68 protein-coding genes (2 of these 68 only partly in view) are annotated in these 53197 nt (G+C 62.4%); 16 read left to right on the forward strand and 52 right to left on the reverse strand.

Translation table 11 applies throughout. The annotated features are described in order from the left end of the window. Nucleotides 1-279: the 3' end of a TonB-dependent receptor domain-containing protein gene (locus TO66_RS27840; protein WP_044465289.1), read on the forward strand. 1647 nt of this gene lie to the left of the window's left edge; only the last 279 of its 1926 coding nucleotides appear in the window; the start codon falls outside the window, past its left edge; the stop codon is at nt 277-279. 78 nt (nt 280-357) lie between these two features. Here the strand turns inward: TO66_RS27840 and TO66_RS27845 are convergent, their stop codons facing one another. The 12 genes from TO66_RS27845 to nrdR all read right to left on the reverse strand — a co-directional run bounded on the left by TO66_RS27845 (nt 358) and on the right by nrdR (nt 9198). Then, nucleotides 358-1149: a cobalamin-binding protein gene (locus tag TO66_RS27845; RefSeq protein WP_044465290.1), complete on the reverse strand. Its 792-nt coding sequence runs from the start codon at nt 1147-1149 to the stop codon at nt 358-360. After that, nucleotides 1149-1568: a hypothetical protein gene (locus TO66_RS27850; protein WP_044465291.1), complete on the reverse strand. Its 420-nt coding sequence runs from the start codon at nt 1566-1568 to the stop codon at nt 1149-1151. Before TO66_RS27850 ends, TO66_RS27845 begins: the two co-directional genes overlap by 1 nt. Beyond that, nucleotides 1565-2182: a GTP cyclohydrolase II gene (ribA, locus tag TO66_RS27855; RefSeq protein ID WP_044465292.1), complete on the reverse strand. Its 618-nt coding sequence runs from the start codon at nt 2180-2182 to the stop codon at nt 1565-1567. Before ribA ends, TO66_RS27850 begins: the two co-directional genes overlap by 4 nt. Before the next feature lie 112 nt (nt 2183-2294). Next, nucleotides 2295-3053: an ABC transporter substrate-binding protein gene (locus TO66_RS27860; RefSeq protein ID WP_044465293.1), complete on the reverse strand. Its 759-nt coding sequence runs from the start codon at nt 3051-3053 to the stop codon at nt 2295-2297. A 10-nt stretch (nt 3054-3063) separates the two neighbouring features. Then, on the reverse strand, nt 3064-3567 hold the full coding sequence (locus TO66_RS27865; protein WP_044465294.1) for a phosphatidylglycerophosphatase A: 504 nt from the start codon (nt 3565-3567) through the stop codon (nt 3064-3066). Then, nucleotides 3564-4529, reverse strand: coding sequence for a thiamine-phosphate kinase (gene thiL / locus TO66_RS27870; RefSeq protein WP_044465295.1), 966 nt, complete (start codon nt 4527-4529; stop codon nt 3564-3566). Before thiL ends, TO66_RS27865 begins: the two co-directional genes overlap by 4 nt. A gap of 178 nt (nt 4530-4707) precedes the next feature. Beyond that, a complete protein-coding gene (gene nusB / locus TO66_RS27875; RefSeq protein ID WP_044465296.1) occupies nt 4708-5208 on the reverse strand; it encodes a transcription antitermination factor NusB in 501 nt (166 codons plus the stop codon). Next, a complete protein-coding gene (gene ribE, locus TO66_RS27880) occupies nt 5205-5681 on the reverse strand; it encodes a 6,7-dimethyl-8-ribityllumazine synthase (protein ID WP_003228649.1) in 477 nt (158 codons plus the stop codon). Before ribE ends, nusB begins: the two co-directional genes overlap by 4 nt. A gap of 91 nt (nt 5682-5772) precedes the next feature. Beyond that, nucleotides 5773-6864 (reverse strand): bifunctional 3,4-dihydroxy-2-butanone-4-phosphate synthase/GTP cyclohydrolase II, encoded by a 1092-nt coding sequence (gene ribBA / locus TO66_RS27885; protein ID WP_044465297.1) that lies wholly within the window; start codon nt 6862-6864, stop codon nt 5773-5775. Between the two features lie 31 nt (nt 6865-6895). Continuing rightward, a complete protein-coding gene (locus TO66_RS27890; RefSeq protein WP_044465298.1) occupies nt 6896-7558 on the reverse strand; it encodes a riboflavin synthase in 663 nt (220 codons plus the stop codon). A 45-nt stretch (nt 7559-7603) separates the two neighbouring features. Next, on the reverse strand, nt 7604-8737 hold the full coding sequence (gene ribD, locus TO66_RS27895) for a bifunctional diaminohydroxyphosphoribosylaminopyrimidine deaminase/5-amino-6-(5-phosphoribosylamino)uracil reductase RibD (RefSeq protein WP_044465299.1): 1134 nt from the start codon (nt 8735-8737) through the stop codon (nt 7604-7606). Next, nucleotides 8734-9198 (reverse strand): transcriptional regulator NrdR, encoded by a 465-nt coding sequence (gene nrdR / locus TO66_RS27900; protein WP_007924133.1) that lies wholly within the window; start codon nt 9196-9198, stop codon nt 8734-8736. The genes ribD and nrdR overlap by 4 nt, the downstream gene beginning before the upstream one ends. 129 nt (nt 9199-9327) lie before the next feature. Here nrdR and TO66_RS27905 point away from each other — a divergent pair, with 129 nt between their 5' ends. The 3 genes from TO66_RS27905 to trxA all read left to right on the forward strand — a co-directional run bounded on the left by TO66_RS27905 (nt 9328) and on the right by trxA (nt 11408). Continuing rightward, nucleotides 9328-9786 carry a lipoprotein gene (locus TO66_RS27905; protein WP_044465300.1) on the forward strand — a complete coding sequence of 153 codons (459 nt, stop codon included), beginning with the start codon at nt 9328-9330 and terminating at the stop codon, nt 9784-9786. Next, nucleotides 9783-10439, forward strand: a complete 657-nt coding sequence (locus TO66_RS27910) for a methyltransferase (protein ID WP_044465301.1) — start codon at nt 9783-9785, stop codon at nt 10437-10439. Before TO66_RS27905 ends, TO66_RS27910 begins: the two co-directional genes overlap by 4 nt. A 96-nt stretch (nt 10440-10535) precedes the next feature. Further along, a complete protein-coding gene (trxA, locus tag TO66_RS27915) occupies nt 10536-11408 on the forward strand; it encodes a thioredoxin (protein WP_044465302.1) in 873 nt (290 codons plus the stop codon). Between the two features lie 4 nt (nt 11409-11412). Here trxA and TO66_RS27920 read toward each other — a convergent pair whose 3' ends face one another. After that, a complete protein-coding gene (locus TO66_RS27920; RefSeq protein WP_044465303.1) occupies nt 11413-11766 on the reverse strand; it encodes a hypothetical protein in 354 nt (117 codons plus the stop codon). A 135-nt stretch (nt 11767-11901) separates the two neighbouring features. Between TO66_RS27920 and TO66_RS27925 the strand changes: the two genes are divergently transcribed. The 5 genes from TO66_RS27925 (at nt 11902) to TO66_RS27945 (ending at nt 16013) form a co-directional block, all read left to right on the forward strand. After that, nucleotides 11902-12513, forward strand: a complete 612-nt coding sequence (locus TO66_RS27925; protein WP_044465304.1) for a DUF2796 domain-containing protein — start codon at nt 11902-11904, stop codon at nt 12511-12513. A gap of 134 nt (nt 12514-12647) precedes the next feature. Beyond that, a complete protein-coding gene (locus TO66_RS27930; RefSeq protein WP_044465305.1) occupies nt 12648-13358 on the forward strand; it encodes an ABC transporter ATP-binding protein in 711 nt (236 codons plus the stop codon). A gap of 1 nt (nt 13359) precedes the next feature. Continuing rightward, the gene (locus TO66_RS27935; RefSeq protein ID WP_044465306.1) at nt 13360-14625 is read left to right on the forward strand and encodes an ABC transporter permease; all 1266 of its coding nucleotides are present in this window, start codon (nt 13360-13362) and stop codon (nt 14623-14625) included. 27 nt (nt 14626-14652) lie between these two features. Continuing rightward, nucleotides 14653-15171 carry a DUF3299 domain-containing protein gene (locus TO66_RS27940; protein ID WP_044465307.1) on the forward strand — a complete coding sequence of 173 codons (519 nt, stop codon included), beginning with the start codon at nt 14653-14655 and terminating at the stop codon, nt 15169-15171. 143 nt (nt 15172-15314) lie between these two features. Continuing rightward, nucleotides 15315-16013: an OmpW family protein gene (locus TO66_RS27945; RefSeq protein WP_044465308.1), complete on the forward strand. Its 699-nt coding sequence runs from the start codon at nt 15315-15317 to the stop codon at nt 16011-16013. A 58-nt stretch (nt 16014-16071) separates the two neighbouring features. Here the strand turns inward: TO66_RS27945 and TO66_RS27950 are convergent, their stop codons facing one another. Both TO66_RS27950 and TO66_RS27955 read right to left on the reverse strand, forming a co-directional pair. Next, nucleotides 16072-17001: an NAD-dependent epimerase/dehydratase family protein gene (locus tag TO66_RS27950; protein ID WP_044465309.1), complete on the reverse strand. Its 930-nt coding sequence runs from the start codon at nt 16999-17001 to the stop codon at nt 16072-16074. Next, the gene (locus tag TO66_RS27955) at nt 16994-17878 is read right to left on the reverse strand and encodes a sugar nucleotide-binding protein (RefSeq protein ID WP_044465310.1); all 885 of its coding nucleotides are present in this window, start codon (nt 17876-17878) and stop codon (nt 16994-16996) included. Before TO66_RS27955 ends, TO66_RS27950 begins: the two co-directional genes overlap by 8 nt. A gap of 189 nt (nt 17879-18067) precedes the next feature. Here TO66_RS27955 and TO66_RS27960 point away from each other — a divergent pair, with 189 nt between their 5' ends. From TO66_RS27960 to TO66_RS27980, 5 genes are all read left to right on the forward strand, one after another. Beyond that, entirely contained in the window at nt 18068-22372 is a 4305-nt protein-coding gene (locus TO66_RS27960) for a DEAD/DEAH box helicase (RefSeq protein WP_044465311.1), read from the forward strand. A 123-nt stretch (nt 22373-22495) separates the two neighbouring features. Further along, nucleotides 22496-23422, forward strand: a complete 927-nt coding sequence (locus TO66_RS27965; protein ID WP_044465312.1) for a DUF72 domain-containing protein — start codon at nt 22496-22498, stop codon at nt 23420-23422. Continuing rightward, nucleotides 23419-24213: an endonuclease/exonuclease/phosphatase family protein gene (locus TO66_RS27970; RefSeq protein WP_044465313.1), complete on the forward strand. Its 795-nt coding sequence runs from the start codon at nt 23419-23421 to the stop codon at nt 24211-24213. The genes TO66_RS27965 and TO66_RS27970 overlap by 4 nt, the downstream gene beginning before the upstream one ends. Further along, nucleotides 24210-25511, forward strand: a complete 1302-nt coding sequence (clsB, locus tag TO66_RS27975; RefSeq protein ID WP_044465314.1) for a cardiolipin synthase ClsB — start codon at nt 24210-24212, stop codon at nt 25509-25511. Before TO66_RS27970 ends, clsB begins: the two co-directional genes overlap by 4 nt. Beyond that, nucleotides 25498-26493, forward strand: coding sequence for a lysylphosphatidylglycerol synthase domain-containing protein (locus TO66_RS27980; RefSeq protein ID WP_044465315.1), 996 nt, complete (start codon nt 25498-25500; stop codon nt 26491-26493). The genes clsB and TO66_RS27980 overlap by 14 nt, the downstream gene beginning before the upstream one ends. Before the next feature lie 64 nt (nt 26494-26557). Here the strand turns inward: TO66_RS27980 and TO66_RS27985 are convergent, their stop codons facing one another. From TO66_RS27985 to TO66_RS27995, 3 genes are all read right to left on the reverse strand, one after another. Beyond that, on the reverse strand, nt 26558-27313 hold the full coding sequence (locus TO66_RS27985) for a S9 family peptidase (RefSeq protein WP_044465316.1): 756 nt from the start codon (nt 27311-27313) through the stop codon (nt 26558-26560). Beyond that, the gene (locus tag TO66_RS27990) at nt 27303-28412 is read right to left on the reverse strand and encodes a DUF3182 family protein (protein ID WP_044465317.1); all 1110 of its coding nucleotides are present in this window, start codon (nt 28410-28412) and stop codon (nt 27303-27305) included. Before TO66_RS27990 ends, TO66_RS27985 begins: the two co-directional genes overlap by 11 nt. 179 nt (nt 28413-28591) lie before the next feature. Then, entirely contained in the window at nt 28592-29599 is a 1008-nt protein-coding gene (locus tag TO66_RS27995) for a GlxA family transcriptional regulator (protein WP_044465318.1), read from the reverse strand. A 103-nt stretch (nt 29600-29702) separates the two neighbouring features. Here TO66_RS27995 and TO66_RS28000 point away from each other — a divergent pair, with 103 nt between their 5' ends. After that, on the forward strand, nt 29703-30254 hold the full coding sequence (locus TO66_RS28000) for a cysteine hydrolase family protein (RefSeq protein ID WP_044465319.1): 552 nt from the start codon (nt 29703-29705) through the stop codon (nt 30252-30254). A gap of 88 nt (nt 30255-30342) precedes the next feature. Here the strand turns inward: TO66_RS28000 and TO66_RS28005 are convergent, their stop codons facing one another. Further along, on the reverse strand, nt 30343-30846 hold the full coding sequence (locus TO66_RS28005; protein ID WP_044465320.1) for a single-stranded DNA-binding protein: 504 nt from the start codon (nt 30844-30846) through the stop codon (nt 30343-30345). 9 nt (nt 30847-30855) lie between these two features. Further along, on the reverse strand, nt 30856-32250 hold the full coding sequence (locus TO66_RS28010; RefSeq protein ID WP_044465321.1) for an MFS transporter: 1395 nt from the start codon (nt 32248-32250) through the stop codon (nt 30856-30858). Nucleotides 32251-32430: 180 nt separating this feature from the next. Between TO66_RS28010 and uvrA the strand changes: the two genes are divergently transcribed. Next, nucleotides 32431-35265: an excinuclease ABC subunit UvrA gene (uvrA, locus tag TO66_RS28015; RefSeq protein WP_044465322.1), complete on the forward strand. Its 2835-nt coding sequence runs from the start codon at nt 32431-32433 to the stop codon at nt 35263-35265. A gap of 62 nt (nt 35266-35327) precedes the next feature. Here the strand turns inward: uvrA and bfr are convergent, their stop codons facing one another. The 32 genes from bfr to fusA all read right to left on the reverse strand — a co-directional run. Next, entirely contained in the window at nt 35328-35792 is a 465-nt protein-coding gene (gene bfr / locus TO66_RS28020; RefSeq protein WP_044465323.1) for a bacterioferritin, read from the reverse strand. A 155-nt stretch (nt 35793-35947) separates the two neighbouring features. Beyond that, the gene (locus TO66_RS28025; protein ID WP_044465324.1) at nt 35948-37396 is read right to left on the reverse strand and encodes a catalase; all 1449 of its coding nucleotides are present in this window, start codon (nt 37394-37396) and stop codon (nt 35948-35950) included. Nucleotides 37397-37567: 171 nt separating this feature from the next. Further along, nucleotides 37568-37954 (reverse strand): 50S ribosomal protein L17, encoded by a 387-nt coding sequence (rplQ, locus tag TO66_RS28030; protein WP_007924175.1) that lies wholly within the window; start codon nt 37952-37954, stop codon nt 37568-37570. 42 nt (nt 37955-37996) lie between these two features. Next, nucleotides 37997-38998 carry a DNA-directed RNA polymerase subunit alpha gene (locus TO66_RS28035; RefSeq protein ID WP_007924176.1) on the reverse strand — a complete coding sequence of 334 codons (1002 nt, stop codon included), beginning with the start codon at nt 38996-38998 and terminating at the stop codon, nt 37997-37999. Between the two features lie 22 nt (nt 38999-39020). After that, nucleotides 39021-39641 carry a 30S ribosomal protein S4 gene (rpsD, locus tag TO66_RS28040; RefSeq protein ID WP_003176404.1) on the reverse strand — a complete coding sequence of 207 codons (621 nt, stop codon included), beginning with the start codon at nt 39639-39641 and terminating at the stop codon, nt 39021-39023. An 18-nt stretch (nt 39642-39659) separates the two neighbouring features. Continuing rightward, nucleotides 39660-40049, reverse strand: coding sequence for a 30S ribosomal protein S11 (gene rpsK, locus TO66_RS28045; RefSeq protein WP_007924177.1), 390 nt, complete (start codon nt 40047-40049; stop codon nt 39660-39662). Nucleotides 40050-40079: 30 nt separating this feature from the next. Continuing rightward, nucleotides 40080-40436: a 30S ribosomal protein S13 gene (gene rpsM / locus TO66_RS28050; protein ID WP_003186020.1), complete on the reverse strand. Its 357-nt coding sequence runs from the start codon at nt 40434-40436 to the stop codon at nt 40080-40082. Nucleotides 40437-40566: 130 nt separating this feature from the next. After that, nucleotides 40567-40683, reverse strand: coding sequence for a 50S ribosomal protein L36 (rpmJ, locus tag TO66_RS33520; protein ID WP_002555468.1), 117 nt, complete (start codon nt 40681-40683; stop codon nt 40567-40569). 24 nt (nt 40684-40707) lie between these two features. Then, complete coding sequence (gene secY, locus TO66_RS28055; RefSeq protein ID WP_007924182.1) at nt 40708-42036, reverse strand: preprotein translocase subunit SecY; 1329 nt, start codon at nt 42034-42036, stop codon at nt 40708-40710. Continuing rightward, nucleotides 42037-42471 (reverse strand): 50S ribosomal protein L15, encoded by a 435-nt coding sequence (gene rplO, locus TO66_RS28060; RefSeq protein WP_007924183.1) that lies wholly within the window; start codon nt 42469-42471, stop codon nt 42037-42039. It abuts the gene before it with no gap. Between the two features lie 3 nt (nt 42472-42474). Beyond that, the gene (gene rpmD, locus TO66_RS28065; protein WP_044465325.1) at nt 42475-42651 is read right to left on the reverse strand and encodes a 50S ribosomal protein L30; all 177 of its coding nucleotides are present in this window, start codon (nt 42649-42651) and stop codon (nt 42475-42477) included. A 2-nt stretch (nt 42652-42653) separates the two neighbouring features. Further along, nucleotides 42654-43154 (reverse strand): 30S ribosomal protein S5, encoded by a 501-nt coding sequence (rpsE, locus tag TO66_RS28070; protein WP_044465326.1) that lies wholly within the window; start codon nt 43152-43154, stop codon nt 42654-42656. Nucleotides 43155-43157: 3 nt separating this feature from the next. After that, nucleotides 43158-43508: a 50S ribosomal protein L18 gene (gene rplR / locus TO66_RS28075; protein WP_003186037.1), complete on the reverse strand. Its 351-nt coding sequence runs from the start codon at nt 43506-43508 to the stop codon at nt 43158-43160. A gap of 10 nt (nt 43509-43518) precedes the next feature. Further along, nucleotides 43519-44052, reverse strand: coding sequence for a 50S ribosomal protein L6 (gene rplF / locus TO66_RS28080; RefSeq protein WP_044465327.1), 534 nt, complete (start codon nt 44050-44052; stop codon nt 43519-43521). Nucleotides 44053-44064: 12 nt separating this feature from the next. Then, entirely contained in the window at nt 44065-44457 is a 393-nt protein-coding gene (rpsH, locus tag TO66_RS28085) for a 30S ribosomal protein S8 (protein WP_008065722.1), read from the reverse strand. 208 nt (nt 44458-44665) lie between these two features. Then, nucleotides 44666-44971 carry a 30S ribosomal protein S14 gene (gene rpsN, locus TO66_RS28090; protein WP_003228726.1) on the reverse strand — a complete coding sequence of 102 codons (306 nt, stop codon included), beginning with the start codon at nt 44969-44971 and terminating at the stop codon, nt 44666-44668. Nucleotides 44972-44984: 13 nt separating this feature from the next. Then, the gene (gene rplE / locus TO66_RS28095; RefSeq protein ID WP_007924186.1) at nt 44985-45524 is read right to left on the reverse strand and encodes a 50S ribosomal protein L5; all 540 of its coding nucleotides are present in this window, start codon (nt 45522-45524) and stop codon (nt 44985-44987) included. A gap of 20 nt (nt 45525-45544) precedes the next feature. Then, nucleotides 45545-45859 carry a 50S ribosomal protein L24 gene (gene rplX / locus TO66_RS28100; RefSeq protein ID WP_003186046.1) on the reverse strand — a complete coding sequence of 105 codons (315 nt, stop codon included), beginning with the start codon at nt 45857-45859 and terminating at the stop codon, nt 45545-45547. 11 nt (nt 45860-45870) lie between these two features. Then, on the reverse strand, nt 45871-46239 hold the full coding sequence (gene rplN, locus TO66_RS28105) for a 50S ribosomal protein L14 (RefSeq protein WP_002555479.1): 369 nt from the start codon (nt 46237-46239) through the stop codon (nt 45871-45873). 23 nt (nt 46240-46262) lie between these two features. Next, nucleotides 46263-46529, reverse strand: a complete 267-nt coding sequence (rpsQ, locus tag TO66_RS28110) for a 30S ribosomal protein S17 (RefSeq protein ID WP_003194644.1) — start codon at nt 46527-46529, stop codon at nt 46263-46265. 2 nt (nt 46530-46531) lie between these two features. Continuing rightward, entirely contained in the window at nt 46532-46723 is a 192-nt protein-coding gene (gene rpmC / locus TO66_RS28115; RefSeq protein WP_002555481.1) for a 50S ribosomal protein L29, read from the reverse strand. After that, entirely contained in the window at nt 46723-47136 is a 414-nt protein-coding gene (rplP, locus tag TO66_RS28120) for a 50S ribosomal protein L16 (RefSeq protein WP_003228729.1), read from the reverse strand. Before rplP ends, rpmC begins: the two co-directional genes overlap by 1 nt. Nucleotides 47137-47148: 12 nt before the next feature. Then, a complete protein-coding gene (rpsC, locus tag TO66_RS28125) occupies nt 47149-47835 on the reverse strand; it encodes a 30S ribosomal protein S3 (protein ID WP_007924192.1) in 687 nt (228 codons plus the stop codon). 13 nt (nt 47836-47848) lie between these two features. Then, nucleotides 47849-48181: a 50S ribosomal protein L22 gene (gene rplV / locus TO66_RS28130; protein ID WP_003304070.1), complete on the reverse strand. Its 333-nt coding sequence runs from the start codon at nt 48179-48181 to the stop codon at nt 47849-47851. A gap of 13 nt (nt 48182-48194) precedes the next feature. Beyond that, a complete protein-coding gene (rpsS, locus tag TO66_RS28135) occupies nt 48195-48470 on the reverse strand; it encodes a 30S ribosomal protein S19 (RefSeq protein WP_002555486.1) in 276 nt (91 codons plus the stop codon). A gap of 16 nt (nt 48471-48486) precedes the next feature. Next, nucleotides 48487-49311 carry a 50S ribosomal protein L2 gene (gene rplB, locus TO66_RS32980; RefSeq protein ID WP_007924198.1) on the reverse strand — a complete coding sequence of 275 codons (825 nt, stop codon included), beginning with the start codon at nt 49309-49311 and terminating at the stop codon, nt 48487-48489. A 14-nt stretch (nt 49312-49325) separates the two neighbouring features. Beyond that, a complete protein-coding gene (rplW, locus tag TO66_RS32985; protein ID WP_002555488.1) occupies nt 49326-49625 on the reverse strand; it encodes a 50S ribosomal protein L23 in 300 nt (99 codons plus the stop codon). Then, the gene (rplD, locus tag TO66_RS32990) at nt 49622-50224 is read right to left on the reverse strand and encodes a 50S ribosomal protein L4 (protein ID WP_080925911.1); all 603 of its coding nucleotides are present in this window, start codon (nt 50222-50224) and stop codon (nt 49622-49624) included. Before rplD ends, rplW begins: the two co-directional genes overlap by 4 nt. Nucleotides 50225-50236: 12 nt before the next feature. Then, on the reverse strand, nt 50237-50872 hold the full coding sequence (gene rplC / locus TO66_RS28155) for a 50S ribosomal protein L3 (protein WP_044465330.1): 636 nt from the start codon (nt 50870-50872) through the stop codon (nt 50237-50239). An 80-nt stretch (nt 50873-50952) separates the two neighbouring features. Next, a complete protein-coding gene (gene rpsJ / locus TO66_RS28160) occupies nt 50953-51264 on the reverse strand; it encodes a 30S ribosomal protein S10 (protein WP_003186070.1) in 312 nt (103 codons plus the stop codon). Nucleotides 51265-51404: 140 nt separating this feature from the next. Then, the gene (gene tuf, locus TO66_RS28165; RefSeq protein ID WP_044465331.1) at nt 51405-52598 is read right to left on the reverse strand and encodes an elongation factor Tu; all 1194 of its coding nucleotides are present in this window, start codon (nt 52596-52598) and stop codon (nt 51405-51407) included. Between the two features lie 34 nt (nt 52599-52632). Next, nucleotides 52633-53197, reverse strand: the 3' end of a protein-coding gene (gene fusA, locus TO66_RS28170; RefSeq protein WP_044465332.1) for an elongation factor G. The gene runs 1583 nt beyond the window's last position; the window shows 565 of its 2148 coding nt (coding positions 1584-2148); the start codon falls outside the window, past its right edge; it ends in the stop codon at nt 52633-52635.

The raw sequence follows: 53197 nt of genomic DNA on the forward strand, positions 1-53197 counted from the left end.
GACCGGCAGTTCGACCGCCTGGGCCTCGGCGCCACTTGGCAGGCGGTGAGCAGCAGTTATGACGACCCGACCAACCAGCAGCGCCTGGGTGGGTATGCCCTGCTGGGCCTGCGCGGCAGTTGGGCGCTGAATCACCAAGTGCGCCTCGAACTGAAGCTCGACAATCTGCTCGACAAGTCCTACAGCCGGGTGCTGTACAGCCATGACGGCGCGCAATACGGGTATCGGGAAGAAGGCCGGGCCTGGGTGTTCGGCGTCACCTGGACGCCGGAGTTTTAGTCATGCGGTGCAAGGGCGGGCGCTATCGCGGGCAAGCCTCGCTCCTACGGAGTCCACAATCCGTCTCGCCGGCCCGGCTCAGGGCTGCAGCAGCTCGCAGAGCTTCGCCGTCGCCGCCATCATCTGCCCGCTCGGCCGTTCCAGGCCTTTATCGTTGATCAGTAGCAGCCGGCCCTGGGCTACGGCGCTCAGCTGGGGCCAGACCTTCCAGGCATCCAGCTGGGCCTGGGTGCTGGCCAGGATCACTTCTGGGTTGCGTTGCAGCACCGCCTCGACGCTGACCTGGGGCGCTGGCGGCGCCAGGTCGGCAAATACGTTGCGCGCGCCGCACACATTCAACGCGTCGCTGATGATCTGCCCGCCGCCCACGGTGTACAGCGGCTGGTCCCAGACCTGATAGAACACCTTCAGCGGTTCACTACGCGCGTAGCGCTGGCGCAGGCTGGCCAGGCGTTGGCGCAGCTCGTCGGCAAGCGCCTGGCCGCGCTGTGGACGCCCTAGCCGGGCGGCGATGGTTTCGATCTGGGTGGCCAGCTGGTCGAGGTCATGCGGCTCGGCGACCAGGGTCGGGATCCCCAGGCGGGCCAGTTGCTCACGCTGAGCCGGGCCGACGCTGCCGGGCCAGAGCAGGAGCAGGTCCGGCCGCAGGCTGAGCAAGCGCTCCATGTCCAGCTGGCCATAACGGCCCACGGACGGCAGGTGACGCAGGGATGGGGGACGTTCGCCGGCGTCGAGCAGGCCGACCAGCAGGTCGGCGGAGTCCAGCTCGACGACGATTTCCGACAGCGAGGGCGCCAGGCTGACCACCCGCTCGACGGCCAGCACCGGGCCAGCGAGGGCCAGCAGCAGGACTGCCAGCCAGCGCCGCATCAACCGAGCTGGCGCGGAATGCGGTAGAGGTAGAACAGCACCGCGGTGGACAGCGCCAGCAGCACCAGCGGCACCGCTTCCAGGCCGACGAATACTGCCAGCGCGCCGATCCAGGCCGGCAGCGCCGCCGCCAGGAATGCCGCGCGCCGGCGCGCCGCCAGTTTGATCCAGGCCGCGGGTTCCAACGGGGTATCGAGGGCTTTATGGGTGGCGATCAACGCCCGCTTGTAGCCGCCGAAGAAACGCAGGCTGACAAACATCGAGGCCACTCCGGCGATAAAAAACGGCATCGCCAGGATCGGCAGCAGCGGCTCGCCCTGGCCAAACACCAGGTTGATCACGAACAGCGGCAGCAGCGCCAGCGCCAGGTATTGCCACCAACTGACGGCCAGACGCCGCCGCACCTGACCGCGCGTCACGCCCGGTCGACCTCGCCCTGGTGCTCGTTGCCCATCATGTGGTCGAGCTTGCTGGCCTTGGTGGCGAGGTAAAGCTTGTTGTGCGGGTTATGCCCGGTGTGCAGCGGCACGCGCTCGGCGACGACGATGCCCATGTCGGTCAGGGCCTTGACCTTGCGCGGGTTGTTGGTCATCAGGCGCAGGGATTTCACCCCCAGGTGCTCGAGCATCGGCAGGCACATGGCATAGTCACGCTGGTCGGCGGCGAAGCCCAGGCGCTCGTTGGCCTCGACGGTGTCGGCGCCGCCGTCCTGCAGTTCGTAGGCGCGGATCTTGTTCAGCAAGCCAATACCGCGGCCTTCCTGGCGCAGGTACAGCAGGACGCCGCGGCCTTCGCGGGCGATCGCCTGCAGCGCGGCTTCCAGTTGCGAACCGCAGTCGCAGCGCTGGCTGAACAGGGCATCGCCGGTCAGGCATTCGGAGTGCAACCGGCCGAGCACCGGAGCGCCATCGGCAATCTCACCCAGGCTGAGCACGACATGTTCGCGGCCAGTGGCTTCATCGAGAAAACCGTGCATGGTGAATTGCGCAAAAGGAGTGGGCAGCTTGGAAGCGGCGACAAAAACGACGGGCACCGTTGTGCTCCTGATCTGTATGGGACTGTAGATTCGCAGAGGCGGCATTGTAACAGCAGCTTCCGACAGACGCTTAGGCTGAATTATCGGACATAAAGATCGAGAAGTTAGATCAGCGCCGCGCGGGAGGTGTCGGAACATCGAACGGATAAGGCTGGTGCCAGCGTTGGAAAATCGGCCGCAAACCGCCGCTTTTCACCAGTTCGTCCATCCGCCGATCGAACAGTGCGCACAGCGCACGCCCCCGCTCGTTGTCGGCAAATCCCAGGAACAGCGGCAGTTCGGCCAGGTGAGTGCGACGGAACAGCGAGCGGTCCTCGGCCTGGGACAGCACGTAATCGACCTCGATCAGGGAATCGATATAAAAGTCGGCACGCCCCTGCTGGAGCATCGGCAGGATGCCGATCCGTCGGCGGATCTCGTTGAAGCGCCGGATACCGGGCAGGTAGTCCTGATAGCGATAACCCCGCACCCAGACCAGGCGATAGCTGCCGAGCGTGGCCAGGGTCGGCGGCGGGTTCGACGCCAGCCCGAGGCTGTAGAGATGATCGGTGTCGTAATTCCAGCGCGGATACAGCGCACCGCTGGCCTCGTCCAGGTAGGAACCGACCAGGGCATCGACTTCGCGGCGTTGCACCAGCCCGACCGAACGGGTGTAGGGCACGCTGAGCCTGTCGAGCTTCACCCCCTGGGTCTCGAAGACCTCGCGCAGGATGTCCCAGGCCATGCCTTGGCCATCGGCCTGTGTGTAGCGGTCCCATTCTTCGCTGGCCACCCGGATTTCCCCGGGCAGCGCCGCCGTTTCAGCGGCCCGGGCCAGGCTACCGGCCAAGACACAGAGCATCACCAGCAGAACACGACCCACCCGCATGGCTAATTCCTCAGGTAAAGCACCACACCAGCCCCTGCATCGCCAACCAGGCGAAGACACCGGCCAGCACGTCGTCGAGCATGATCCCGATGCCGCCGTGCACATGCCGGTCGACCCAGCGAATCGGCCAGGGCTTGAGAATGTCGAAGAAACGGAACATCAGGAACCCCGCCAGCAGCCACTGCCAGCCTTCCGGCACCAGCCACAGGGTGATCCACATGCCGACCATTTCGTCCCACACGATGCCTTCGTGGTCATGCACCCGCAGGTCGTCGGCCACCTTGCCGCACAGCCAGAAGCCGAACAGCATGGTGATGCCGAGCATCAGCCAGTAGCCCCAGTCCGGCAACATCTGCCACAGCGGGATAAAGGGTAGCGCGACCAGCGAACCCCAGGTGCCCGGCGCCTTGGGCAGGGTGCCGGAACCGAAGCCGAAGGCCAGGAAGTGCCAGGGATTACGCCAGACGGAAGGCGGCACGAACTCTGCCGGAACCTGTTTGGGATGATCTGTCACGGTGTCTCCCGAAAATGTTGATAACCCCGGGTGCCCGGGGTGATGTCCTGCCCCTGGGCATCCAGCAGCACCACGCCCTGCCCGGCCACGACCCGGCCCAGCACATGCACCGGCCAGCCGGCGGCCAGCAACGGCGCCAGCTCGGCCTCGGGCAGCGTAAACGCGAGGACGTAGTCGTCACCGCCGCTGAGCGCCGCCGAGCGGGCATCATTCTCCCCGAGAAAGCTCAGCAAGGCCCGGGACATCGGCAGTTTTTCGCTTTCGATCAGCAAGCCGACAGCCGAAGCGGCAGCAATGTGCCCGCAATCGGCCAGCAGGCCATCGGAGATGTCCAGGGCCGCGCTGGCCTTGCCGCGCAGCGCCTGGCCCAGGCCCAGCTGCGGTTGCGGCGACCAGTAATGGGCCAGCAAGGGATCGGCGATCTGTGCGCTGGCGCTGCGCTGTCCGAGCACCAGGGGCAAGGCCCCGGCGGCATTGCCCAGCTCGCCACCGACACACAGCAGGTCGCCCGGCCGGGCGCCGCTGCGGGTCAGCGCCTGGCCAGCAGGCACCCGGCCGAAGACGGTCAGGGTCAGGGTCAGCGGACCGCGCGTGGTATCGCCACCGACCAGGCGCACGCCGCAGCGTTGCGCCATGGCATTCAGGCCGTTGGCATAGGCTTGCAGCCAGGCGGGCTCGACCGTCGGCAGGGTCAGGGCCAGGGTGAATGCCACAGGCGTGGCGCCCATGGCCGCCAGGTCGCTGACCGCCACCGCCAGCGAGCGCTGGCCGAGCAGGAAAGGGTCGCAAGGGTCGACGAAGTGCACACCGGCCACCAGGGTGTCGGTGGAAATCGCCAGGTGCTCGCCAGGCGGAACAGCCAGCAAGGCACAGTCGTCGCCGACCCCCAGGGCAACGCCCTCGCCCCCCTGCGCACAAGGCGCGGCAGCGAAGAAGTCACGGATCAGCTCAAACTCGCCCATTGGGTATCCTGTTTCACCACTACTGTTCTTCTTTTGGCGGCGTCCGTTGTCGCCAGACTGCGTTGCCGCTCCTCGCCATAGCGGGCTATGACTGGTCGCGGCGCCTTGTCTGGCATCAACAGGCACTCCCCCCAAAAAGGAACGTACCGGCGAGACAGGACACTGCGGCAAGCGCGGATCAGCGCTTGAACGCCTTCACTTCAGCTTCGCGCAGGCGCGGGGCCAGCTTGTCGAGTACACCGTTGACGAACTTGTGGCCATCGGTGGAGCCGAAGACCTTGGCCAGCTCGATACCTTCGTTGATCACCACGCGGTACGGCACGTCGACGCGCTTGAGCAGTTCCCAGGTGGACAGGCGCAGCACGGCCAGTTCTACCGGGTCCAGCTCTTCGATGGTGAGGTCCAGGCAAGGGGCGAGAGCGCTGTCGATCTCTTTCTTGTTGGCCGGTACGCCGTGCAGGATCTCACGGAAGTAGGCACCGTCGATGTCGGTGAAATCGTTGTCGACCCGGAACTGCGCTTCGATCTCGTTCAGCGAGTGCTTGGCCATGTGCCATTGGTACAGCGCCTGGGTCGCGAGCTGACGAGCTTCGCGACGCTTGGCGCTCTTGGATGGCTTGCCAGCGTCCGCAGGTTTCGGATCGCGCGGGTTGAAACGATCGCTATCGTCGCTAATCACTTGGCCTCCAACTGCGCCAGCAGGCTGACCATTTCCAGGGCGGACAAGGCAGCTTCGGCCCCTTTGTTGCCGGCCTTGGTGCCGGAACGCTCGATGGCTTGCTCGATCGAGTCGACAGTCAGTACGCCGAAGGCGACCGGTACGCCGAACTCCATGGACACCTGGGCCAGGCCCTTGGTGCACTCGCCTGCCACGTATTCGAAGTGCGGAGTACCGCCACGAATGACCGCGCCCAGGGCGATGATCGCCGCGAACTCGCCCTTCTGCGCGACTTTCTGCGCGACCAGCGGAATCTCGAAGGCGCCCGGAGCACGGATGATGGTGATGTCGCTTTCGCTCACGCCATGGCGAACCAGGGCGTCAACGGCGCCGCTGACCAGGCTTTCGACGACGAAGCTGTTGAAACGGCCGACCACCAGGGCATAGCGGCCTTTGGGGGCGATGAAGGTACCTTCGATGGTCTTCAGGGTCATTCGACAAATCTCTTAAAGAGCCGGAGCGCGTTCACTACGCGCTCACTGGTGATATTTGAACCGCGAATTTCAAGCCGCAGGCAGCCGGCTTTTATTCGGAGGGCACGTATTCTACAACTTCCAGGTCGAAACCGGATATCGCATTAAACTTCATCGGCGCACTCATCAGGCGCATCTTGCGCACGCCCAGGTCGCGCAGGATCTGCGAGCCGGCCCCGACGATGCTGTAGGTGGTCGGTTTCTTCGCCGGCGCGTGCTCGGCCGTTTCGCGGATGTGCGCCAGCAGCACGTCGCCATCCAGCGGGTGACCCAGCAACAGCACCACGCCGCTGCCGGCCTCGGCCACCGTGGCCATGGCAGCCCGCAGGCTCCAGCGGCCAGGCTGCTTGACCATCAGCAGGTCGCGCAGCGGGTCCATGTTGTGCACGCGAACCAGGGTCGGTTCTTCGGCGCAGATGTTGCCCAGGGTCAGTGCCATATGCACGTCGCCTTCCACCGAATCACGATAGGTCACCAGGTTGAACTGGCCCAGTTCGCTGTCCAGCGGCTGCTCGGCAATCCGCTGAACGGTACGTTCGTGGATCATCCGGTAGTGGATCAGGTCGGCGATGGTGCCGATCTTGATGTTGTGTTCGGCGGCGAAGGTTTCCAGCTCGGCACGGCGGGACATGGTGCCATCGTCGTTCATCACTTCGCAGATCACTCCGCTCGGCTCGAAACCGGCCATGCGCGCCAGGTCGCAGGCGGCCTCGGTGTGGCCGGCGCGGGCCAGGGTGCCGCCCGGCTGGGCCATCAGCGGGAAGATGTGGCCCGGGCTGACGATGTCTTCGGCCTTGGCGTCCTTGGCGGCAGCGGCCTGCACCGTGCGGGCGCGGTCGGCGGCGGAGATGCCGGTGGTCACGCCGGTGGTGGCCTCGATGGACACGGTGAACTTGGTGCCGAACCCGGAACCGTTGCGCGGCGCCATCAGGGGCAGCTTGAGCAGCTCGCAACGCTCGCGGCTCATCGGCATGCAGATCAGGCCACGCGCGTGCTTGGCCATGAAGTTGATGTGCTCGGCCTTGCAGCACTCGGCGGCCATGATCAGGTCGCCTTCGTTCTCGCGGTCTTCGTCATCCATGAGGATGACCATCTTGCCTTGGCGGATGTCTTCAACCAGTTCTTCGATGCTGTTGAGCGCCACTCGGCACCCCCCTTCTTTCAAAATTTGAGGTTCAGGATTTGAGGTAGCCGTTAGCGGCCAGAAAACTTTCGGTAATGCCACCGCTCGAAGGCTCCGCGGCCTTGTCGCCCAACAGCAGGCGCTCCAGGTAACGCGCCAGCAGGTCGACCTCGAGGTTCACCCGACGCCCCGGCTTGTACGAAGCCATGATGGTTTCGCTGAGGGTGTGGGGAATGATCGTCAGCAGGAACTCGGCGCCGTCGACCGCGTTCACCGTGAGGCTGGTGCCATCGACGGTGATCGAGCCTTTATGGGCGATGTACTTGGCCAGCTCCTTCGGCGCGCGGATGCGAAATTCCACGGCGCGGGCGTTGTCGCTGCGCGAAACCACTTCGCCGACACCGTCGACGTGACCGCTGACCAGGTGTCCGCCCAGGCGGGTGGTCGGGGTCAGGGCCTTTTCCAGGTTGACCGGGCTGCCGCTTTTCAGGTCGTTCATGGCGGTGCAGTCGAGGGTTTCACGACTGACGTCCGCGGCAAAACCATCGCCGGGCAGCTCAACCGCCGTCAGGCACACGCCGTTGACCGCGATGCTATCGCCCAGCTTGACGTCGCTCAGGTCGAGCTTGCCGGTTTCCACATGCACCCGCACGTCGCCGCCCTTGGGGGTCAATGCACGGATGCTGCCGATGGATTCGATGATGCCTGTAAACATGGAGTCCTCCTCGAGAACAGAGCCGCGCGTTGCGCAAGCGCGGAATTATACGCTCGCTGCTGGCAGAGGAATGGCAATGACTCGCCAGTCATCGCCTACGGCGCGCATTTCGATGATTTTCAGCCGCGGCGCCTCGCTCATCCGCGCCAGCGGCCAGTCGAGCAACGGCCGTGCCGATGAGCCGAGGAACTTGCCGGCGACAAAGATCTGGTACTCGTCCACCAGGCCTTGCTGGGCAAACGCCCCCGCCAGGCGCGGGCCGGCTTCCACCAGCACCTCGTTGACCCCGCGGGCGGCCAGCTCGGCCAGCAACCGACGCAGGTCCACCTGGCCGTCGGCGCCCGGCACGATCAGGCATTCCGGGCCGTTGGCGTATTGCTCTTCCACCGCCGCGCAGGTGGCGACCAGCGCCGGCCCGGCCTGGAAGAACGGCGCGTCGAGCGGCACCCGCAGGCGGCCGTCGATCAGCACGCGCAAAGGTGGACGGCTCATGGCCAGGGCCGTCTGCTCCTGGTCCAGCCCCAGTTCCTCGGCCCGCACCGTCAGCCGGGCGTTGTCCGCCAGCACCGTGTCGGCGCCGGTCAGCACCACGCTGGCCTGGGCCCGCAGGCGCTGGACCGCGGAGCGCGCGGCGGGGCCGGTGATCCACTGGCTTTCGCCGCTGGCCATGGCGGTGCGTCCGTCCAGGCTCATCGCCAGCTTGACCCGCACGAACGGCAAGCCGTGTTCCATGCGCTTGAGGAAGCCCTGGTTGAGCGCCCGGGCTTCCTGCTCCATCACTCCGCTGTGGGTGGCGATGCCCGCCTGGGCCAGGCGCTGCAAGCCACGGCCGGCGACTTCCGGATTGGGGTCCTGCATCGCCGCCACGACCCGCGCCACGCCGGCGCTCACCAAGGCATCGGCGCACGGCGGGGTACGGCCATGGTGGCTGCAGGGTTCGAGGGTCACGTAGGCGGTGGCGCCCCGGGCGTTGTCGCCGGCGGCGCGCAGGGCGTGGACTTCGGCATGGGGCTCGCCAGCCCGCACATGCCAGCCTTCGCCGACCACCTGGCCGTCACGCACGATCACGCAACCGACGCGGGGATTGGGATGAGTACTGAAACGCCCCCTGGCGGCAAGCTCCAGGGCGCGCGCCATATAGTGAGCGTCGAGTACCGCCTGTTCGCCGCCGACGTTCATTCTTTGCCGGGCTCGCGGGCGAGACGGTCGATCTCTTCGCGGAATTCGTTGAGATCCTGGAAGCGCCGGTAGACCGAGGCGAAGCGGATATAGGCCACTTCATCGAGCTTTTGCAGCTCGGCCATCACCAGCTCGCCAACGACCAGCGACTTGACCTCGCGCTCGCCGGTGGCCCGCAGCTTGTGCTTGATATGCACCAGCGCGGCTTCCAGGCGCTCGACGCTGACCGGGCGTTTTTCCAGGGCGCGCTGCATGCCAGCGCGGAGTTTTTCTTCGTCGAAGGGCTGACGGCTGCCGTCAGTCTTGATCAGGCGCGGCAACACCAGCTCGGCGGTTTCGAAGGTGGTGAAACGCTCACCACAAGCCAGGCATTCACGCCGGCGGCGCACCTGTTCGCCTTCGGCGACCAGACGCGAGTCGATGACCTTGGTGTCGTTGGCACCGCAGAAGGGACAGTGCATGGTGGCAGGCAACAAAAAAAGGGAGGGCCATGGTAGCGCATCCCACTGGCAAGACAAGCCATAGCCTTTACGGTATACAGACCGACTATTATGTTTCGCACATGGAATTTCGTCTTGTTGGAGCTTCGCATGCCGCTACGACCGCTCGTTCTGCTCAGCCTTTTCAGCCTGCTGGTCGCTTGCAGCAGCGACGCCCCGAAACCTGCCCAGACCACCGTGGCACCGGCGCAGAGCGTGAAAAAAGCCCAGGAAGCCGCCGACCTCGGCCCCCTGCCGGCCTATCAGCGGGAACTGAGCGGTACGCTGCAAGGCGTGCCGGCGGGCGCCGAAGTGGAACTGGCGCTGCTGGTGATCGACGAACGCGGGCGCCCGCAACGGCTGCTGGCCAGCAGCAACCTGATCGGCAACAACAAGGTCCTGCCGTTCCGCCTGCGCTTCAATCCCGATGTCTTCCCCGTGGGCGCCCGCGTCGAATTGCGCGGCCGCGCCAGCCAGTCCGGCCAGTTGATCCTGCACCTACCGGCGCAACGTATCGCGCAACCCACCACCCAGGCCGTGGGCCAGTTGCAATTCGTCAAAGCGCCATGACGCCACCGCTCGACCTGCAGCAGGCCCTGGGCGAACTGCTGGGGGATGCTCGCCTGGTGGCCTGCGAATTGCCGGACACCACGCTGAAACTGTGGCTGATCGACGCCGACAACATGGACCGCGCCTTCACCCCCGAGGAAACCCGGCGGATCCTCCACGAACCGCCGTACTGGAGTTTCTGCTGGGCCAGCGGCCTGGCCCTGGCCCGCTACCTGGCCGAACGACCGCAATGGGTGCAGGGCAAGCGCGTGCTGGACTTCGGCGCCGGCTCCGGCGTGGCCGGCATCGCCGCCATGAAGGCCGGCGCGCTGGAAGTGGTGGCCTGTGACCTCGACCCGCTGGCCATCGCCGCCTGCCGGGCGAATGCCGCGCTCAACGACGTGGCGTTGAACTACTCCACGGACTTTTTCGCCGAAGCGGACCGCTTCGACCTGATCCTGGTGGCCGACGTGCTCTACGACCGCGCCAACCTGCCACTGCTGGACGAATTCCTCAGCCGCGGGCGCCAGGCGCTGGTGGCGGACTCCCGGGTCAAGGACTTCCGGCATCCGCTGTATCGACGCCTGGACATGCTCCACGCCCTGACCCTGCCGGATCTGGCCGAACCCTGGGAGTTTCGCGAGGTGAGCCTCTACCACGCGCAGCGCGATTGATGCGATCCCATCGCGATCCACCGGCCACTCCCGCGCTTTCAGCCATACCCCGCCAGACCTTATAGTGGCGCCATTCACGTTTCTTCGAGATCCCCCATGAGTCAGGACACGCCGTACATTTTCGACGCCAGCACCGCCGACTTCGACCAGTCGGTGATCGAGAACTCGTTCCACAAGCCGGTACTGGTGGATTTCTGGGCCGAATGGTGCGCGCCCTGCAAGGCGCTGATGCCGATGCTGCAACAGATCGCCGAGAGCTATCAGGGCGAGTTGCTGCTGGCCAAGGTCAACTGCGATATCGAACAGGACATCGTCGCCCGCTTCGGCATTCGCAGCCTGCCGACCGTGGTGCTGTTCAAGGACGGCCAGCCGGTGGACGGCTTTGCCGGGGCGCAGCCGGAGTCCGCGGTACGCGCCATGCTCGAACCCCATGTGCAGATGCCGCCGCCCAAGGCCGACGACCCCATGGAACTGGCCGAGGCGCTGTTCGCCGAAGGCCGCATCGCCGACGCCGAAGCCACCTTGAAAGTGCTGCTGGGCGAAGACAACACCCACGCCAAGGCGCTGATCCTCTACGCCCGCTGCCTGGCCGAACGCGGTGAACTGGGCGAGGCCCAGGCCGTGCTCGACGCGGTCAAGAGCGACGAGCACAAGGCCGCGCTGGCCGGCGCCAAGGCCCAGATCACCTTCCTCAGGCAGGCCGCCGACCTGCCCGATCCTGCCGACCTGAAGAGCCGCCTGGCGCAGAACCCACAGGACGACGAAGCGGTGTATCAACTGGCGATCCAGCAACTGGCGCGCCAGCAGTACGACGCGGCGCTGGATGCGTTGCTCAAGCTGTTCATCCGCAACCGCGGCTACAACGAAGGCCTGCCGCACAAGACCCTGCTGCAAGTGTTCGAGCTGCTGGGCAACGATCACCCGCTAGTGACCACTTACCGCCGCAAGCTGTTCGCCGCCTTGTATTGATCGATCACTCGATCCAGCTGTAGAGCGGCGTATCGCCGCCGCTCACCACCTTGACCTGGGCGCTGTGGCGCAAACGCACCAGCAGGCGCTTGCCCGCCGCGGCGCTGCCGGTCAGGCCTTCCAATTGTTCCAGCAGATCCGGCCCGCTCAACTGCCCGGCCTTGCGCAGCAGGTCCCGGGCGATCTGCCACAGCGCATCGTCCTGGCTCGCCGGCTTGGCCGCGGGCGCGGCGTTTTGCGTTGCGGTCGTCGGCAACTGCGCCCCCAGCCGGGCGCTCAGTTGCTCCCAATCGCCCTCGTCCAGCTCCAGGGTCAAATCCACCGGCCACTCGCCGATGCTTCCACGAATCCGCACCATTGCCCTGCTCCCGAAATTATCTGACGAGCATGCTCCCACGCGTCTTGCGCAACGCCAAGCGGCCGGTCACACTCTCGCCACTTGCGTTATAAGATTACATAACATTTGTTTCATGTTCGCTCTCGGAGACTCGCCATGCGCCGCCTGCTTCTCGCCTTGCCGTTCGCCCTGCTGCCCCTGGCCATCGCTCATGCGGCCGAAAAACACGATCACGACCATGAGCACGGCAGCCTCGGCGCCCACGAACACGGCGTGGCACGCCTGAATGCGGCGCTGGATGGCCGGACCCTGGAGCTGGAACTGGAAAGCCCGGCGATGAACCTGGTGGGTTTCGAACACGCCGCCAGCACCGACGCCGACAAGGCCAAGGTCGCCGCCGTCCGCGCCCTGCTGGACAAGCCGCTGGCGCTGTTCAGCCTGCCGCCCGCCGCCGGTTGCGTGGTGGCGCAACAGGAACTGGAAAGCCCGCTGTTCGGCGACCAGCCGGAAGCTGCGGATCACGATGAAGACGAAGACCACGACGCAACGGACAAGGCGGCCGGCGGCCACGAGCATCACCATGAACACAGCGAGATCCACGCGCATTACCAGTTCACCTGCGCCACGCCGGGCGCGTTGAAGAGCCTGGATCTGGCCGGCCTGTTCAAGACCTTCCCCGCGACCCAGAAAATTCAGGTACAACTCATTTCGCCAAGCGGCCAGCAAGGCCTGGAAGCGACCGCCAAGGCCGCCGCCCTGAAATTCTGACCCACCACCCTCCTGTAGGAGCGAGGGTTGCCCGCGATAGCGATGTAACGACCAACAGATCGTGCACGCCGGCCAACCGCCACCGCGAGCAAGTTTCGCTCCTACAATAAGTACCCACTCATGACGCCAACCCCATGACCCAAGCACTTATCGAACTGTCCGACCTGGGCTTCGGCTGGCCCGGCCATCCGCAGTTGCTGGATATCCCGGCGTTCCGCCTGGAAGCCGGTGAAACGCTGTTCCTCAAGGGCCCCAGCGGTAGCGGCAAGACCACCCTGCTCGGCCTGCTCGGCGGCGTGCAGAAATCCGACCGCGGCAGCATCCGCCTGCTGGGCCAGGAACTCGGCGAGCTGTCGGCCGGCGCCCGCGACCGCTTCCGGGTCGACCACACCGGCTACATCTTCCAGCAGTTCAACCTGCTGCCCTTTCTCTCGGTGCGCGAGAACGTCGAGTTGCCCTGCCACTTCTCCAGGCTGCGCGCCAGCCGCGCCGCCCAGCGCCACGGCAGCGTCGACCAGGCCGCCGCTACCCTGCTCGCCCACCTGGGCTTGAAAGATCCCGCCCTGCTCGGGCGCCGCGCCGACTCGCTGTCCATCGGCCAGCAACAACGGGTCGCCGCCGCCCGCGCGCTGATCGGCCAGCCGGAGCTGGTGATTGCTGACGAACCGACCTCGGCGCTGGACTACGACGCCCGCGAAGCCTTCATCCGCCTGCTGTTCGCCGAATGCCGCGAGGCCGGGGCCAGCCTGCTGTTCGTCAGCCACGACCAGAGCCTGGCGCCGCTGTTCGATCGCAACCTGTCGCTGGCCGAGCTCAATCGCGCCGCCACGCCCGCGGAGACCTGAGATGTATCTGTTCCGTCTAGCCATGGCCAGCCTGGCCAACCGTCGTTTCACCGCGATCCTCACGGCTTTCGCCATCGCCCTGTCGGTCTGCCTGCTGCTGGCGGTCGAACGGGTGCGCACCGAGGCCCGGGCCAGCTTCGCCAGCACCATCAGCGGCACCGACCTGATTGTCGGCGCCCGCTCGGGTTCGGTGAACCTGCTGCTGTACTCGGTGTTCCGCATCGGCAACGCCACCAACAACATCCGCTGGGACAGCTTCGAACACTTCGCGGCCAGCCCGAAGGTGAAATGGGCGATCCCAATTTCCCTCGGCGACTCCCATCGCGGCTACCGGGTGATGGGCACTACCGGGGCCTACTTCGAGCACTACCAGTACGGCCATCAGCAAAACCTGCAACTGGCCAGCGGTCGCGCATTCGCCAACGATCCGTTCGAAGTGGTGCTGGGCGCCGAAGTCGCCGAGGCCCTGCACTACAAGCTGGGCGACAAGCTGGTGCTGGCCCACGGTGTGGCGGCCATCAGCCTGGTCAAGCATGACGACAAGCCCTTTACCGTGGTCGGCATTCTCAAGCGCACCGGCACCCCGGTGGACCGCACGCTGCACATCAGCCTGGGCGGCATGGAGGCGATCCATATCGACTGGCACAACGGCGTGCCGGCCCAGGGCAACGGCCGCATCAGCGCCGACCAGGCACGCAACATGGACCTCACGCCGCAGGCGATCACCGCTTTCATGCTTGGCCTGAACAGCAAGATCGCCACCTTCGCCATGCAGCGCGAGATCAACGAATACCGGGGCGAGCCGATGCTGGCGATCCTCCCCGGCGTGGCCTTGCAAGAACTGTGGAGCCTGATGGGCACCGCGGAAAAGGCGCTGTTCGTGGTGTCGCTGTTCGTGGTGCTGACCGGCCTGATCGGCATGCTCACGGCGATCCTCACCAGCCTCAACGAGCGGCGCCGGGAAATGGCGATCCTGCGCTCGGTCGGCGCGCGCCCCTGGCATATCGCCACGCTGCTGGTGCTGGAAGCCTTCGCCCTGGCGCTATTTGGTGTGCTCGCCGGTCTCGGCCTGCTGTACCTGGGCATCGCGCTGGCCCAGGGGTATGTGCAGTCGACCTATGGCCTGTATTTGCCGCTGTCCTGGCCGAGCGAGTATGAGTGGACGCTGCTCGGCGGTATCCTGATCGCCGCCCTGCTGATGGGCAGCGTGCCGGCCTGGCGCGCCTATCGACAATCCCTGGCCGATGGCCTGTCCATCCGTTTGTGAGGAACGCTGGTTATGAGGAGCTCCGGCATGCCCCGTGCCCTGCTTGCGCTATTGATGCTGGTCGCCCTGCCGCTGTGGGCCGCCGAGCCCCGGGACCTGGCCTGGTCGGAAATGATCCCGCCGGACGCGCCGGCGGAAGTGCCGAACATGAAGCCGCTGCATGACCTGTCGCAAATGAGCGACGCGCTGGCCGCCGAATCCGCCCCGGCGGCCAAGCAGGACATGCCCAACGCGCCGGTGGTGCAAAGCCTCGACGGCCTGTCGGTGCGCCTGCCCGGCTACATCGTGCCGCTGGAAGTCAGCGAGGACGGGCGCACCACGGAGTTTCTGCTGGTGCCGTATTTCGGGGCCTGCATCCATGTACCGCCACCGCCATCGAACCAGATCGTGCACGTGAAGAGCGAAGTCGGGGTGAAGCTCGACGAGCTGTATCAGCCGTACTGGGTCGAAGGGCCGATGCAGGTCAAGGCCTCCACCAGCGAGATTGCCGACGCGGGTTACCAGATGGAGGCAGAGAAGATCTACGTGTACGAACTGCAGGAGTGAAACCGCGCTGCTGGAGCATTCGGCGCGTCCCCGGTTCCATGCCTTGGGCACTGATCGGGGTTTCATTGAGCTGAGTCAACGCCTGCTCCTTGACGATCCTTACCATTGGACCTAGCCAACTTGAATCGTCCTTTGGAGCTCCCATGCACAAGTCCTTGCTCAGCGCCTCCCTGTTCGCGCTCGCGCTCGCCGCCCCGCTCGCCCACGCCCACGAAGCCGGCGACATCATCGTTCGCGCCGGTGCCATCACCGTCAATCCGAAAGCCGACAGCGGCGACGTCAAGGTCGACCGCGGCCCGCTGGCCGGCGCCAACCTCGGCGGCAAGGCGACCATGAGCAGCGACACCCAGCTGGGCCTGAACTTCGCCTACATGCTGACCAACAATGTCGGTATCGAGCTGCTGGCGGCCACGCCGTTCGAACATGACGTGAAACTCAAGGACACTTCGCTGGCCGCCGCCAACGGCAAGCTCGGCACCCTCAAGCACCTGCCGCCGACCCTGAGCGTGGTCTACTACCCGCTCGACCATAAGTCGGTGTTCCAGCCTTATGTCGGTGCCGGTATCAACTACACCTGGATCTATGACGAGCACGTCGGCAGCCGCGCCAGCGCCGCCGGTTTCGACAACTTCCGGGCCAAGAACTCCTGGGGCCTGGCCTGGCAGGTCGGCGCCGACTACATGCTGACCGACAACGTGATGATCAACGCCCAGGTACGCTACGTCGACATCGACACCACCGCCTACGTGAACAACAACGCGGTGGCCGGTGGCACCCGGGCCAAGGTCGATGTGGACGTCGATCCATGGGTTTACATGGTCGGCCTGGGTTACAAGTTCTAAATCGGCCAGACAAAAAAAGGCGCCTCGCAAGGCGCCTTTTTTCATGCTCGGGGAAAACTCAGAGGCCCAGCAAGCGTGCCAGCCCGACACTCATCGGCGTCGGCTCGGGGAACGTGAAACGCTGCAGCAGGCGCTGGTTGTCAGCCCGGGAATGGCGGATGTCTCCCGCCCGCGCCGGACCGTGGCTGATCGGTGGCAAGGCCCCCACTACCTGGCCCAGGGCCTCGAGCAACTGATTGAGGGTGGTGGTCTGGTTCAGCCCGACATTCACTGCGCCGACCTCCAGTTGCGGCACCTCCAGGGATTGCACCAGCACTTTCACCAGATCTTCGACATACACAAAGTCGCGGGTCTGCTCACCATCGCCGAATACGCTGATCGGCAGGCCTTTCTGTGCCCGCTCGCAAAAGATGCTGATGACCCCCGAGTACGGCGAGGACGGATCCTGGCGCGGCCCGAAGATATTGAAGAAACGGAAGATCGCCGGCTCCAGCCCATGCTGGCGACGATAGAAATCGAAGTAGTACTCGCTGGCCAGCTTGTCCGATGCATAAGGCGTCAGAGGTGCCTTGGGCGTGTCCTCATCGATCGCCTCCCCTTCGCCATTATTGCCGTAGACCGCCGCGCTAGAAGCGAACAGCACGCGCTTGACACCGGCCTGGCGCATGGCCTCGCACACGTTGAGGGTGCCGATGAAGTTGCTCTGGTGAGTACGCACCGGGTCGTCTACCGAGGCCTGTACCGAAGCGACCGCGGCCAGGTGCGCCACTGCACGGCAGCCGCTCATCGCCCGGGCCACCAGGGCCGCATCGGCGACGTCGCCTTCGATCAGTTCGACCCGTGGGTTGTCCAGCGGCAGGTTGCTGGGCTTGCCAGTGGACAGATCGTCGAGGATCCGCACCGAGTAGCCCTTGGCAAGCAAGGCGTCAGTCAGGTGCGAACCGATGAAACCGGCACCGCCGGTGATTAAAACAGGGCTGTCAGCCATGGCGATAAAACCTATCCAGTAGAGTCGGGAGCGCTGCGCGCCAGGCGCGGGGCTTGATCCCGAAGGTATGCAGAATTTTCTTGCAGGCCAGGACCGCGTGCTGCGGTTCTTCCGCGGCATCCGGCCGGGCGGCGTGGGCTTGGGCGGTCGGCGCCTCGATGGCCAGCGGATGCAGGCTGCGGGCCTCGGTGAGGATCGCCTGGCCCAGCGCCAGCGGCGTGGTCGCCTCATGGCCGGCGTAATGGTAGGTGCCCCACAGCGGCGCGGCGCAATCGAGTTGCTTGAGCACCGAAATGATCACCCGGGCGGCATCGTCCACCGGCGTCGGGTTGCCCCGCCGGTCATCGGCCAACAGCAGCTCGTCGGGTTGCTCGGCACGGGCCAGGAAACGCCCCAGGGTGCCCTCGGCGCTGTCGTCCAGTAGCCAGCCGAAGCGCAGCAGCACATGTTGCGGGCAAGTGGCGCGCACGCTCTGCTCGATCCGCCACAACGCCTGGCCGCGCAATCCCAGCGGCACCGGTTCGTCCTTTTCGCTGTAGGCGGTAGCGCGCGAGCCATCGAACACGCGATAGCTGGAAGGCTGCACAAGAATGATGTCGTGATGCTGACACAGCTCGGAAAGCCGTTCGACAGCCCGCTCCTGGGCGGTCAGGCGCGCCTCCGGGACGCTCTCCGCCTGGAACCAGTCGAAGTAATAGGCAAGGTTGATCAAGGCATCCGGACGGGTGTCGTCGAGCAGTTGCGTCAGGCTCGCGGCATCCCAGCCGTCTTGCGGCGGACGGGGGGCGAGGAAACCGATGTCCTCCTCCGCCCCGAGGCGAATCAGCGCCTGCCCAAGGGCATTTCCGCCGCCCAGTAACATAAGGCGCATTCGCATAGAGTCAGCAGGTCCAGTCTGTTCGGAACGAGGGTTCGAATGGGCCGGGCACGCGGGCCCGGCCATGAATAGTGCTCGGAATCGTTGCATTTTGCGGGTTTCCCGCGCAATCGTCACTGAGAAAGTGCAGGGCATGGCGGCGACGGGATGGACTTGCAACTTGGCCCTGGCGGTCGCATAACGTTGCACATGAACCTTCCCCAGATCCCCGCCAGCGCCCTGCCGGGCTTCCATCCGGCCGTCAGCGCCTGGTTCCACAGCCGTTTCCCCGCCGCGACCGCCGCCCAGGCCCGTGCGTGGCCGCTGATCCGCCAGCGCCGCTCGACCCTGATCGCCGCGCCCACCGGCTCCGGCAAGACCCTGACCGCCTTCCTCGCGGTGATCGACGAACTGGTACACCGCGGCCTGGAAAACGGCGGCACGCTGCCGGACCAGACCCTGGTGGTGTACGTCTCGCCGCTCAAGGCCCTGAGCAACGATATCCAGATCAACCTGCAGGACCCGCTGGCCGGCATCACCGCGCAGCTCGAACGCCTGGGCCTGCCGCAGTTGCGGATCAGCACCGCGGTGCGTACCGGCGACACCCCGCAGAAAGACCGCAGCGCCATGCGCAAGAGCGCGCCGCACATCCTGGTGACCACTCCCGAATCGCTGTACGTGCTGCTGGGCTCGGGTTCGGGCCGGCAGATGCTCGCCAGTACGCGCACGGTGATCGTCGACGAGATCCACGCCATCGCCGCCAGCAAGCGCGGCAGCCACCTGGCCTTGAGCCTGGAGCGCCTGCAGGCGCTGTGCGACGAGCCCCTGACCCGCATTGGTCTGTCGGCCACGCAGAAACCCATCGAAGCGGTATCGCGTTTTCTCGTCGGCCACCAGCGCCCCTGCGAAATCGTCGACATCGGCCATGCCCGGCCCCGCGACCTGGCCATCGAAGTACCGCCGGTGCCGCTGTCGGCGGTCATGGCCAACGATGTCTGGGAGCTGGTCTACGAGCGTCTCGCCACCCTGGCGCGGGAACACCGCACCACCCTGGTGTTCGTCAACACCCGGCGCCTGGCCGAACGCCTGAGCCGTCACCTGAGCGAACGCCTGGGCAAGGACGCGGTGGCCGCCCACCACGGCAGCCTGGCCAAGGAATTCCGCCTGGACGCCGAGCAGCGGCTCAAGCGCGGCGACTTGCAGGTGCTGATCGCCACCGCCTCACTGGAGCTGGGCATCGATATCGGCGACGTCGACCTGGTGTGTCAGATCGGCTCGCCGCGTTCGATCTCGGCGTTTCTGCAAAGGGTCGGGCGCTCCGGGCACCAGGTCGGCGGTACGCCCAAGGGCCGCCTGTTCGCCCTGACCCGCGACGACCTGCTCGAATGCGCCGCCCTGCTCGACTGCGTGCACCGCGGCGAACTCGACACCCTGCAGATCCCCAGGGCGCCGCTGGATGTGCTGGCGCAGCAGATCGTCGCCGAAGTCAGCAACCAGCCATGGCAGGAACAGCCGCTGCTGGAAATGATCCGCCGCGCCTCGCCCTACAGCGACCTCGACGAAGGGCATTTCCAGGCGCTGCTGCGCATGCTTGCCGAGGGCTACAACGGGCGCCAGGGCATTCGCAGCGCCTACCTCCACCGCGATACCGTCAACCGCAGCCTGCGCGGCCGGCGCGGCAGCCAGCTGACTGCGGTGACCAGCGGCGGCACCATCCCCGACAACGCCGACTATGCTGTGTTGCTGGAACCCCAGGCGCTGAACATCGGCAGCGTCAACGAAGACTTCGCCGTGGAAAGCATCGCCGACGACGTGTTCCAGCTGGGCAATACCTCGTACCGCATCCTGCGGGTGGAAACCGGTAAGGTGCGGGTCGAGGATGCCCACGGCCAGCCGCCGACCATTCCGTTCTGGCTCGGCGAGGCCCCGGGGCGCAGCGCCGAGCTGTCGTTCGCCGTGGCGCGCCTGCTGGCCCGGCTCGACGCACTGCTGGGCGCCGCGCCCGGACAGTTGCAACCGGCCCTCGACTGGCTGGGCGAGCACCTGGGCCTGGACGCCGCCAGCGCCGAGCAACTGGTCGACTACCTGGCCCGCGCCCGCCAGGCCCTGGGTGCGCTGCCGTCCCAGGACACGCTGATCATGGAGCGTTTTTTCGATGAGTCCGGCGGCACCCAACTGGTGATCCACACGCCGTTCGGCAGCCGGATCAACCGCGCCTGGGGCCTGGCCCTGCGCAAGCGTTTCTGCCGCACCTTCAACTTCGAATTGCAGGCCGCCGCCAGCGAGGACGCCATCGTGCTGTCGCTGTCCACCAGCCACAGCTTCGAGCTGGACGAAGTCTGGCGTTACCTGCACAGCAACAGCGCCGAGCACATCCTGGTCCAGGCCCTGCTGGATGCGCCGCTGTTCGGCGTGCGCTGGCGCTGGAACGCCGGGGTGGCGCTGGCGCTGCCGCGCTTTGTCGGCGGGCGCAAGGTCGCGCCGCAGATCCAGCGGATGAAAAGCGAAGACCTGATCGCCAGCGTGTTTCCCGACCAGATCGCCTGCCTGGAGAACCTTGCCGGCGAGCGGCAGATTCCCGAGCACCCGCTGGTGGAGCAGACCCTCGACGACTGCCTGCATGAAGCCATGGACAGCGAAGGCTGGCTGGCCCTGTTGCGGCGCATGGAACGGGGCGAGTTGCGCCTGGTCAGCCGCGACCTGCCGGCGCCCTCGCCCCTGGCCGCGGAGATCCTCAGCGCCCGTCCCTATACCTTCCTCGACGATGCGCCGCTGGAGGAACGCCGTACCCAGGCCGTGCTCAGTCGCCGCTGGAGCGACCCGCAATCGAGCGACGACCTCGGCGCCCTGGATGCCGAGGCCATCGAGTCGGTGCGCGCGGAAGCCTGGCCCGCTCCCGGCAACCCGGACGAAATGCACGAAGCGCTGATGAGCCTGGCTGCCATCGGCGCACCGGAAGCCGAGGCCAACCCGTCCTGGACGGGCTGGCTGCAGGCCCTGGCGGACAGCGGCCGCGCCAGCCGTTTGCAGATCGCCGGCCAACCGGCGCTCTGGTGCGCCGTCGAACGCCTGGCCTGCCTGCGGGCGATTTATCCACAGGCCGCGCTGCAACCGCCGCTCCAGGCGCCCCCCGGCTTCGACGAGCCGTGGGAGCGGGACGAGGCCATTGTCGAGCTGATCCGCGCCCGTCTCAGCGGCTTCGGCCCGCTGCTGCTGGAGGCGATCACCGCGCCGCTGGGCCTGGGCGCCAGCGAAGTCACCCAGGCCCTGCTGCAACTGGAGCGCGAGGGTTATGTGCTGCGTGGCCGCTTCAGCCCTGGCGAGTCTCGGGAGCAGTGGTGCGAACGGCACCTGCTGGCCCGGATCCACCGCTACACGGTCAAGCGCCTGCGCCGGGAAATCGAACCGGTGTCGTTGCAGGACCTGATGCGCTTTCTGTTCGACTGGCAGCATCTGTCCAGCGCTACCCAGGGCCAGGGCAGCGCCATGCTGGCGCAGACCGTCGCCCAGTTCGAAGGCTATGCCGCCGCGGCAGGCGCCTGGGACAGCGACCTGCTGCCGGCGCGGATCAAGGACTACTCCGCCACCTGGCTGGACGAGCTGTGCCGCAACGGCAAGGTGGTCTGGACCCGGCTCAGCGCGCCGCACAAGACCGCCGGCGCGACCCTGCGCAACACTCCGATCGTGCTGCTGCCGCGTAGCCAGGTGGCGCTGTGGAGCGCCTTGGGCGCGCAGCCGGACAGCAGCGAGCTGTCGCCCAAGGCGCAAAAGGTCCACGCCGCGCTGAGCCAGCATGGCGCCCTGTTCTTCGACGAACTGCAGCACGAAGCCCATGTGTTGCGCACCGAGCTGGAAATCGCCTTGCAGGAACTGGTGGCCGCAGGCTGGGTGAACGCCGACAGCTTCGCCGGCCTGCGCGCCCTGATTACCCCCGCCAGCAAACGCCAGGCCCGCCCTGGCCGGCGCGGGCGCGGGGCGCTGGTCGGAGGCATGGACGACGCAGGACGCTGGGCCCTGCTGCGCCGTTGCGCGCCAACCGCGAGCAGCCCCGGCCGCCTGGAACAGGCGACGCTGGAACATATCGCCATGACCCTGCTGCGGCGTTATGGCGTGGTGTTCTGGCGCCTGCTCGAACGCGAGGCCGACTGGCTGCCGAGCTGGCGCGAACTGCTGCGTACCTTCCACCGCCTGGAAGCTCGTGGCGAGATCCGTGGCGGACGCTTTGTCAGCGGCCTGGCCGGCGAGCAGTTCGCCCTGCCCGAGGCCGTCGCCCTGCTGCGCGAAGTGCGCCGGCGCCCGCTGGATGGCAGCCTGGTCGCGGTGTGCGGCGTCGACCCGCTGAACCTCGCCGGCACCCTGCTGCCCGGGCAGAAAGTCCCGGCGCTGGCCGGCAACCGCCTGGTGTACCGCGACGGCCTGCCCGCCGCCGCCGAGATCGCCGGCAAACAGCACGTCTGGCTGGACCTCGACCCGCAGGCCAGCCTGGAATTGCGCACCCGGCTGATTCGCCACTGACCCATATCGGCCGCGCCGCGAAGCCGCGGCGCGTGCCATCCGTAGACGCATCGAAACTTTCCCGCCGGCCCCACAGTCATCCAAGGACACAAGCGATTCGCAGACCATCAGACGGGAGCGGACATGGCGGCGATTCATATCGGTATTTCCGGCTGGCGCTACAAACCCTGGCGCGGCGATTTCTACCCCGAGGGGCTGACCCAGAACCGCGAGCTGCAATTCGCCTCGCGCGCGGTCAACAGCATCGAAATCAACGGTTCGTTCTACGCGCTGCAAACACCCGAGCGCTACGCCGACTGGCATGCCGATACGCCCAAGGACTTCGTGTTCAGCGTCAAGGCGCCGCGCTACATCACCCACATCCTGCGGTTGCGCGACGTGCACAAGCCACTCGCCAACTTCTTCGCCTCGGGCGTGCTGGAGCTCAAGGACAAGCTCGGGCCGATCCTCTGGCAGTTTCCCCCGAGCTTTCAATTCGACGCCGAGCTGTTCGGCGCCTTCCTCGAGCAATTGCCCAGCGATACCGAACAGGCAGCCGCCCTCGCCCGCCAGCACGAACCGCGCCTGGACGGCCGGGCCAGCACCAAGGCCTACGGCAAAAGAGCCTTGCGCCATGCCGTGGAGATCCGCCACGCGAGCTTTGCCGTTGCCGAGTTCGTGCAGTTGCTGCGCCGGCACAACGTGGCCCTGGTGGTGGCCGACACCGCCGGCAAATGGCCCTATTGCGAGGATCTGTGCAGCGATTTCGTCTACCTGCGGCTGCACGGCGACAAGGAGTTGTACGCCAGTGGCTACACGCCCCAGGCGCTGCGACGCTGGGGGGACCGGATCGAGGCCTGGCACGCCGGCAAGCAGCCGGCCGACGCCCATCTGATCGACAGCCAGCACTCGGCCAGGGCGCGCAAGAGCCGCGAGGTATTCTGCTATTTCGACAACGACCTCAAGGTCCGCGCGCCCTACGACGCACGCCAGTTGCTGGAGCGTTTCGGGCTCGACACGAGCCTGCCGACGACACCCGGCGAACCTGCCGCTGCCGGGGTCCTGCCATGAGCCATGACACCCCGGCGCATACCCCGTCGCCCGTCGCCGAGCAGGCCAGCGTGCGCCGCTTCACCGTGCTGACGGTCAACACCCACAAGGGCTTCACCGCGCTGAATCGGCGTTTCATCCTGCCCGAGCTGCGCGAGGCGGTGCGCAGCGTGGCCGCCGATGTGGTGTTCCTGCAGGAGGTGCATGGCTCGCACGAGCAGCATCCGCAGCGCTATGAAAACTGGCCGAGCATGCCGCAATACGAGTTCCTCGCCGACAGCATCTGGCCGCAGTTCGCCTATGGCCGCAATGCGGTGTACCCGGCGGGCGATCACGGCAATGCGCTGCTCTCGAAATTCCAGATCGTGGCCTACGACAATCTCGACGTTTCGCTCGGCGGGCATGAAAGCCGCGGCCTGCTGCACTGCGTGCTGCGCCTGCCCGGCGATGCGCCCCAGGTGCATGCGGTCTGCGTGCACCTGGGGTTGCGCGAAAGTCATCGCCAGCAGCAGTTGCACCTGTTGTTGCAGTTGATCGCCGAACTTCCCGTCGACGCGCCGCTGATCGTCGCCGGCGACTTCAACGACTGGCGCCAGCGTGCCGATGCCCAGCTGGCCCCGAGCGGCCTGCGCGAAGCCTTTGTCAGCCTGCACGGCAAGCCGGCGCGCAGCTTCCCCGCGCGCCTGCCGCTGCTACGCCTGGACCGGATCTACGTGCGCCACCTGAAAGTCCATCGGCCCCAGGTGCTGACGGTCCACCCCTGGTCCCATCTCTCCGATCACGCCCCGCTGTCGGTCGAGGTCGAGCTATGAACGAACTGCCCCTGGAAAAAACCACCGTGGCCAGCCTGGCGGATCCCGGTCTGGCCCACGAGCCGTCGCCGGCAGACCTCGACTACGGCTGGCACAGCAACAATCGGGTGGTGCTGCTGGAAAATGGCGAAGCGTATTTTCCGCGGGTGTTCGAGGTGCTGCGCCAGGCGCGGGACGAGATCCTGCTGGAGACCTTCATCCTCTACGAAGACAAGGTCGGCCATGAGCTGCACCGCCTCCTGATCGACGCCGCGCAGCGCGGGGTGCGGGTTACCGTCAGCCTCGACGGTTTCGGCAGCGGCGAGTTGAGCACCGCGTTCCTGGCCGCCATGAGCAACGCCGGGGTGCGCCTGCAGATCTTCGACCCGGCGCGGCCGATCTTCGGCGTGCGCACCAACTGGTTCCACCGCCTGCATCGCAAGATCGTGGTGGTCGACGGCAGCATTGCCTTTGTCGGCGGGATCAATTTTTCCGCCGACCACCTGGCGGATTTCGGTCCCCAGGCCAAGCAGGACTATGCGGTGGAGATCCAGGGACCGGCCGTGGTGGATATCCACCATTTCGCCCTGGCCCAGGGCGATCGCCCGGCCCGCGCCCGCTACTGGTGGCAACGCCGCCGCCAGCGCCGCCGGGAACTCGCCCTGAACGAGCATGACGGCCAGGTACGCCTGGTCTATCGCGACAATCGCCAGCACCGCAACGATATCGAGGAGGTGTACCGCCTGGCGCTGCGCGGCGCCCGGCAGCGGGTGGTGATCGCCAACGCCTATTTCTTCCCCGGCTATCGGCTGCTGCGCGAAATCCGCAACGCCGCGCGCCGGGGCGTGGAAGTGCGGCTGATCCTGCAGGGCGAGCCGGACATGCTGGTGGCCAGGCTGGCGGCGCGCATGCTCTACGACTACCTGCTCAAGGACGGCGTGCACATCTACGAGTATTGCAAGCGCCCCCTGCACGGCAAGGTGGCCCTGGTGGACGACGACTGGAGCACCGTGGGTTCGAGCAACCTCGATCCGCTGAGCCTGTCGCTGAACCTGGAAGCCAACGTGCTGATCCGCGACCGCGCCTTCACCCGCGAGCTGTACGAACGCCTCGACTGGCTCAGCCGCGAGCATTGCCAGGCGATGCCGCCCAAGGGGGCCGCCCGTGGCCGCCTGTGGCGCCTGACCGTGGGTTTCCTGGTGTTCCACATCCTGCGGCACTTCCCGGCCTGGGCCGGCTGGCTGCCCGCCCACAAACCGCGGCTACAGCCCTTCGGCCAGGCCGAGGATGAAGCGGAGTCACGTCATGAGCCGCACTGACGCCCAGGGCTCGACACCCGCGACGGCGCACTCGCGGTCGCGCTGGCAGCGCCTGAAGAAGCCCCTGACCGTCGCCTTCTTCCTGCTGCTGATCGTGCTCTTCACCCTGCTGGCCCGGCGCATCGACTGGAGCGAAGTGCTCGGCACCCTGGCCGACTTCAAGGTGCGCACGCTGCTGGTCGCCGCGGGCCTGACCCTGGGCAGCTTCCTGGTGTACGCCTGCTTCGACCTGATCGGTCGCACCTACATCCGCCAGGACCTCGGCTGGCGGCAGATCCTGCCGGTGGGCTTCATCAGCTACGCCTTCAACCTCAACCTCAGCGCCTGGGTCGGCGGCATCGCCATGCGCTACCGGCTGTATTCCAGGCTGGGGGTGAGCACCGCCAACATCGCCAAGATCCTCGGCCTGAGCCTGGCCACCAACTGGTTCGGCTATATGGTCCTGGCCGGCGCGGTATTCGCCAGCGGCCTGATGCAACTGCCCCCCGGCTGGCAGCTCAGCAGCGGTGCGCTGCGGGGCGTGGGCGTCCTGCTGCTGGCGCTGAGTGCGGGCTACCTGCTGGCCTGCCGGTTTTCCCGGCGCCGCGAATGGGCGATACGCGGGGTGGAGATCAACCTGCCCTCGCTGCGCATGGCGCTGCTGCAACTGGCCCTGGGCGCGCTCAACTGGTCGCTGATGGCCGCGGTGATCTTCACCCTGCTGCCCGCCAGGCTCGATTACCCGGTGGTGCTCGGCGTGTTGCTGATCAGCAGCATTGCCGGGGTCATTACTCACATTCCGGCGGGGCTCGGGGTATTGGAGGCGGTATTCGTCGCCCTGCTGCAACATGAGGTGCCCCGGGGCAGCCTGCTGGCCGGGCTGATCGCCTACCGGGCGATCTACTTCCTCCTGCCGCTGCTGATCGCACTGCTGATGTACCTGCTGGTGGAGGCCCGGGCCAAGGCGCTGCGGGTGCGGAAAACATCGCGCAAAGACCACTGACGCGGTCACCTGCAAGAGCGAGCTTGCTCGCAATGAACGCGCGAGCGTCCACCCCGGGCCCCTCTCAGCGCGACGGAGTGATGCTCAACCGCTCGCCCACCACCATTTCCGTGATCCAGTCCACGAGGATCGAGGTGTAGGCCTGCTGTGACAGCGGTTCGCTCAAGGCATGGTCGGCGCCGTCGATGATCCGGTGGGTCATGGAGTGGGTCTGCTGGCAGGCCGCGCGGTAGCTCATGATCGTGGCATGGGGCACATGATCGTCGGTCTCCGACTCCACCAGCAGCACATCCCCGGTGAAGGCCGCGCAGGCATGCAGCGCACGATTGTTGTCCGTGCGCACCAGGCTGCTGCGGTAATCCAGCAGGTCGGCCTTGTCCAGGTCGCGCTTGGGGCTGTGCCAGGCTTCGTCGCGGTACAGCGCCGGAACCCGCAGCGCCAGCCAGCGCACGGGCCGCAACGAGGTCAGGATGCTCGCCAGGTAACCGCCGTAGCTGGTGCCCACCACGGCGATCGCCGAGGTGTCGAGGGCCGGGTGGGCCAGCAGGCGGTCATAGGCCGCCAGCAGGTCGCGCAGGTTGTCTTCGCGGGTCACGCGGTTCAGCGGGATACCGCGACTCGCATGGCCGCGCAGGTCGAAGGTCAGGCACACGCACCCGAGCCCGGCGATCCCCCGCGCCCGCTCCAGGTCGCGCTCCTGGCTCCCGCCCCAGCCATGGACGAACAGCACGCCCGGGACTTTCGACCGGGGCGTGAGGAAGGTCCCGCTCATCTGCTCGTCATCGATGTCGATTTGAATGCTTTCGCTTCTAGCCGTCATAGGATTTGACCGTTGCATATTTGAGAAGAAAGTCGCTGTTTTCCGCCGGCCCGCGATAGACCTCGATGGCCCCGGCCGGCAGGGGCCGGTCGATATAGGTTTCCACCGCGGACACGCGAATCGCCGGCAGGTCCGGCTGCTCGACAAAGGCCTGCAGGGCCGCCAGTTCGGCGCTGCTGGCGCCGCCCATGCGCCACGACTGCTCGAGCACCCCGCTGCGCTGCCGGCCCTCGGCGTCCAGACCCTGGGCGATGTCGTAATTGCGCCGCGAGGCGAAGAATCGCGGATACGCCTCGTCGGCGGCGGCATCGAAGACCTCGGCCTGTTGCACAGCCAGGCGCACCGCGGGTGGCAATGGCAACGCCAGCAACTCGCGGTAGCCGCCCTGGACCACCAGCAGCTCGGAACCGCCGTAGACCTTCTCGCCCGCGGCGTCCTCGGTCAGGTACTGCTCGCCGCAGTAGCTGATCAGATGACCGGCGATCAGCGACTGGCCAACGCTATGGGTGGCCACTTGCTGCAGATCCTGCTCCAGCACCACGCCTTCGTTGAAGTGCCGGGCCACCTCGGGTTGCGCCAGCAGTTCGTCGAAACGCTCCAGGCTGTCGATCACCTGTTGTCCGCGGCCGGCGCAGGCATGGATCGGCTTCATGCGGATCGGCCCGGTGTAGAGCAAATGCGTGGCCGCCGGACGAGCATCGTCCAGCGAAAACACGCTCAAGCCGTCCAGCACCACCAGGCGAACCCGCTTGGAGAACAGCGGCGCCCAGCCCTCGGGCGCCACGGCGTGCTTATTCAACAGACCATGGGTGATGGCCTTGGTGCAGATAAAATCGTGCTCGACGTACCCGCCCCATAAATCCTCCGGCCCCTGGACGCCCAGCTGTCGGGCCGCGGCCGGGCCGACCAGGGTCTGCGTGGGCAGCAGATAGATGTCGTCTGGTACGGGGCGGGTCGGATCGTGGCTGCCTGCGAATGTCAGCCCGAGGATCTGCGCCAGCCAACGGGCCAGCGCGCGATTGGTCTCGACGACGTGCCGCGAGGCCTGTGGATGAACGGAGTGGGCGACCACGCGCCTGCTGCGTTGCGTAGGGGTCATGCGTCCACCTCGGCCGTGGCGTGATGAATGTACAAACAGGGGTGCAGGGATCACGCCAAGGCGGTGGAAAGCGGAGGAACGCCACTGGAACAACAGGCCCGAGCCGCCCTTGCTGGCATCGGGCCTGTTTTATTTTGCACGATCGGACGACAGCGCCCGGCAATTTGCACGACCCGGCGTCAGTTCCGCTCCGCCCGCGCAACCGGGGCCGGCGGGCTCACGCCAAAGCGCGTGCGATATTCACTGGGCGCAAGGCCGGTGATTTTCTTGAAGATGGCGCGGAACGCGCCGGGGTCCTGGTAGCCGACCGTCCAGGCGATATGGTCGATGGTGCCATTGGTGAACTCGAGCATTTCCCGCGCCTTGCCCACCCGCAGGTGCTGGCAGTACTCGGTGGGCTTGAGGCCGGTGGCCGCGCGAAAGCGCCGCAGGAAGGTACGCTCCTCGAGCCCGGCCTGCTGCGCCATGCCGGCGAGGGACACCTCCACCGCGCCATTGGCCTGCAGCCAGTGCTGGACCTTGAGAATGGCCGCGTCGCCGTGCCCGAGGATAGGCGCGAAATTGCTGCCGCACTGGCTGGCGCTGTCGCTGTGCTCGATCACCAGGAAGCGCGCCGTGCCGCTGGCGATGCTCGGCCCCAGCAAGCGGTCGACCAGGCGCAAGCCGAGTTCGGACCAGGCCATCAGGCCGGCGGTGGTGATCAGGTCGCCATCGTCGACGATCGGCTTGTCGGCGTTCAGCCTGACGTGCGGGTAGCGCTCGGCGAACTGTTTCGCCGAGGTCCAGTGAGTGGTGGCGCTGCGGCCGTCGAGCAAGCCGCTTTCGGCCATCAGGATAGAGCCGACACATACCCCGCCCAGGGTCGCGCCATTGGCATGTTGCTGCCGCAACCAGTGGATCAACGCCTGCGATGCCTGGGCCTGGGAGAACCCGGCCACCGAAGGTGGGATCAGCACCGCCAGCAACGAGCCGTCGGGCCCGGGGTGGCTGTCGTAGCAGCGCAGCGGAGGCTGATCGGCCCGGGCCTGCCAGTGGCTGATGCGCAACAGCGGCAATTGCGCGCTCTGTTGCTCGGCGGCGATGCGATTGGCGACCCCGAACAAGTCGGTCAAGCCATGCACCGCGGCCATCTGCGCACCGGGATAGATCAGCACGCCCAGCTCGGCGACGGCGCTTTCCATACCCATTGTCAGTTTTCCCCTTTCTATTGTCGGTGCGGCCAATCCTCGAGCGGCCTGCCGGAGCCAATACTGGACTCCACAGCCAACCACTACTTCAGAGGAAACACCCATGGCCAAGCAAGCGCTCATCGTAGTCGATATCCAGAACGACTACTTCCCCAACGGCAAGTGGCCCCTGGTCGGCGCCGAGGCGGCGGCGGACAACGCCGCGCGGCTGATCCAGGCCTTCCGTGACAGCGGCCAGCAGGTGGTACACATCCGCCACGAATTCACCTCCGACAGCGCGCCGTTCTTCACCCCCGGCTCCAGCGGCGCGCAACTGCACGCCAAGGTCGTCAACCGCGCCGACGAGCCGGTGGTGCTCAAGCACTTCGTCAACTCGTTCCGCGAAACCGAGCTCAAGGCCATTCTCGATGAGCATGGCATCGAGCAACTGGTGGTGGTCGGCAGCATGAGCCACATGTGCATCGACGGCGTGACCCGCGCCGCCGCCGACCTGGGCTACGACGTGACGGTCATCCACGACGCCTGTGCCACCCGGGACCTGGAGTTCAACGGCATCGTGGTCCCCGCGGCCCAGGTGCATGCCGCGTACATGTCGGCCCTGGGGTTCGCCTATGCCAGCGTGGTGTCCACCGAGGAATTCCTGGGCAGCCGGTGACAGCGGACACGTATCTAGCGATGAAACAAAAGGCCCGTAGCGTTCGCACGCTACGGGCCTTTTTCATGCCGCTGTAGAGAAGGCTCTCTTAGAACGGAATATCGTCATCGAAGCTGTCGTCGAAGTTCTGCGCCGGCTGCGGCGAGGACTGCTGAGGCGCTGGACGCTGTGGCGCCTGGGAAGGCTGCGGACGCGACTGCTGCGGACGCGGTGCGGCGTTGCCCATGCCCTGGCCCTGGTCGCCCTGTGGACGGCCGCCCAGCAGCTGCATGGTGCCCTGCATGTCGACGATGATCTCGGTGGTGTAGCGCTTGATGCCGTCTTTTTCCCACTCGCGGGTCTGCAGCTTGCCCTCGATGTAGACCTGCGAACCCTTGCGCAGGTATTCGCCGGCGATTTCCGCAACCTTGCCGAACATCGACACACGGTGCCATTCGGTACGCTCGACCTTCTGGCCGGTCTGCTTGTCGGTCCACTGTTCGCTGGTGGCCAGACTCAGGTTGGTCACGGCGTTACCGTTAGGCAGGTAGCGAACTTCGGGATCCTGGCCGCAAGTGCCGACCAATATGACTTTGTTAACCCCACGGGCCATAACGTTCTCCTAGGCTTCGCACGCCGATCGGGCTGGGTTGACCAGCTGCTCGAGGGTCGCGCGATCCAATAATTCGGTGTCCAATTTGATGTAAACGGCGGCCTCTTCGACCACCATCACGGCATCTGTTACCCCAACAACGGCCTTCAGGCGCTCGACCAGGCCGGCTTCGCGGATCGCCTCGGGCGATAACGGCAAGCGCAGGCTCGTCACGTAAGGTGGTTCGCGCATGGTAACAGCAAAGGCCAGCCAGAGTGCAGCCAACCCCGCGCAACCCAGGAACACAACCGACAAACCGCCATGCTGGAACAACCAGCCGCCGAGAATGCCGCCCAGTGCCGAACCGAGGAACTGGCTGGTGGAGTAGACCCCCATCGCCGTGCCCTTGCCACCGGCCGGTGAAACCTTGCTGATCAGCGACGGCAGCGAGGCTTCCAGCAGATTGAACGCGGTGAAGAACACCACGGTGCCGATCACCAGTGCCTGCAGGCTGTCGCCGAACTCCCAGAAGAATAGCTCGGTGAGCAGCAGCGTACTGACCGCGCCCAGCAGAACTCGTTTCATTTTGCGTTTCTTCTCGCCGTAGATGATGAACGGGATCATGGCGAAGAAAGAGATCAACAGCGCTGTGAGGTAGACCCACCAATGCTGTTCCTTGGGCAAGCCGGCTTTTTCCACCAGCGCCAGCGGCAGTGCGACGAAGCTCGACATCAGCATGGCGTGCAACACGAAGATACCAAGATCCAGGCGCAGCAGGTCCGGATGCTTGAGCGTCGGCAACAAGGCCTGGCGCGCGACGCCGGACTCGCGGTGCTGCAAGGGCCCGGTCGAGCGCGGCACCATGAAGGCGACGATGACGATCCCCAGCAACGCCATGCCACCGGTGGCGAGGAACAGCCCAGACAGGCCGAAACCGCGGGTCAGCAGCGGGCCGACCACCATCGCCACAGCGAAAGACAAGCCGATGGTCATGCCGATCATGGCCATGGCCTTGGTACGGTGCTGCTCGCGGGTCAGGTCCGACAGCAGCGCCATGACCGCCGCGGAAATCGCTCCGGCCCCTTGCAGGATGCGCCCGGCGATCACCCCCCAGATCGAATCGGCATTGGCTGCCAGCACGCTGCCCAGGGCGAAGACGATCAACCCCAGGTAAATCACCGGACGACGACCGATACGGTCGGAAATGATCCCGAAGGGAATCTGGAAAATCGCCTGGGTCAGGCCGTAAGCGCCGATCGCCAGCCCGATCAGGGCCGGGGTCGCTCCCGCCAGGTCCATTCCATAGGTCGCCAGGACCGGCAACACCATGAACATGCCTAGCATACGGAAGGCGAACACCAGGGCCAGACCGCTTGCCGCGCGGGTCTCGGCACCACTCATGCGTTCGCTGTGGGGATCGTGCATGGATAAACCTCGTGTGAACCGGCGGCGATTCTACCAGTCCGATCGATTGACAGGGTATATGGCGACGCTTTGCCGCGCAGGTTTCATCTACGGCTGTCCGGTCGCGATTTGATAGTGTGCATCCATCCAGTATTTGCCCTTATACTCCTACGTTTTCGACGCCCGCCGAGCGAGGCCACTTTGGACAAGATCCTGATTCGTGGGGCCCGGACCCACAACCTGAAGAACATCGACCTGACCCTGCCACGGGACAAACTGATCGTCATCACCGGCCTGTCCGGGTCGGGCAAATCATCGCTGGCCTTCGACACGCTGTACGCCGAAGGCCAGCGACGCTATGTCGAGTCCCTGTCGGCGTACGCCCGCCAGTTCCTCTCAATGATGGAAAAGCCCGACGTCGACACCATCGAAGGCTTGTCGCCGGCGATCTCCATCGAGCAGAAATCCACCTCGCACAACCCGCGCTCCACCGTGGGTACCATCACCGAGATCTACGACTACCTGCGCCTGCTCTACGCGCGGGTCGGTACGCCGCGCTGCCCGGATCACGACATTCCGCTGGAAGCCCAGACCGTCAGCCAGATGGTCGACCTGGTGCTGGCCCAGCCGGAAGGCAGCAAGTTGATGCTGCTGGCGCCGGTGATTCGCGAACGCAAGGGCGAACACCTGTCGGTCTTCGAGGAACTGCGCGCCCAGGGCTTCGTCCGGGCCCGGGTCAACGGCAAGCTGTATGAGCTGGACGAGCTGCCGAAGCTGGATAAACAGAAGAAGCATTCGATCGATGTGGTGGTCGACCGCTTCAAGGTGCGTGCCGACCTGCAGCAGCGCCTGGCGGAATCCTTCGAGACCGCCCTGAAGCTGGCCGACGGGATTGCCCTGGTGGCGCCGATGGACGATGAGCCCGGCGAGGAAATGATCTTCTCCGCGCGCTTCGCCTGCCCGATCTGCGGCCATGCCATCAGCGAGCTGGAACCCAAGCTGTTCTCCTTCAACAACCCGGCCGGCGCCTGCCCGACCTGCGACGGCCTCGGGGTCAAGCAGTTCTTCGACATCAAGCGCCTGGTCAACGGCGAGCTGACCCTGGCCGAAGGGGCGATTCGCGGCTGGGACCGACGCAATGTCTATTACTTCCAGATGCTCGGCTCGTTGGCCTCGCACTATGGCTTCAGCCTGGAAGTACCGTTCAACCAGCTACCGGCCGACCAGCAGAAAGTCATCCTCAACGGCAGCGGTACGCAGAACGTCGACTTCAAGTACCTCAACGACCGTGGCGACATCGTCAAGCGCTCCCACCCGTTCGAAGGCATAGTGCCGAACCTGGAACGCCGCTACCGGGAAACCGAGTCGGCCACCGTGCGCGAAGAACTGGCGAAGTTTCTCAGCACCCAGCCATGCCCGGATTGCCGTGGCACCCGCCTGCGCCGCGAGGCACGCCATGTGTGGGTCGGCGAAAAGACCCTGCCGGCGGTCACCAGCCTGCCGATAGGCGATGCCACCGATTACTTCGGCACCCTGTCGCTGACCGGGCGCCGCGGCGAGATCGCCGACAAGATCCTCAAGGAAATCCGCGAGCGCCTGCAGTTCCTGGTCAATGTCGGCCTGGACTACCTGACCCTGGACCGCAGCGCCGACACCCTGTCCGGCGGTGAAGCCCAGCGCATTCGCCTGGCCAGCCAGATCGGCGCCGGCCTGGTGGGGGTGATGTACATCCTCGACGAGCCGTCCATCGGCCTGCACCAACGCGACAACGACCGCCTGCTGGGCACCCTGAAACATCTGCGGGACATCGGCAACACGGTGATCGTGGTCGAACACGACGAAGATGCCATCCGCCTAGCCGACTATGTGGTGGACATCGGCCCGGGCGCTGGCGTGCATGGCGGACAGATCGTTGCAGAGGGGACGCCCGACGAGGTGATGTCCCACCCGGACTCGCTGACCGGCAAGTATCTCTCCGGGCGGGTGAAGATCGCCGTGCCGGCCAAGCGTACGCCGCGCAACAAGAAGCTCTCGTTGTCCCTCAAGGGCGCTCGCGGCAACAATCTGCGCAATGTCGACCTGGAGATTCCGATCGGCCTGCTGACCTGCGTGACCGGTGTTTCCGGCTCCGGGAAGTCGACGCTGATCAACAACACCCTGTTCCCCCTCAGCGCCACGGCGCTGAACGGCGCGACCACACTGGAGGCCGCGGCGCACGACAGCATCAACGGCCTGCAGCACCTGGACAAGGTCGTGGATATCGACCAGAGCCCGATCGGTCGCACGCCGCGCTCCAACCCGGCGACCTACACCGGGCTGTTCACCCCGATCCGCGAACTGTTTGCCGGGGTTCCCGAATCGCGTTCGCGTGGCTACGGCCCGGGCCGCTTCTCCTTCAACGTCAAGGGCGGACGCTGCGAAGCCTGCCAGGGCGACGGCCTGATCAAGGTGGAAATGCACTTCCTGCCGGACATCTACGTGCCGTGCGATGTGTGCAAGAGCAAGCGCTACAACCGCGAAACCCTCGAGATCAAATACAAGGGCAAGAGCATCCACGAGGTCCTGGAAATGACCATCGAGGAAGCACGCGAGTTCTTCGATGCCGTACCGGCACTGGCGCGCAAGCTACAGACGCTGATGGACGTGGGGCTCTCCTACATCAAGCTCGGGCAGTCGGCGACGACCTTGTCCGGTGGTGAGGCGCAACGGGTCAAGCTGTCCCGCGAGCTGTCCAAGCGCGATACCGGCAAGACTCTCTACATCCTCGACGAACCGACCACCGGCCTGCATTTCGCCGATATCCAGCAACTGCTGGACGTCCTGCATCGCCTGCGCGATCACGGCAACACCGTGGTGGTGATCGAGCACAACCTGGACGTGATCAAGACGGCCGACTGGCTGGTGGACCTGGGGCCGGAAGGTGGCTCCAAGGGTGGCCAGATCATTGCCGTGGGGACGCCGGAGCAATTGGCGGAAATGCCACAATCCCATACCGGCTACTACCTCAAGCCGCTGCTGACCCGCGACCGGGATTGAGCCCAATAAAAAGCCCCTGCCATCGCGAAATGGCAGGGGCTTTTTATCGCCGGTTCAGAACATCAGAACTGCGATTGCAGATAGTTTTCCAGACCAATCGACTTGATCAGGCCCAACTGCTTTTCCAGCCAGTAGGTATGGTCTTCTTCGGTATCCGCCAACTGCACACGCAATATGTCGCGGCTGACATAGTCCTTGTGCTTCTCGCAGAGTTCGATGCCTTTGCACAGAGCGGCACGCACCTTGTACTCCAGGCGCAGATCGGCGGCGAACATGTCCGGCACGGTGGTGCCGATATCCAGGTCGTCAGGGCGCATGCGTGGCGTCCCCTCGAGCATCAGGATCCGGCGCATCAGCGCATCGGCGTGTTGCGCCTCTTCTTCCATCTCGTGGTTGATACGCTCGTAGAGCTTGCTGAAGCCCCAGTCCTCATACATGCGCGAATGGATGAAATATTGGTCACGTGCCGCCAGTTCTCCCGTCAGCAACGTGTTGAGGTAATCGATTACGTCCGGGTGACCTTGCATCGCCCCACATCTCCCTGCTTGAAAGCCTGTATTTTGAACCATGCTGACTTGCAGGTCACTGGAAAAACGCTAGCAAAGTGAAGATTTTCAGAGAAAAGTAGCCGAAAAAACGCAAAAACCGCCCAAATGAGGGCGGTTCTGCTTATCGTTTAGACTTAGTTCAGCTGTACGCCCAACGCCTTCGTGATCCCTTCTCCATAAGCCGGGTCGGCCTTGAAGAAATGCTGCAGCTGACGCTGGACCACGTCCGCAGTGACACCCGCCATCGCGCCGGCGATGTTGTCGATCAGCAGGGCTTTCTGCTGGTCATTCATCAGACGGAACAACGCACCTGCATGGCTGTAGTAGTCAGTATCCTCGCGGTGATCGTAACGGTCTGCGGCACCACTGAGGGCCAGGGCCGGTTCAGCGTACTGGGGCGCCTGTTTCGGTGCATCGGCATAGCTGTTTGGCTCATAGTTCGGTGCCGCACCGCCGTTAGTGCCGAAAGCCATGGCTCCATCGCGCTGGTAGCTGTTGACCGGGCTACGCGGAGCATTGACCGGCAACTGCTGGTGATTGGTACCTACGCGATAGCGATGAGCATCGGCGTAAGCGAAGACGCGACCTTGCAGCATGCGGTCTGGCGACAGGCCAACGCCTGGGACCATGTTGCTTGGACCAAAGGCAGCCTGTTCGACTTCGGCGAAATAGTTCAGTGGGTTACGGTTCAACTCCAGCTCGCCGACTTCGATCAACGGAAACTCTTTTTGAGACCAGGTCTTGGTCACGTCGAAGGGGTTCTCGTAGTGAGCGGCTGCCTGAGCCTCGGTCATGATCTGGATGCAGACCTTCCATTTCGGGAAGTCGCCACGCTCAATCGCGTTGAACAGGTCCCGCTGCGCGTAATCGGGATCGGTGCCTGCCAGGCGGGCAGCCTCGGCCGGCGCCAGGTTCTTGATGCCTTGCTTGGTCTTGTAATGCCATTTCACCCAGTGACGCTCGCCCTTGGCGTTGATCAGGCTATAGGTGTGGCTGCCGAAGCCGTGCATGTGGCGATAGCCATCCGGAATTCCGCGGTCGGAGAACAGGATGGTGACCTGGTGCAGAGCCTCGGGAGAGTGCGACCAGAAGTCCCACATCGCTTGTGCGCTTTTCAGGTTGCTCTGCGCCAGGCGTTTCTGGGTGTGGATAAAGTCCGGAAACTTCAGCGGGTCACGAATAAAGAACACGGGCGTGTTGTTGCCGACGATGTCCCAGTTACCCTCTTCGGTATAGAACTTCAGGGCGAAACCGCGTGGATCGCGCTCGGTGTCGGCCGAACCGCGCTCGCCGCCCACGGTCGAGAAACGCAGGAATGTCGGGGTCTGTTTACCCACGGACTCAAACAGCTTGGCGCTGGTGTATTGGGTGATATCGCGAGTAACGGTAAAGGTGCCGTAGGCCCCCGATCCCTTGGCGTGCACACGACGCTCAGGAATGTTCTCACGGTTGAAATGGGCAAGCTTCTCGATCAGGTGAAAATCGTCGAGCAGCAGCGGGCCACGAGGACCAGCAGAACGGGAATTCTGGTTGTCGGCGACTGGAGCGCCACTGGCGGTGGTAAGCGTCTTGTTTTGGCTCATGCTCAATCTTCCTCTGTCAGTCTTGGAACTGCCGGCTAATCGGCTGAGGAGGAGTATTGACCATTAAGATGACAGCATCAAATTCATTAAATGATTGCTATCGATAGAATTTTTCTAATTATCTAAAAACAAAAAACCGGGCACTAGGCCCGGTTCTCTGTATTTGACGTCTTACTCAGCGGATACAGCTTCACCGCCGACAGCACGATCAACCAACTCGACGTACGCCATAGGCGCGTTGTCGCCAGCGCGGAAACCGCACTTGAGGATGCGCAGGTAGCCACCCTCACGGGTAGCGTAACGCTTGCCCAGGTCGTTGAAGAGCTTACCAACGATAGCTTTCGAACGAGTACGGTCGAAAGCCAGACGGCGGTTAGCCAGGCTGTCTGTCTTGGCCAAAGTGATCAGCGGCTCGGCAACGCGGCGCAGTTCTTTGGCTTTCGGCAGTGTAGTTTTGATCAGCTCGTGCTCGAACAGCGACACCGCCATGTTTTGGAACATGGCCTTGCGGTGCGAGCTGGTGCGGCTCAGGTGACGACCACTTTTACGATGACGCATGGTTCATTCCTTACCAAACACAACGTTCGGTGATTACGACGATCAGGCAGTCGCCTTGTCGTCCTTCTTAAGACTTGCAGGCGGCCAGTTGTCGAGGCGCATGCCGAGGGACAGACCGCGGGAGGCCAGAACATCCTTGATTTCGGTCAAGGATTTCTTGCCCAGGTTCGGAGTCTTCAACAGTTCTACTTCGGTACGCTGAATCAGGTCGCCGATGTAGTAAATGTTTTCCGCCTTAAGGCAGTTAGCCGAACGTACAGTCAGTTCCAGATCGTCAACCGGGCGAAGCAGGATCGGATCGATCTCGTCTTCCTGCTCGATTACCACAGGCTCACTGTCACCCTTGAGGTCGACGAACGCAGCCAACTGCTGTTGCAGGATGGTTGCAGCACGGCGGATAGCCTCTTCAGGATCCAGGGTACCGTTGGTTTCCAGATCAATAACCAGCTTGTCCAGGTTGGTACGCTGCTCGACACGGGCGTTTTCCACCACGTATGCGATACGGCGAACCGGGCTGAACGAAGAGTCGAGCTGCAAGCGACCGATGCTGCGGCTTTCGTCTTCATCGCTCTGACGCGAGTCTGCCGGTTCATAACCACGACCACGAGCTACTACGAGCTTCATGTTCAGGGCGCCGTTAGACGCCAGGTTAGCGATTACGTGATCGGGGTTAACGATCTCGACATCATGATCCAGCTGAATATCGGCAGCGGTAACCACCCCCGAACCCTTCTTCGACAAGGTCAGCGTAACTTCGTCACGGCCGTGCAGCTTGATAGCCAGACCTTTAAGGTTCAACAGGATTTCAATTACGTCTTCCTGTACACCTTCGATGGCGCTGTACTCGTGGAGCACACCGTCAATCTCGGCCTCGACTACTGCACAGCCGGGCATTGAGGACAACAGGATGCGGCGCAGCGCGTTGCCCAGGGTGTGGCCAAAACCACGCTCGAGAGGCTCGAGGGTGATCTTGGCGCGGGTTGGACTGACAACCTGCACATCAATATGGCGAGGTGTCAGGAACTCATTTACCGAAATCTGCATGGATGCACCTATTTTCTAGCCCTTACTTGGAGTAGAGCTCGACAATCAGGCTTTCGTTGATGTCGGCGGACAGATCACTGCGAGCTGGAACGTTCTTGAAAACGCCCGACTTCTTCTCAGTGTCTACTTCTACCCATTCTACGCGGCCACGTTGGGCACACAGATCGAGAGCTTGGACAATGCGAAGTTGGTTTTTTGCTTTCTCGCGAACAGCGACCACGTCACCAGCACGAACCTGGTAGGACGGTACGTTAACGGTCTGACCGTTTACGCTGATCGACTTGTGCGATACCAGCTGACGGGATTCGGCACGAGTCGAACCGAAGCCCATACGGTATACAACGTTGTCCAGACGGCATTCGAGCAGCTGCAGCAGGTTCTCACCGGTTGCGCCTTTCTTGCCAGCAGCTTCTTTGTAGTAGCCGCTGAATTGACGCTCGAGAACGCCGTAGATACGACGGACCTTCTGCTTTTCACGCAGTTGGGTGCCGTAGTCGGACTGGCGACCGCGGCGCTGGCCGTGGATACCAGGTGCTGCTTCGATGTTGCACTTGGATTCGATAGCGCGCACGCCGCTCTTCAGGAAGAGATCGGTGCCTTCGCGACGAGCCAGTTTGCATTTTGGACCAATGTAACGAGCCATTCTTTACAATCTCCTGGATTACACGCGGCGCTTCTTCGGCGGACGGCACCCGTTGTGCGGGATTGGCGTCACGTCGGTGATGCTGGCGATCTTGTAGCCACAGCCGTTCAAAGCGCGGACTGCGGATTCACGACCTGGACCTGGGCCCTTGACGTTGACGTCGAGGTTCTTCAGGCCATATTCCAGCGCAGCTTGACCAGCACGCTCAGCAGCTACTTGAGCAGCGAACGGGGTGGACTTGCGGGAACCGCGGAAACCCGAACCACCGGAGGTAGCCCAAGACAGAGCGTTACCTTGACGGTCGGTGATGGTCACGATGGTGTTGTTGAAAGACGCGTGGATGTGGGCGATGCCATCAACCACTGTCTTTTTAATCTTTTTACGAGGACGAGCAGCAGGTTTTGCCATGACTAAATTCCTGTCGATTCGCTGGTGCGATTACTTGCGGATCGGCTTACGCGGACCTTTGCGAGTACGCGCGTTGGTCTTGGTACGCTGACCGCGTACTGGCAGACCACGACGATGGCGCAGACCGCGGTAGCAGCCCAGATCCATCAAGCGTTTGATTTTCATGTTGATTTCGCGACGCAGATCACCTTCAGTGGTGAACTTCGCCACTTCGCCACGCAGCTGTTCAATTTGCTCGTCGCTCAGATCCTTGATCTTTGCGGCTGGGTTGACCCCAGTCACCGCACAGATTTTCTGTGCAGTAGTGCGACCAACACCATAGATGTAGGTCAGCGAGATAACAGTATGCTTGTTATCTGGAATGTTAACGCCTGCAATACGGGCCATTCAGTGGGACTCCAATTGACAGCTACCTACGCCCCGGAAGCCAAGAAATAGGGCGCGAGATAATATCGCTGTAATAACAAATAATCAACCCGGCAGCGCACTAGCTACCGGGCTTGAAGCACAATCACACTCAGCCTTGGCGCTGTTTGTGACGCGGTTCCGCGCTGCAAATTACTCGAACAACACCTTCGCGGCGAATAATCTTGCAGTTACGGCACAGCTTTTTCACCGATGCACGAACTTTCATCACCAACTCCTCGAACCTTATAGGTCAGCGCAGCATGCCGCTGCCGTAACCTTTCAGGTTGGCTTTCTTCATCAGGGATTCGTACTGGTGCGAAACGAGGTGCGATTGTACTTGCGACATAAAGTCCATAACAACCACGACCACGATCAGCAACGAGGTCCCGCCAAGGTAGAACGGAACGTTTGCTGCAACCACCAGGAACTGGGGCAACAGGCACACGGCCGTCATATATAGAGCACCGAACATGGTCAAGCGGGTCAGAACGCCATCAATGTAGCGCGCAGACTGCTCGCCCGGACGGATACCCGGAATAAAGGCACCGGACTTCTTCAGGTTTTCCGCTACGTCTTTCGGATTGAACATCAACGCCGTATAGAAGAAGCAGAAGAAAATAATCCCTGCACTAAACAGCAGAATATTCAACGGCTGACCAGGAGCGATCGACTGCGAGATGTCCTGCAACCAGCCCATACCTTCAGACTGGCCAAACCAGGCACCCAACGAAGCCGGGAACAGCAAAATGCTGCTCGCAAAAATGGCAGGAATAACACCGGCCATATTCACTTTCAGCGGCAAGTGGCTAGTCTGCGCAGCAAACACCTTGCGGCCCTGCTGACGCTTGGCGTAGTGAACAGCAATACGACGCTGACCACGCTCGATGAACACCACAAAACCGATAATCGCTACTGCCAGCAAACCGATGGCAACCAGGGCAAAAATGTTGATATCACCCTGACGCGCAGACTCGAAAGACTGCCCGATCGCTCTCGGAAGACCGGCGACGATACCTGCGAAAATCAACATCGAGATACCGTTGCCAACACCACGCTCAGTGATCTGCTCACCCAGCCACATCATGAACATCGCGCCAGCCACAAAAGTGGATACCGCAACGAAATGGAAGCCAAAGTCACCAGTGAACGCAACGCCCTGCCCCGCCAGACCAACGGACATGCCGATGGCCTGAACAAGAGCTAGGACGACAGTGCCGTAGCGGGTGTACTGGCTGATCTTGCGACGGCCAGCTTCACCTTCCTTCTTCAACTGCTCCAGCTGCGGGCTGACGGCAGTCATCAGCTGCATGATGATCGATGCCGAGATGTACGGCATGATCCCCAGTGCAAAGATGCTCATCCGCTCCAGCGCGCCGCCGGAAAACATGTTGAACAAGCTAAGAATGGTCCCCTCATTCTGTCGAAACAGGTCTGCGAGTCGGTCAGGGTTGATACCTGGAACCGGGATGTGTGCGCCTATTCGGTAGACGATGATCGCCAGGAACAGAAAACGCAGACGAGCCCAAAGTTCAGACATACCGCCTTTGCCGAGCGCAGAGAGAGCACCTTGCTTAGCCATTTATTCCTCGAACTTGCCGCCAGCTGCTTCGATAGCCGCACGCGCACCTTTGGTGGCTGCGATACCCTTGATGGTCACAGCGCGAGTAACTTCGCCGGACAGCATGATTTTCACACGCTGAACGTTCTGGTTAATCACGTTGGCATCTTTCAGGGACTGCACGGTAACGATGTCGCCTTCCACTTTAGCCAGCTCGGACAGACGCACTTCTGCGCGATCCATGGCTTTCAGGGATACGAAACCGAACTTCGGCAGGCGACGATGCAGCGGCTGTTGACCGCCTTCAAAGCCAGGAGCGATGGTGCCACCGGAGCGAGAGGTCTGACCTTTGTGACCACGGCCACCGGTCTTGCCCAAACCACTACCGATACCACGGCCCGGACGATGCTTTTCGCGACGGGAACCCGGCGCTGGACTCAGATCATTGAGTTTCATCGATTAACCCTCGACACGCAGCATGTAGTAAGCCTTGTTGATCATCCCGCGATTCTCGGGAGTATCCTGGACTTCTACAGTATGACCGATGCGACGCAGACCCAGACCCTTAACGCACAGTTTGTGGCTAGGGATACGGCCGCTCACGCTCTTGATCAGCGTTACTTTAACGGTAGCCATGATCAGATGATCTCCTGGACGCTTTTGCCACGCTTGGCGGCAATGGATTCAGGGGACTGCATTGCTTTCAAACCCTTGAAAGTGGCGTGAACCACGTTTACTGGGTTAGTCGAGCCGTAGCACTTGGCCAGAACGTTCTGAACACCAGCTACCTCGAGGACAGCACGCATAGCGCCGCCGGCGATGATACCGGTACCTTCAGAAGCAGGCTGCATGTACACCTTCGAAGCGCCATGGGCGGACTTCGTTGCGTACTGCAGAGTGGTGCCGTTCAGATCAACCTGGATCATGTTGCGGCGAGCAGCTTCCATTGCCTTCTGGATCGCAGCAGGCACTTCACGCGACTTGCCACGGCCGAAGCCAACGCGACCCTTGCCATCACCTACCACGGTCAACGCGGTGAAAGTGAAGATACGGCCGCCTTTTACGGTTTTGGCTACGCGGTTAACTTGAACCAGCTTCTCGATGTAGCCTTCGTCGCGCTTTTGGTCGTTATTTGACATAACTTAGAACTCCAGCCCAGCTTCACGAGCAGCATCAGCCAGCGCTTTAACGCGGCCGTGGTACTTGAAGCCAGAGCGGTCGAAAGCCACCTGCGAGACGCCAGCGGCTTTTGCACGCGTAGCGACCAGCTGGCCAACCTTAGTGGCCGCGTCGATGTTGCCAGTGGCGCCATCACGCAGTTCTTTATCCAAAGTCGAGGCGCTTGCCAGGACTTTGTTGCCGTCGGCCGAAATGACCTGGGCGTAGATGTGCTGCGAAGAGCGGAACACGCAGAGACGCACGACTTCGAGTTCGTGCATTTTCAGGCGTGCTTTGCGAGCGCGACGCAGTCGAGTAACTTTTTTGTCGGTCATTTGCTATGCCCTACTTCTTCTTGGCTTCTTTACGACGGACGACTTCGTCCGCGTAGCGCACACCCTTACCTTTGTAAGGCTCTGGTGGACGGAAGTCGCGGATCTCAGCGGCCACTTGACCTACCAGCTGCTTGTCGATGCCCTTGATCAGGATATCGGTCTGGCTAGGGGTCTCAGCGGTGATGCCTGCTGGCAGCTCGTAGTCCACTGGGTGCGAGAAGCCGAGGGCCAGGTTCAGCACTGTGCCTTTTGCTTGTGCCTTGTAACCAACACCGACCAGCTGGAGCTTGCGCTCGAAGCCTTGGCTTACGCCCTGGACCATGTTGTTTACCAACGCACGAGTGGTACCGGCCATTGCACGAGTTTGCTGGTCGCCGTTGCGAGCAGCAAAACGCAGCTCACCAGCTTCCTGAACAATTTCAACGGACGAGTGTACGTTCAGTTCGAGAGTGCCCTTGGCACCCTTCACCGAAAGCTGTTGGCCGGCGAATTTAACTTCAACACCAGCTGGCAGCTTAACGGGGTTCTTAGCGACGCGAGACATGCTTATCCCCCCTTAGAACACAGTGCAAAGAACTTCGCCGCCGACACCGGCAGCGCGCGCAGCACGATCAGTCATCACACCCTTGTTGGTGGAGACGATAGACACGCCGAGACCGCCACGAACTTTTGGCAGATCATCAACGGACTTGTACTGACGCAGGCCTGGACGGCTAACGCGCTTCACTTCCTCGATGACCGGACGGCCCTCGAAGTATTTCAGCTCGATGGACAGCAGTGGCTTGGTTTCGCTGCTGATCTGATAACCCGCGATGTAACCTTCGTCCTTCAGGACTTTTGCTACAGCCACCTTCAACGTGGAAGACGGCATGCTTACGACGGACTTTTCAGCCATCTGGGCATTACGGATTCGAGTTAGCATGTCCGCTAACGGGTCCTGCATACTCATGGGCTAGACGCTCCTGATACTAAAAAAATGAGCCTTGCGGCTACAGCTTGTCGCCGAGAATTCCCGGGCAAAAAACACGGGCTCAGGCGAGCCGGTCATTCTAGACACACCCCAGAAATGAATCAAGCCCCAAAAGGGGCTTGATTCATGTTCAAGGCCACCGGTGGTCAGGATCCGCAGATCCCGAACACCGCGACTTTGACAGCTATTACCAGCTGGCTTTAACCAGACCTGGTACGTCACCACGCATTGCAGCCTCACGCAGCTTGTTACGGCCGAGGCCGAACTTGCGGTAAACGCCGTGCGGACGACCAGTCAGGCGGCAGCGGTTACGCATGCGCGAGGCGCTTGCATCACGAGGCTGCTTCTGCAGAGCTACGGTAGCTTCCCAACGTGCTTCTGGACTTGCGTTCAGATCAACGATGATAGCTTTCAGCGCTGCACGCTTGGTGGCGTACTTGGCAACGGTGAGCTGACGCTTCAGCTCACGGTTCTTCATGCTCTTCTTGGCCATTTTCCTACTCCAATCAGTTGCGGAACGGGAATTTGAAAGCACGCAGCAGAGCGCGGCCTTCGTCATCGTTCTTGGCAGTGGTGGTCAGGGTAATGTCCAGACCGCGGAGAGCATCGATCTTGTCGTAGTCGATTTCCGGGAAGATGATCTGCTCTTTCACGCCCATGCTGTAGTTGCCACGACCATCGAAGGACTTGGCATTCAGGCCGCGGAAGTCGCGAACCCGAGGCAGGGAGATCGACAGCAGACGATCCAGGAACTCGTACATACGCTCACGGCGCAGGGTCACTTTGACACCGATCGGCCAACCTTCACGGACTTTGAAGCCTGCGATGGATTTGCGAGCGTAGGTCACAACGACTTTCTGGCCGGTGATCTTTTCCAGGTCAGCAACAGCGTGCTCGATGACTTTCTTGTCGCCGATCGCTTCGCCCAGACCCATGTTCAGGGTGATTTTGGTAACGCGCGGAACTTCCATCACGTTCGAAAGCTTAAGTTCGTCCTTAAGTTTCGGAGCGATTTCCTTCCGGTAAATCTCTTGTAGTCGTGCCATGGTCTTCTACCTAGCAGTGTTCAAGCATCAACCGCTTTTTGGGTCGACTTGAAGACACGAATTTTTTTGCCGTCTTCTACTTTGAAACCAACGCGGTCAGCCTTGTTGGTTTCGCCGTTGAAAATGGCGACGTTGGAAGCGTGCAGTGGCGCTTCTTTCTCGACGATACCGCCCTGTACGCCCGACATCGGGTTAGGCTTGGTATGACGCTTAACCAGGTTCAGACCACCAACAACCAGACGGTTGTCAGCGAGAACCTTAAGCACCTTACCGCGCTTACCCTTGTCTTTGCCGGCGATCACGATGATCTCGTCGTCACGACGAATCTTTTGCATGTCGGATCTCCTTACAGCACTTCTGGGGCGAGCGAGACGATCTTCATGAACTTCTCAGTACGAAGTTCACGGGTCACTGGCCCAAAGATACGGGTGCCGATCGGCTCTTGCTTGTTGTTCAACAGAACAGCAGCGTTGCCATCAAAGCGGATGATGGAGCCGTCAGCGCGACGGACACCGTGGCGAGTGCGGACTACGACAGCAGTCATCACTTGGCCTTTCTTCACCTTACCGCGAGGAATTGCTTCCTTGACGGTAACTTTGATGATGTCACCGATACCAGCGTAACGACGATGGGAGCCACCCAGCACCTTGATGCACATAACACGGCGAGCGCCGCTGTTATCGGCCACATCGAGCATGGATTGAGTCTGAATCATATAATTTCTCCGACCCTTAGCCCTTAGACTTCCACAGCGCGTTCGAGAACATCAACCAGGGCCCAAGACTTGGTCTTGGCCATCGGACGAGTTTCACGAATAGTGACTTTGTCGCCGATGTGGCACTGGTTGGTTTCGTCGTGCGCGTGCAGCTTAGTCGAACGCTTAACGTATTTACCGTAGATAGGGTGCTTAACGCGACGCTCGATCAGAACGGTGATGGTCTTGTCCATCTTGTCGCTGACAACACGGCCAGTCAGCGTACGGACAGTTTTTTCGGCTTCAGCCATGATTACTTACCTGCCTGCTGGTTGAGCACAGTCTTCACGCGAGCGATGTCACGCTTAACTTGCGAGAGCAGATGAGACTGCCCCAACTGGCCAGTTGCTTTCTGCATGCGCAGATTGAACTGGTCGCGCAGCAGGCCGAGCAGTTGCTCGTTCAGCTGCTGTGCGGATTTTTCACGAAGTTCATTCGCTTTCATCACATCACCGTCCGCTTAACAAAGGAGGTGGCGAGCGGCAGCTTTGCAGCAGCCAGGGCGAAAGCCTCACGCGCCAGCTCTTCAGAAACACCCTCGATTTCATACAGGACTTTGCCTGGCTGAATCTGGGCAACCCAGTATTCGACGTTACCCTTACCTTTACCCATCCGAACTTCGAGTGGTTTTTTGGAAATAGGCTTGTCCGGGAATACACGGATCCAGATCTTGCCGCCACGTTTTACGTGACGGGTCAGAGCACGACGCGCTGACTCGATCTGACGAGCGGTGAGACGACCACGAGCAACAGACTTCAGCGCGAACTCGCCGAAGCTGACTTTGCTACCGCGCAATGCCAGACCACGGTTGTGGCCGGTCATTTGCTTGCGGAACTTCGTACGCTTTGGTTGCAACATTTGGCGTACCCCTTACTTAGCAGCTTTTTTACGAGGCGCTGGTGCTTGCGGCTTCAGCTCTTCTTGGCGACCACCAATTACTTCGCCTTTGAAGATCCAAACCTTCACACCGATCACACCGTAGGTGGTGTGAGCTTCGTAGGTGGCATAGTCGATATCGGCACGCAGGGTGTGCAGTGGCACACGACCTTCGCGATACCATTCAGTACGTGCGATTTCAGCACCGCCGAGACGACCGCTCACTTGGATTTTGATGCCCTTGGCACCAATGCGCATGGCATTCTGTACGGCGCGCTTCATGGCGCGACGGAACATCACACGACGCTCCAGCTGCTGAGCTACGCTCTGGGCAACCAGCATACCGTCGAGCTCCGGCTTGCGGATCTCTTCGATATTGATGTGCACAGGCACACCCATTTGCTTGGTCAGGTCCTGACGCAGTTTTTCAACATCTTCACCTTTCTTGCCGATCACGATGCCGGGACGAGCGGTGTGGATGGTGATGCGTGCAGTTTGAGCCGGACGATGAATATCGATACGGCTTACGGACGCGCTTTTTAGTTTGTCTTGGAGGTACTCACGCACATTCAGATCTGCGAGCAAATAGTCCGCATAAGTCCGACCGTCTGCGTACCAGACGGAGGTGTGCTCCTTGACGATTCCCAGGCGAATGCCAATGGGATGTACTTTCTGACCCATCTCTTCGACTCCGTTACTTGTCAGCAACCTTGACAGTGATATGGCAAGACCGCTTGACGATGCGATCAGCACGGCCTTTGGCACGTGGCATGATGCGCTTCAGCGAACGCCCTTCGTTGACGAAAACGGTGGAGACCTTCAGGTCATCAACGTCTGCGCCTTCGTTATGCTCGGCGTTGGCTACGGCCGACTCCAGCACTTTCTTCATGATCTCGGCGGCTTTCTTACTGCTGAAAGCCAACAGGTTGAGCGCATCGCCCACCTTCTTCCCGCGGATCTGGTCGGCGACCAAGCGGGCTTTCTGGGCGGAGATTCGAGCGCCCGACAACTTAGCGGCTACTTCCATCGTTCCTTACCCCTTAACGCTTGGCTTTCTTGTCAGCCACGTGCCCGCGATATGTACGGGTACCGGCGAACTCGCCCAGTTTGTGGCCGACCATGTCTTCGTTCACGAGAACGGGTACATGTTGACGACCGTTATGCACAGCAATGGTCAGACCGACCATTTGTGGCAGGATCATGGAACGGCGCGACCAGGTCTTAACTGGTTTGCGATCGTTCTTTTCCGCCGCCACTTCGATCTTCTTCAGTAGGTGAAGATCAATAAAAGGACCTTTTTTCAGAGAACGTGGCACTGTCGTATCCCTCTATTTACTTGCGACGACGGACGATCATTTTGTCGGTACGCTTATTACCACGAGTCTTCGCGCCCTTAGTCGGGAAGCCCCATGGCGATACCGGATGACGACCACCAGAGGTACGACCTTCACCACCACCATGTGGGTGGTCAACCGGGTTCATGGCAACACCACGAACGGTTGGGCGAACGCCACGCCAGCGTTTGGCACCAGCTTTACCCAGCGAACGCAGGCTGTGCTCGGAGTTCGAGACTTCGCCCAGGGTCGCACGGCATTCAGCCAGGACTTTACGCATCTCACCAGAACGCAGACGCAGGGTCACATAGACACCTTCACGAGCGATCAGCTGAGCCGAAGCACCAGCGGAACGAGCGATTTGCGCGCCTTTACCTGGCTTCAGTTCGATGCCGTGTACGGTGCTACCAACTGGAATGTTACGCAGTTGCAGAGCGTTGCCCGGCTTGATCGGTGCCAGGGCACCTGCGATCAGCTGGTCGCCAGCGCTCACGCCTTTAGGGGCGATGATGTAGCGACGCTCGCCATCTGCGTACAGCAGCAAAGCGATGTGAGCAGTACGGTTTGGATCGTATTCGATACGCTCGACAGTGGCAGCGATGCCATCTTTGTCGTTGCGACGGAAGTCGACCAGACGGTAGTGCTGCTTATGACCACCACCAACGTGACGAGTGGTAATACGGCCATTGTTGTTACGACCACCAGACTTCGATTTCTTCTCGAGCAGCGGTGCGTGAGGAGCGCCTTTATGCAGCTCCTGGTTGACCACCTTGACCACAAAACGGCGGCCAGGGGAAGTCGGTTTGCATTTAACGATTGCCATGATGCACCCCTTCCTTACTCAGCACTGCTGCTGAAATCGAGATCTTGGCCTGGCTGAAGGGAGATAACTGCCTTCTTCCAGTCATTACGCTTGCCCAGACCGCGAGCGGTACGCTTGCTCTTACCCAGAACGTTCAGGGTAGTAACGCGTTCCACTTTCACGCTGAACAGGCTTTCGACGGCCTTCTTGATTTCCAGCTTGGTTGCATCAGTAGCAACCTTGAAAACGAACTGGCCTTTCTTGTCTGCCAGAACCGTAGCCTTCTCGGAAACGTGCGGGCCAAGCAGAACTTTAAATACGCGTTCCTGGTTCATCCCAGCAGCTCCTCGAATTTCTTCACGGCCGACACAGTGATCAACACTTTGTCGTATGCGATCAGACTAACTGGATCGGAACCTTGAACGTCACGTACATCAACGTGCGGCAGGTTACGAGCAGCCAGGTACAGGTTCTGATCAACAGCGTCGGACACGATCAGAACGTCGGTCAGACTCATGTTGTTCAGTTTGCCCAGCAGATCTTTGGTTTTCGGAGTTTCAACAGCGAAATCCTGAACCACGACCAGACGATCAGTACGCACCAGCTCAGCAAGGATGGAGCGCAGTGCTGCGCGATACATCTTCTTGTTCAGCTTCTGCGAGTGATCCTGAGGACGAGCTGCAAAAGTGGTACCGCCGCCACGCCAGATTGGGCTACGGATAGTACCGGCACGAGCACGGCCAGTACCTTTCTGACGCCATGGGCGCTTGCCGCCACCGGAAACGTCGGAACGGGTCTTTTGCTGCTTGCTACCTTGACGGCCGCCAGCCATGTAGGCCACGACTGCTTGGTGAACCAGCGTCTCGTTGAATTCGCCGCCAAATGTCAGTTCGGAAACTTCGATCGCTTGAGCGTCATTTACATTTAATTGCATGTCAGCTTCCCCTTAACCGCGAGCCTTGGCCGCCGGACGTACAACCAGGTTGCCGCCAGTAGCGCCAGGAACAGCACCCTTGACCAACAACAGATTGCGTTCAGCGTCGACGCGCACTACTTCCAGGGACTGCACGGTCACGCGCTCAGCGCCCATATGACCGGACATTTTCTTGCCCTTGAATACACGACCAGGAGTCTGGCACTGGCCAATAGAGCCCGGGACGCGGTGGGAAACGGAGTTACCGTGGGTGTTATCTTGACCGCGGAAATTCCAACGCTTGATGGTACCGGCGAAGCCTTTACCTTTCGACTGACCGGTAACATCTACCAGTTGGCCGGCTGCGAAGATTTCTGCTTTGATCAGATCGCCAGCTTGGTATTCGCCTTCTTCAAGACGGAATTCCCAAACACCACGACCGGCAGCAACGTTCGCTTTAGCGAAGTGGCCTGCTTGAGCAGCAGTCACACGCGAAGCACGACGCTCACCTACAGTGACTTGCACTGCACGATAGCCATCGGTTTCTTCAGTTTTGAACTGGGTGACGCGATTCGGCTCGATCTCAATGACCGTGACCGGAATGGAGACACCTTCTTCGGTGAAAATACGGGTCATACCGCATTTACGACCGACTACACCAATAGTCATGTTGTAAACCTCATGAGTGTACGGGGCTTTCACCCGCTATGGCCGCCCATTTCAGAGCGTTACACGACTAAGACCGAGTCTTAGCCGAGGCTGATCTGCACTTCCACACCTGCCGCAAGATCAAGCTTCATAAGTGCATCAACGGTTTTATCCGTTGGCTGGACGATGTCCAGTACGCGCTTATGAGTACGGATCTCGTACTGGTCACGCGCGTCTTTGTTGACGTGCGGGGAGACCAGAACGGTGAACCGCTCTTTACGGGTAGGCAGTGGAATAGGACCACGCACTTGAGCACCAGTACGTTTCGCGGTTTCCACGATTTCCTGGGTGGATTGGTCGATCAGGCGATGGTCGAAAGCCTTCAACCTGATACGGATTTGCTGATTTTGCATTGGATTTCAGACTCCAGGCTGCTATTCCCACCGGGCGCAATACGCCCGTTAAAAGGAGGCGCAATTCTATAGACGGCCCCACAGAGTGTCAACCCAATAAAAAAGCCCCCGCAAGCGGGGGCTTTTTCATGAGTCGCCGATTACTCGATGACTTTGGCTACGACGCCAGCGCCGACGGTACGACCGCCTTCACGGATAGCGAAACGCAGACCATCTTCCATCGCGATGGTTTTGATCAGAGTGACAGTCATCTGGATGTTGTCACCTGGCATTACCATTTCAACGCCTTCTGGCAGCTCGCAGTTACCGGTCACGTCAGTAGTACGGAAGTAGAACTGTGGACGGTAGCCTTTGAAGAACGGAGTGTGACGACCGCCTTCTTCCTTGCTCAGAACGTAAACTTCTGCGGTGAACTTGGTGTGCGGCTTAACCGAACCTGGCTTGACCAGAACCTGACCACGCTCAACGTCGTCACGCTTGGTGCCGCGCAGCAGAACGCCGCAGTTCTCGCCAGCACGACCTTCGTCGAGCAGCTTACGGAACATTTCAACGCCGGTGCAGGTAGTTTTCTGAGTGTCGCGCAGACCGACGATCTCAACTTCTTCCTGGATACGGACGATGCCACGCTCAACACGACCAGTCACAACAGTACCGCGACCAGAGATCGAGAATACGTCTTCGATTGGCATCAGGAACGGCTTGTCGATAGCGCGCTCTGGCTCTGGGATGTAGGTATCCAGAGTTTCCACCAGCTTCTTAACAGCAGTGGTGCCCATCTCGTTGTCGTCTTTGCCTTCCAGCGCCATACGAGCCGAACCGATGATGATTGGAGTGTCATCGCCCGGGAAGTCGTAGGTGGACAGCAGGTCACGAACTTCCATCTCGACCAGTTCCAGCAGCTCAGCGTCGTCTACCAGGTCAGCCTTGTTCAGGAAAACCACGATGTACGGAACGCCTACCTGACGGGACAGCAGGATGTGCTCACGGGTTTGCGGCATCGGACCATCAGCAGCCGAGCAAACCAGGATCGCGCCGTCCATCTGGGCAGCACCGGTGATCATGTTTTTGACGTAGTCGGCGTGACCCGGGCAGTCAACGTGCGCGTAGTGACGAATGTTCGAGTCGTACTCTACGTGGGCAGTGTTGATGGTGATACCACGAGCCTTCTCTTCCGGAGCGCTGTCGATCTTGTCGAAGTCAACAACTGCGGAACCGAAAACCTCGGAGCAAACGCGAGTCAGAGCAGCGGTCAGAGTGGTTTTACCGTGGTCAACGTGACCGATGGTGCCAACGTTGACGTGCGGTTTGTTACGTTCAAATTTTTCTTTAGCCACGACAATTAACTCCTAGCCTAAAGGGGAGACTGAATCAGCCTTGTTTTTTAACGAGAGCTTCGACGATGTTCGACGGAGCTTCGGCGTATTTGGAGAATTCCATGGAGTAGCTCGCGCGACCCTGAGACATGGAACGAACGTCGGTTGCATAACCGAACATCTCACCCAGCGGCACTTCGGCGCGGATAACCTTGCCGGACACCGAGTCATCCATACCCTGGATCAGACCACGACGACGGTTCAGGTCACCCATCACGTCACCCATGTAGTCCTCTGGGGTTACTACTTCAACCTTCATGATCGGCTCAAGCACAACACCGCCGCCCTTCTGGGCCAGCTGCTTGGTCGCCATGGAGGCCGCCACCTTGAACGCCATCTCGTTGGAGTCGACGTCGTGGTAGGAACCATCAAACACGGTAGCCTTCAGGCCGATCAGCGGATAACCGGCGACAACGCCGTTCTTCATCTGCTCTTCGATACCCTTCTGGATAGCCGGGATGTATTCCTTAGGAATCACACCACCAACAACTTCGTTGGAGAAGACCAGACCTTCGGTGATGTTGCCGTTCGCATCGACGTCCGGCTCCGAGAAACGGATC

Origin of the sequence: Pseudomonas sp. MRSN 12121 (assembly GCF_000931465.1) — a bacterium.
Lineage (GTDB): Bacteria > Pseudomonadota > Gammaproteobacteria > Pseudomonadales > Pseudomonadaceae > Aquipseudomonas.

What these genes read in the sequence shown, in the direction of transcription:
- TO66_RS27845 (WP_044465290.1), bottom strand. Translation starts at nt 1,149, where the DNA reads ATGCGGCGCTGGCTGGCAGTCCTGCTGCTGGCCCTCGCTGGCCCGGTG.
- TO66_RS27860 (WP_044465293.1), bottom strand. Translation starts at nt 3,053, where the DNA reads ATGCGGGTGGGTCGTGTTCTGCTGGTGATGCTCTGTGTCTTGGCCGGT.
- thiL (WP_044465295.1), bottom strand. Translation starts at nt 4,529, where the DNA reads ATGGGCGAGTTTGAGCTGATCCGTGACTTCTTCGCTGCCGCGCCTTGT.
- ribE (WP_003228649.1), bottom strand. Translation starts at nt 5,681, where the DNA reads ATGACCCTGAAGACCATCGAAGGTACCTTCATCGCCCCCAAAGGCCGC.
- TO66_RS27890 (WP_044465298.1), bottom strand. Translation starts at nt 7,558, where the DNA reads ATGTTTACAGGCATCATCGAATCCATCGGCAGCATCCGTGCATTGACC.
- ribD (WP_044465299.1), bottom strand. Translation starts at nt 8,737, where the DNA reads ATGAACGTCGGCGGCGAACAGGCGGTACTCGACGCTCACTATATGGCG.
- nrdR (WP_007924133.1), bottom strand. Translation starts at nt 9,198, where the DNA reads ATGCACTGTCCCTTCTGCGGTGCCAACGACACCAAGGTCATCGACTCG.
- TO66_RS27905 (WP_044465300.1), top strand. Translation starts at nt 9,328, where the DNA reads ATGCCGCTACGACCGCTCGTTCTGCTCAGCCTTTTCAGCCTGCTGGTC.
- TO66_RS27910 (WP_044465301.1), top strand. Translation starts at nt 9,783, where the DNA reads ATGACGCCACCGCTCGACCTGCAGCAGGCCCTGGGCGAACTGCTGGGG.
- trxA (WP_044465302.1), top strand. Translation starts at nt 10,536, where the DNA reads ATGAGTCAGGACACGCCGTACATTTTCGACGCCAGCACCGCCGACTTC.
- TO66_RS27920 (WP_044465303.1), bottom strand. Translation starts at nt 11,766, where the DNA reads ATGGTGCGGATTCGTGGAAGCATCGGCGAGTGGCCGGTGGATTTGACC.
- TO66_RS27925 (WP_044465304.1), top strand. Translation starts at nt 11,902, where the DNA reads ATGCGCCGCCTGCTTCTCGCCTTGCCGTTCGCCCTGCTGCCCCTGGCC.
- TO66_RS27930 (WP_044465305.1), top strand. Translation starts at nt 12,648, where the DNA reads ATGACCCAAGCACTTATCGAACTGTCCGACCTGGGCTTCGGCTGGCCC.
- TO66_RS27935 (WP_044465306.1), top strand. Translation starts at nt 13,360, where the DNA reads ATGTATCTGTTCCGTCTAGCCATGGCCAGCCTGGCCAACCGTCGTTTC.
- TO66_RS27940 (WP_044465307.1), top strand. Translation starts at nt 14,653, where the DNA reads ATGCCCCGTGCCCTGCTTGCGCTATTGATGCTGGTCGCCCTGCCGCTG.
- TO66_RS27945 (WP_044465308.1), top strand. Translation starts at nt 15,315, where the DNA reads ATGCACAAGTCCTTGCTCAGCGCCTCCCTGTTCGCGCTCGCGCTCGCC.
- TO66_RS27950 (WP_044465309.1), bottom strand. Translation starts at nt 17,001, where the DNA reads ATGGCTGACAGCCCTGTTTTAATCACCGGCGGTGCCGGTTTCATCGGT.
- TO66_RS27955 (WP_044465310.1), bottom strand. Translation starts at nt 17,878, where the DNA reads ATGCGAATGCGCCTTATGTTACTGGGCGGCGGAAATGCCCTTGGGCAG.
- TO66_RS27960 (WP_044465311.1), top strand. Translation starts at nt 18,068, where the DNA reads ATGAACCTTCCCCAGATCCCCGCCAGCGCCCTGCCGGGCTTCCATCCG.
- TO66_RS27965 (WP_044465312.1), top strand. Translation starts at nt 22,496, where the DNA reads ATGGCGGCGATTCATATCGGTATTTCCGGCTGGCGCTACAAACCCTGG.
- TO66_RS27970 (WP_044465313.1), top strand. Translation starts at nt 23,419, where the DNA reads ATGAGCCATGACACCCCGGCGCATACCCCGTCGCCCGTCGCCGAGCAG.
- clsB (WP_044465314.1), top strand. Translation starts at nt 24,210, where the DNA reads ATGAACGAACTGCCCCTGGAAAAAACCACCGTGGCCAGCCTGGCGGAT.
- TO66_RS27980 (WP_044465315.1), top strand. Translation starts at nt 25,498, where the DNA reads ATGAGCCGCACTGACGCCCAGGGCTCGACACCCGCGACGGCGCACTCG.
- TO66_RS27985 (WP_044465316.1), bottom strand. Translation starts at nt 27,313, where the DNA reads ATGACGGCTAGAAGCGAAAGCATTCAAATCGACATCGATGACGAGCAG.
- TO66_RS27990 (WP_044465317.1), bottom strand. Translation starts at nt 28,412, where the DNA reads ATGACCCCTACGCAACGCAGCAGGCGCGTGGTCGCCCACTCCGTTCAT.
- TO66_RS27995 (WP_044465318.1), bottom strand. Translation starts at nt 29,599, where the DNA reads ATGGGTATGGAAAGCGCCGTCGCCGAGCTGGGCGTGCTGATCTATCCC.
- TO66_RS28000 (WP_044465319.1), top strand. Translation starts at nt 29,703, where the DNA reads ATGGCCAAGCAAGCGCTCATCGTAGTCGATATCCAGAACGACTACTTC.
- TO66_RS28005 (WP_044465320.1), bottom strand. Translation starts at nt 30,846, where the DNA reads ATGGCCCGTGGGGTTAACAAAGTCATATTGGTCGGCACTTGCGGCCAG.
- TO66_RS28010 (WP_044465321.1), bottom strand. Translation starts at nt 32,250, where the DNA reads ATGCACGATCCCCACAGCGAACGCATGAGTGGTGCCGAGACCCGCGCG.
- bfr (WP_044465323.1), bottom strand. Translation starts at nt 35,792, where the DNA reads ATGCAAGGTCACCCGGACGTAATCGATTACCTCAACACGTTGCTGACG.
- TO66_RS28025 (WP_044465324.1), bottom strand. Translation starts at nt 37,396, where the DNA reads ATGAGCCAAAACAAGACGCTTACCACCGCCAGTGGCGCTCCAGTCGCC.
- rplQ (WP_007924175.1), bottom strand. Translation starts at nt 37,954, where the DNA reads ATGCGTCATCGTAAAAGTGGTCGTCACCTGAGCCGCACCAGCTCGCAC.
- TO66_RS28035 (WP_007924176.1), bottom strand. Translation starts at nt 38,998, where the DNA reads ATGCAGATTTCGGTAAATGAGTTCCTGACACCTCGCCATATTGATGTG.
- rpsD (WP_003176404.1), bottom strand. Translation starts at nt 39,641, where the DNA reads ATGGCTCGTTACATTGGTCCAAAATGCAAACTGGCTCGTCGCGAAGGC.
- rpsK (WP_007924177.1), bottom strand. Translation starts at nt 40,049, where the DNA reads ATGGCAAAACCTGCTGCTCGTCCTCGTAAAAAGATTAAAAAGACAGTG.
- rpsM (WP_003186020.1), bottom strand. Translation starts at nt 40,436, where the DNA reads ATGGCCCGTATTGCAGGCGTTAACATTCCAGATAACAAGCATACTGTT.
- rpmJ (WP_002555468.1), bottom strand. Translation starts at nt 40,683, where the DNA reads ATGAAAGTTCGTGCATCGGTGAAAAAGCTGTGCCGTAACTGCAAGATT.
- secY (WP_007924182.1), bottom strand. Translation starts at nt 42,036, where the DNA reads ATGGCTAAGCAAGGTGCTCTCTCTGCGCTCGGCAAAGGCGGTATGTCT.
- rplO (WP_007924183.1), bottom strand. Translation starts at nt 42,471, where the DNA reads ATGAAACTCAATGATCTGAGTCCAGCGCCGGGTTCCCGTCGCGAAAAG.
- rpmD (WP_044465325.1), bottom strand. Translation starts at nt 42,651, where the DNA reads ATGGCTACCGTTAAAGTAACGCTGATCAAGAGCGTGAGCGGCCGTATC.
- rpsE (WP_044465326.1), bottom strand. Translation starts at nt 43,154, where the DNA reads ATGTCAAATAACGACCAAAAGCGCGACGAAGGCTACATCGAGAAGCTG.
- rplR (WP_003186037.1), bottom strand. Translation starts at nt 43,508, where the DNA reads ATGACCGACAAAAAAGTTACTCGACTGCGTCGCGCTCGCAAAGCACGC.
- rplF (WP_044465327.1), bottom strand. Translation starts at nt 44,052, where the DNA reads ATGTCTCGCGTCGCTAAGAACCCCGTTAAGCTGCCAGCTGGTGTTGAA.
- rpsH (WP_008065722.1), bottom strand. Translation starts at nt 44,457, where the DNA reads ATGAGTATGCAGGACCCGTTAGCGGACATGCTAACTCGAATCCGTAAT.
- rpsN (WP_003228726.1), bottom strand. Translation starts at nt 44,971, where the DNA reads ATGGCCAAGAAGAGCATGAAGAACCGTGAGCTGAAGCGTCAGCTCACC.
- rplE (WP_007924186.1), bottom strand. Translation starts at nt 45,524, where the DNA reads ATGGCACGACTACAAGAGATTTACCGGAAGGAAATCGCTCCGAAACTT.
- rplX (WP_003186046.1), bottom strand. Translation starts at nt 45,859, where the DNA reads ATGCAAAAGATTCGTCGTGACGACGAGATCATCGTGATCGCCGGCAAA.
- rplN (WP_002555479.1), bottom strand. Translation starts at nt 46,239, where the DNA reads ATGATTCAGACTCAATCCATGCTCGATGTGGCCGATAACAGCGGCGCT.
- rpsQ (WP_003194644.1), bottom strand. Translation starts at nt 46,529, where the DNA reads ATGGCTGAAGCCGAAAAAACTGTCCGTACGCTGACTGGCCGTGTTGTC.
- rpmC (WP_002555481.1), bottom strand. Translation starts at nt 46,723, where the DNA reads ATGAAAGCGAATGAACTTCGTGAAAAATCCGCACAGCAGCTGAACGAG.
- rplP (WP_003228729.1), bottom strand. Translation starts at nt 47,136, where the DNA reads ATGTTGCAACCAAAGCGTACGAAGTTCCGCAAGCAAATGACCGGCCAC.
- rpsC (WP_007924192.1), bottom strand. Translation starts at nt 47,835, where the DNA reads ATGGGTCAGAAAGTACATCCCATTGGCATTCGCCTGGGAATCGTCAAG.
- rplV (WP_003304070.1), bottom strand. Translation starts at nt 48,181, where the DNA reads ATGGAAGTAGCCGCTAAGTTGTCGGGCGCTCGAATCTCCGCCCAGAAA.
- rplB (WP_007924198.1), bottom strand. Translation starts at nt 49,311, where the DNA reads ATGGCAATCGTTAAATGCAAACCGACTTCCCCTGGCCGCCGTTTTGTG.
- rplW (WP_002555488.1), bottom strand. Translation starts at nt 49,625, where the DNA reads ATGAACCAGGAACGCGTATTTAAAGTTCTGCTTGGCCCGCACGTTTCC.
- rplD (WP_080925911.1), bottom strand. Translation starts at nt 50,224, where the DNA reads ATGCAATTAAATGTAAATGACGCTCAAGCGATCGAAGTTTCCGAACTG.
- rplC (WP_044465330.1), bottom strand. Translation starts at nt 50,872, where the DNA reads ATGACTATTGGTGTAGTCGGTCGTAAATGCGGTATGACCCGTATTTTC.
- rpsJ (WP_003186070.1), bottom strand. Translation starts at nt 51,264, where the DNA reads ATGCAAAATCAGCAAATCCGTATCAGGTTGAAGGCTTTCGACCATCGC.